The sequence below is a fragment of the Plantactinospora solaniradicis genome, from assembly GCF_042658085.1.
Taxonomy (GTDB): Bacteria; Actinomycetota; Actinomycetes; order Mycobacteriales; family Micromonosporaceae; genus Plantactinospora; species Plantactinospora solaniradicis.
In genome coordinates, this window is record NZ_JBHSPR010000001.1 from 1 (window position 1) to 56,754 (window position 56,754).

Genomic DNA, 56,754 nt, shown 5'->3' on the forward strand with positions numbered 1-56,754 from the left:
CAAGCTCTGCGGCGCGACCTCCGCCGTCACCGGCTGGGCCCGCCACACCGCCGGCTCGTCGAACGCCACCGGCACCACACCACGCACCGGCAACTCATCCAGGACGTCCGACACACCCAGCACCACGATCGCCCGGCTGTCGGCCAGCATGAACTCGATCCGCTCCGCCGGGTACCGCACATCCACCGGTAGATACGCCGCACCCGCCTTCAACACACCCAGCAACGCCACCACCAGGTCGACACCGCGGTCCATCACGACCGCCACCACCGACTCCCGGCCCACCCCCAGACCACGCAGATGACCGGCCAACCGGCCAGCCCGCTCATCCAACTCCGCATACGACAGCTCCACACCATCGGCCGCCACCGCAACCGCGTCCGGCGTCTCCGACACCCAACGCCCGAACAACTCCACCACCGACCCCGCCGACACCGGCACCGCCGTGTCGTTCCACTGCCGGACCACCAGGTCACGACCTTGCGGATCCAGCACGTCGATGGCATGCAGCCGCACATGCGGGTCCGCGGCGACGATCGCCAGCACCCGGGCGAACCCGTCCGCGAACCGCCGTGCGGTCGCCACGTCGAACAGGTCCGACTCCACGGTCACTGAGCCCTGCAGCCCGGCCGGACGTCCCTGCGCGTCGAACACCTCGCCGACCATGACCTCGAGATCGCACTTGGCCACGGTCGTCGTGACGTCGTCGAAGGTCAGCACCGGGTCGCCGGCCCTCGTACCGGGCAGTTCGAAGGTGAACTGGGCGTTGTTGTGCAGGGTCAGCACGACCTGGAACAGCGGGTGGCGGCTCAGCGACCGGGTCGGCGCGAGCTCCTCGACGAGACGCTCGAACGGCACGTGCTGGTGCGCCAGCGCCTCCAGACCGCTCTCCCGCACCCGCGCCAGCACCTGTCCGAACTCCGGATCACCCGACAGATCCGTACGGATCACCAGCGTGTTCACGAAGAAACCGACGAGTTCCTCCAGGGACTCGTCGGTACGACCCGCCACCGCGGAACCGATCGGGATGTCGGTGCCGGCGCCAAAGCGGGACAGCAGCACGGCCAGAGCGGCTTGCAACAGCATGAACACCGTGACGCCTTCTCCGCGGATCATCACCGCCAGGCGCTGATGAACGTCAGCCGGAACCCGCAGCGGAACGGTGTGCCCACGGTGGCTGACCACCGCGGGTCTCGGCCGGTCATGCGGCAGGCCCAACTCCTCCGGCGCGCCCGCGAGTGCCCGTCGCCAGTAATCCACCTGCACCGAGAGCCTGCTAGCCGGGTCGTCGTCTTCGCCCAGCAGCTCGCGTTGCCAGAGCGCGTAGTCGGCGTACTGCACCGGCAGCGGGTCCCAGTCCGGCGCCTCACCACGCAGCCGGGCCGCATAGGCCACCGTGATGTCGCGCATCAGCGGCCGCTGCGACCAGCCGTCGCTGGCGATGTGGTGCATGACCAGGACGAGCACGTGCTCGTCGGATCCCGCCTGCAGCAGCCAGGCCCGGATAGGGACCTCCGACGACAGGTCGAACGCGTGCCGGGTCAGCTGGTCCGCAGCGGGCGCCACTTCTTCGGACTCCACCGCGAGCACCTGCAGACTCCAGTCCAGCGCTCGCGGCTCAAGCACCTGCTGGTACGGCTCACCGTTCACCGCGGGAAAGACGGTCCGCAGGGACTCGTGCCGTTCCAGCACGTCCCGCAACGCCGCGTCCAGGGCTGAGACTTCCACGGTCCCGTGCAAGCGCGCGGCTACGACGCTGTTGTACGTCGGGCTGGGGCCTTCCAACTGGTCCAAGAACCACAATCGGCGCTGCGCGAATGACAACGGAATCATCAGTGCGTCTCCTCAACGAATCCGGCCACCCGGCCGATGCGTTCTCCGAGTGAACAGGCAGAGTCCAACCAGGAGGCCCACTGGAAGCGACGTGGACCTCCTGATTTCACGAGCGGCCGACTACTTCTTCCCCATCGCGGCGATCAGGCTCTTGCGACGAAGGTCGGTCCAGGATTTTCTCGATGTACTCCAGGCAGTCATCGCGGCGCGCCTCGCCGAAAACCGTGTCCCAGCCGTCCGGGATGCCCACAAAACGGGCCGCGGCGAATGCTATCCTTCGTCATTCACGAGTACGAGGTACGTCGCGTCGACATCCTTGAAAAGATTCATTCGGCCTACCGTTTCTCTTCGTCGGGCGACACACACGACGACGGCATCGCGGAAGCGGCGGTCGTGCGGTCCGTCGGGCAGATTCCAGCGCATGGACGGATGACGAACAAGGAAGCGGTTGAACAGCGCGGACAGAACTGTTCAATTGCTGAAACACCCTCGGTTGGACACGGCAGCGCGGTGCGCCTGTCCGACGCCCGCCCGAGCTCGGTGCCGGCCGCACGCGACGAACACGGGGTTGACCGCTCGACGACTTGTGCCATGATGTTAGCTAAATAACCTAGGCGATAAGCGGCCGCGAGGGTGACAACGTGACTTCCGTTCCGCACACCAGAGCGTTGACCAAGCTCTACGGGCGCCGCCCGGGAGTCACCGATGCCGACCTGGACATCCCGCCCGGACGGGTGGTGGGGCTTGCCGGCCCCAGCGGCGCCGGCATGCCGACATTACTGGGAATGACCTGTGGGTTGCTCGAGCCGACCGCCGGCACCAACTGGCAGGCAGAGTTGACGAGTTCATCGACAACCACTTTCGCCTGGTCGGGGAACGAGGCACCTTGATCACGCGCCGCCCGGCCTCGAAATTGTCCAAGCGGAACATCATGACCGGCGGAGCATCGTGATCGTCCGGCGCCCCGCTCCCACGAGGGACTCCTCCCTTGTGCAGCGCGCCGAGCAGCTGGATCCCAAGGACATGGTGCTCGCCCACCTCACCCGGGCGGCCGGTCTTCCCGGCCTTTCCACCGCCACCCCCTACTCCTTGGAGGCACAGCGATGACTTGGCTGACCTGGCGTCAGTTCCGCGGCCAGTTCCTGACGGCGCTCGCGTTCCTCGCGGCCGTCGCCGCGTTCCTGCTGTATGTCGGATACACCACACGCAGCACCTACGACACCAACGTCGCCGGCTGCGGGGCAGCCAGCGGCTGCAATCTCCATCAAGTGAAGACGCAGTTCATCAGTCAGTTCTCCACGGTCGTGCAGGCTCCGACGATCCTCCTGATGGCTCTCCCCGCGATCATCGGACTCTTCTGGGGAACCCCGCTGATCACTCGTGAGCTCGAACAGAACACCCACCGGCTGGTGTGGAACCAGAGCGTGACGCGGACGCACTGGCTCGCTGTCAAGCTGGCGCTGGTCGGTCTGGCCAGCGTTGCGATCACGGGGGTAGTCAGTCTGCTGCTCACCTGGGCGGCGAGCCGGTACGACTCGTTACAGGGCAGCCGGTTCGAAACTCTGAGTTTCTCGACGCGCAACATCGTGCCGCTCGGCTACGCGGTGTTCGCGGTCGCGCTCGGCGTCACCATCGGGCTGTTCCTACGCCGCACCGTACCGGCGATGGCGGCGACGCTCCTGGCCGTGGCCATCCTGCAGTTGCTGATTCCCAGCGTGGCCCGCGGCCACCTGCTGCCCCCGGTCACGGAGTCGGTGCCGTACAACGCTCAGGTCAAGGAGTGGGGCGGTTTCCTCGCCGTCCGGGTCTCGGAGCCCGTGATCGTGACGGGATACGCCATCCCGGGTGCGCTCATGCTCGACTCAGAGGTGACGATGCTTACCGAATCAGGGGAGACGGCCGACGAGTCGACCATCGCATCCTGTGCGGACGCCACCGGCCAGGGCCGGCGTGAGGCAGCGATCAACGGCCTGCTGGACCCGTGGGAGACCTGCATCAGCAAGCTCAACATGCACATCGACGTGTCCTACCAGCCCGCCAGCCGATACTGGGCATTCCAATGGCTCGAGTTCACGGGCTTCGTCCTGCTCGCCGCCCTACTCTCCGCGGTGGCCTTCTGGCGGATCCGGCGCGTACCCGGATGATCGCGGTGAGGCAGGCCTCTGCCCCGTCCCGGTCGACACGCGATGGATGTCGACCGGGCGGGGCAGACCGCCGTGCCCGTCAGGGTGAGACCAGACCGCACTCGTAACCCAGGATCACGGCCTGGACTCTGTCCCGTAGGTTTAGTTTGGCCAAGATCCGCCCGATGTGGGTCTTCACGGTCCCCTCGGACAGGCTCAGTTTCTGAGCGATCTCGGCGTTGGACAGGCCCCGGGCGATGAGCGTGAGCACCTCCCGCTCGCGGGTCGTCAGCGGCTCGAGACGAGTGTCCGAACGCGGCTCCTTGTGCTCCGACGGAGCCGCCACGAAGTGTGCGATCAGCCGGCGGGTCGCGCTCGGCGCGGTCACCGCCTCGCCGGAGACCACAACCCGCACCGCGGCGATGAGGTCATCCGCGAGAGTGTCCTTGAGCAGGAAGCCACTCGCTCCCGCCCGCAGGCCGGAGAAGAGATGGTCGTCCAGGTCGAACGTGGTCAGAATGATGACCTTGGGTGGCGATGAGAGAGCTCGGATCCTCTCGGTGGCGGTGATCCCGTCCACACCGGGCATGCGCACGTCCATGAGCACGACATCGGGCTTGGTACGCGACGTCACCTCCAGCGCGGTGGCTCCGTCAGCAGCCTCGCCGACGACCTCGATGTCGTCGGTCTCGTCGAGAATCATCCGAAAGCCGGTACGGACCAGGGCTTGATCGTCCACCAAAACCACACGGATGTTGCTCATCGGTCGCCCGGCCGCAGCGGAATCCTCGCCAGTACCTGGAAGCCCCCGGACGCACTGGGGCCGACCGTCAGTTCGCCGCCGAGGATGACCACCCGCTCCCTTATGCCGCGGAGCCCGTTGCCCTTCCCGTCCGTCGGGGGCGGCTTTCCAACACCATCGTCAACCACTTCGATCTCCAGGACGTCGGGCCGGAATCCCAGCCGGACCGTGGCGCTGGCGCCATCTCCGGCATGTTTGAGCGTGTTGGTCAGCGCTTCCTGCGCGATCCGGTAGACGGACAGGTCCACACTGACCGGCATCGGCGCGGGAACACCCTCGACTGCGAGTGTGACATGGGTGCCGGCCGCCCGGAGGCGGTCGACGAGATCGGGCAGCGCCTCCACACCCGGTTGCGGGGCCAACTCGGGGTCCTCGGCCGGGTCCTGCCGGACCACCGCGAGCAGGCGGCGCATCTCCGCCAGTGACGAGCGGCCCGCAGCGATCACGCTCTGCAGGGCAGCCTCGGTACGATCGGGATGACGACGCAGGGCCGCCGCGCCGCCCTGTGCCTGCACGACCATGACGGACAGTCCGTGAGCCACGACGTCGTGCAGCTCACGGGTGATCCGAGCCCGCTCGGCGGCGGTCGCCAGCGCGATCCGCTGTTGTTGCTCGTGTTGCAGGTCCAGGGCGCGTCTCTCCAGGGTCTGCAGTCGGATGCGGCGGTTGCGGACGTTCTCGCCGAGCAGGTAGGCCAAAGCCAGGACGAGCAGGCTGCCGGCGCCCTGCCGCAGGGCTGCGATCATCTGCGCGCCGATGCCGCGCGGGTCGACGGGAACCGCCGTCACCTGGGTCTGTCCGGGCGCGGGCAGGGCGCACATGCGTTGGCCGGACGGGTCCACGCCGGAGGTCGAACCGGTCGACAGTGGCGCTTGCCGGGGTTCGGCGGCGGTGGGCAGCACCGGCTGTAGGAGGCTCAGGCCGGCGACGCTGAGCAGCACGACGCCGAAGGTGACCGCCACGACCCGACGCGACCGGTCACTGCTGGCCAGGGTGAAGAGAGTCAGCGGGACGGCCAGGTCGAGCGCCTCGGCTCCGGTCGCGAACGGCAGATGATGGCCGAGCGCGCCGGCCACGGTCAACAGCACCGCGACCATCGGCCAGCGGCGATGCACAACGAGTCCGGTGACCATCGGCACGGCGAACAGCCACCACTGCAGTCCTCTGTCCCCGGACTGTTGAACGGACACGAGGGTCAGACCGGCGGCGAGGACGACATCGAGGATCGTCCACCGCCAGGCCAGCAGCCTGCGGTAGAGCTCGGCTATCCGGGACATCGCCCCAGTTTAGGTTTGCGAGGTCACGACGCCGTCCGCCCACGGTAAGACAGGCGGGTATGACCGCAGTGGTACCCGCCGGCCCAAAATCAGACCGCACACAGACGATGCCGTGAGTCGCAGCGACGAGTGTGGTCCGCATGAGAATGATTTTGCGATGCACAGCAGCGGCGATGATCCTCATGGTGGCAGCCTGTGGTGGCGACAACGCCGCGGGCGGCTCGGAGCCGCCGTCGACCAACAAGACGGTGGACACCGCCGAGATCCTGAACCTCGGCAAGCAGCTCGCGCAGTGCTACCGGGACAACGGGATCGCCGAGATGCCGGAGCCGTACCTCGAAGACGGCAAACTCCAGCTGCCCGCCGACAGGGTGGATGCTCTCCAGACGAAGTACTCCGAGGCCAAGATGAACCAGGTCGAGGATGCCTGCAAGGACATTGCCAGCAAGCTTCCCCAGGGCTCTCTCGGCGGCGGATCCGAGAACGATCCGAAGGTGCCCGGTCCCGGGGATGTCGAGGCGCTGCGCAAGTACTCGCAGTGCATGCGGGACAACGGCGTGCCGGAGTGGCCCGACCCCAACGCTGAGGGAAAGTTCGCGCTGAAGGGGACGGGTCTGGCCACGGAGAACAGCCAGCGCATGTCGGACGCGATCGCGAAGTGCAAGCAGTACTGGTCCGGCGCCATCGTTGGGGCATGAGCGAAGCGGAGCGACGTCGTGGATGACACCGACAACGAGCCGGGCGGCGACCTGGTAGCCCGTAAGCGCGACGCGGACGGCCAACTGGTCGTCCGCGAGGAGAACGGCAGCACTGACCTGGCCACCCGGGGCGACCGGGCCGTCGAGACTCACACCGGGAGGGTCGAGGCGGGCGGCACCGGGAACCGCCGTTGGCGGCGGGTGGTCGCCGGTTCGGTGACCGGAGTCGTCGTGGTGGCTGGCGCGCTGGTCGCCGGCTACGCGCTCACCGCGACGCCGAAGGAGCCGGAGGCTGTCACCGATGTGCCGACCACGACCGCCCCGGTGACCCGTGGGACGGTCAGCCAGCGCACCCGCTTGTCCGGCACCTACGGTTTCGACGGTTCGTACTCGGTGATCCACCATGGCGACCCCGGCATCGTGACGAGTGTCGCGTCAGACGGTTCCCGCATCGGCCGTAACGGCGTGCTGTACCGGGTCGACGGGGTGGCGGTCCATCTGCTGTTCGGCAAGGTCCCGGCCTACCGGGACCTGCGCCGCGGCATGAGTGACGGCGCGGACGTGCAGCAGCTGGAAAGCAATCTGCGGACGCTCGGCATGGACCCGGACAAGGAGATGACGGTCGACAGGACGTTCAGCGCGGCCACCGCCGCGGCGGTTAAACGGCTGCAGAAGTCCTGGGGTCTGTCCTCGAGCAAGCGCACCGGCAGTCTGCCGCTGGGATCCGTGGTGTTCTTGCCGAACACGGCTCGGGTGAGCAAGGCGAATGCCTCGGCCGGTGCCACCGTCGGGCCGGGCCAGGTCGTGCTGGCAACCACGAGCACCACGCGCGTGGTCTCGGCCGATATCACTGCCGACCGGCAGAACTCGGTCAAAGCGGGTGACGAGGTGACTGTGTCTCTGCCCGGTGCCACGGAGGTCAAGGGCAAGGTGCTACGGGTCGGGCGCGTCGCCACGATCGCGGAGTCGAACAGCTCCGACCCGGCCACCGTAGAGGTTGTCATGGGGGTCTCCGTCCCCAAGAACGCGCCCGACCTCGACCAGTCTCCCGTGCAGGTCACCCTCGCCTCGGCCGAGCGCCGCGACGTCCTGATCATGCCGATCTCCGCACTTCTCACGAGCCCGGGCACCGGCTACCGGGTCCGGCTCGCCGATGGTTCCTACCAGAACGTGGAACCCGGCCTGTTCGACGACTCGACCGGCATGGTCGAGGTCAGCGGCGGAGTGAAAGAGGGCGACCAGGTGGAGGTGCCGGAAGGATGACAGCCGCCCTGGAACTCATCGACGTCCGGCGGACCTTCCCCGGCAACCCGCCGACGGAATCGGTCCGCGGCGTCAACCTCACCGTGCACAGCGGCGAGTTGGTCGCCATCATCGGCCCGTCCGGATCGGGCAAGACCACGCTCCTCAATCTGGCCGCCGGCTTGGACCGGCCGACCTCCGGCTCGGTCCGCATCGCCGGTGAAGCCCTGGAGAAACTCAGCGACCGGGCGCTGGCCGGGCTACGCGCACACCGGCTCGGCGTCGTGTTCCAGCAGTTCTTCCTCCTGGATCACGCGACCGCGCAGGACAACGTCGCCACCGGCCTGCTCTACCGCGGTGTACCCGCCAGGCAACGGCGGGCGGCCGCCACCGAGGCCCTCCACCGCGTCGGTCTCGCGCACCGCCTCCGCCACCAGGCACGCCTGCTCTCCGGCGGCGAACGCCAACGAGTCGCCATCGCGCGGGCGCTGGTCGGCCGGCCCGCGGTCCTGTTCGCCGACGAACCGACCGGCAATCTCGACTCGGTCGCCGGTGACTCGATCATGACGTTGCTGCGGGAGCTGAACGCCGCCGGCACCACCATTGTCGTGATCACGCACGACAACGAGGTGGCGGCCGCCGCGCCGCGCCAGGTGATGGTCCGGGACGGCCGGATCGAACACGACAACGGCGCGAAGCTGGAGCTCTCCCGATGAGCCCGCCGTCACGGCTACGCCTCGTCGATGTGCTTCCAGTGGCCACCATCGGGCTGCGCACCAGGCCCACCCGGGCGGCCTTGTCAGTTCTCGGCGTGGCGATCGGCATCGCCGCGTCGGTCGCCGTGCTCGGCGTCATCAGATCCAGCCAGGCGGAGGTGATGGCTCAGATCGACCGGCTCGGCACCAACATGCTCACCGTCACCAGCAGCGAAGCACTGGGTGGCGGAGAGGCACAGCTGCCGGTCATCGCGGACGACTCGATCCGCCGGACGGAGGCCGTACAAGCAGCCGCCGCAACCGCACAGCTGACCGGCATCGACGTATTCCGTTCGGACCTGATCCCGGAGCGCCTGAGCGCCGGCCTTGACGTGCGTGCCTGCGACGACAACCTGCTGAAGACGCTCGACGCGGAACTCTTGCACGGCACCTTCCTCAATAACGCGACGGCGAAATACCCCACCACGGTTCTCGGGTTCGAGGCCGCGCGCGCCCTCGGCATCAACAATCTGACCGGCCAGGATCGGATCTGGCTGGGTGGACACTGGTATGTCGTGACCGGCATCCTGCGACCAGTGGAGCTGGCGTCGGAGCTCGACCGGTCCGCGTTGATCGGCTTCGACACGGCCGCCGCCGACTTTGCCTACGACGGCCACCCCAGCCGCATCTACGTCCGAGCCGAAACCGAGCGGACGTCCGAGGTGGCGGAGATGCTGCCCCGCGCCGTCAATCCGCAGTATCCCAACGAGGTGTCGGTCAGCCGGCCCTCCGACGTCCTTACCGCCCGAACGGCTGTCCTCAACGCGAGCACTTCGCTGTACCTCGGCCTCGGCGCGGTGGCGCTGCTGGTCGGCGGCATCGGTATCGCCAACGTCATGGTGATCTCGGTACTGGAACGGCGCGGCGAGGTCGGGCTGCGACGCGCACTCGGAGCTGCCCGCCGGCATGTGGCCGCACAGTTCGTGGTCGAGTCGATGCTTCTGGGCACGGCCGGCGGTGCCGTCGGGGTGTTGCTTGGCGTGGCCGTGACTGTCGCCTTGGCCAACAACCGAGGTTGGCAACCGATCGTTCCACCGATCGCGGCCGGGCTCGGGCTGGCCGCCGCCGTGGGGGTGGGCACGATCGCCGGCCTCTACCCGGCACTGCGGGCAGCCCGGATGGCACCGACCGAGGCGTTGCGCACCGCCTGATCCCCCGTAAGGGTGGTCCGCGCCTCACGCCCGGCCTGGTCGTCGTCCCTCGACGGCCAGGCCGGGTGGTGCGCTCCGCAGACCGGATCGCAACCGCGGAACCCGTGCGGCTGGAACGCACCGACCGCGTCCGCCGGATAGCGGAGCGATGTCGAGTCCCAGGACCTGCACTTTGCCCTATTAGGGCAACGCTGCGTAAGTATGGATACGCCGACGAGGGCGGATGTGCAACTGAACAATCGAGGTGGTTGGCCGAGTTCCGTTCCCCCTCACCGCCGTGCTGCGCCTGCGCGCCGCGAGAAGCCCACGACGCTCACCCTGAAGGCAATACATTGCGCAGCACATCTGCTGACATACATGATGGTCGACACCGTTCGCCTGCTGGCCGAACTGTTCGGGACCGCCATCGGCAGGATCGACCGGACAGCCGTCACCGCCCTGTGCGAGCGGGCCCGCGACTCAACCGTGGCGCCTCCTGAACAGCACACTTAGGACTGGCCCAAAGTGCTATTTACCTATAACATTCATTTACCGAGTAAACCTGTGATCCGGCCACATGAGGAAGCTTCGGGGTATGGAGATGACCGCTGTTCTGCGCGCCCAAGGGCTCACCAAGATGTACGGCCGCCACCCCGGCCTCATCGACGCCGACCTGAACATCCCGGCCGGTCGGGTCGTCGGCCTCGTCGGGCCGAACGGCGCGGGGAAGTCGACGCTGCTCGGCATGACCTGCGGCCTGATCGAACCCACCTCGGGCACCATCGAGGTCCTCGGCGACAAGCCCGCGGCCAACGCGGCCCAGCTGGCCCGAGTCGGCTTCGTCGCCCAGGACACCCCGGTCTACTCCGGGCTGACCGTCGCCGACCATCTGCGGCTCGGCGCGCACCTCAACAAGAACTGGGACGACGCTCTCGCCCGACACCGGGTCCAACAGCTCGGGATGGACCCCGCGCAGAGGGCCGGCGCCCTCTCCGGCGGCCAGCGGGCCCAACTCGCGCTGACCATCGCCGTTGCCAAAAGACCCGAGCTGATCATCTTCGACGAGCCGGTGGCCGCGCTCGACCCACTCGCCCGCCGGCAGTTCCTGCAGAACCTCATGGCGTTCATCAGCGAGAGCGGTATCAACGTCATCCTGTCGTCGCACCTGCTGAGCGATCTCGAGCGGGTCTGCGACTACCTCATTCTGCTGGCCGGGTCGCGGGTCCAACTGGCCGGGGACGTTGACGAGCTGATCAGCACGCACCACCGTATCGTCGGCCCGGAGCACGCGTTCCGGTCACTGCCTCCGCAGATCGAGATCATCGGATCTGAGTACTCCGGCCAGCGGACCACGCTGGTGGTCCGTCGCACCGAGTCGACCCCCATCCCGCAATCCATGCATGCCGAACACCTGGATCTCGAGGAGCTGGTGCTGGCCTACATGACCCGGGCCGCGAACGCCTCGTTCGACCCCCAGCAGGGCGCACGCGCGCTCCAATTTCATCGATAAATCCCGCCGATCCGTTGTCGTCGCCCCCACTACGCCATCGCCCGCACTTCCCGCCGCCTCAGACGTTCGACGCCGTTATCCGGGCAAGCGGGAAAGTCCCGGAACCACCCATCTCCGCAAAGCACCCGTTGCCGAACCGCCGGGACAACAGCGAAGCTGCCTCGACAACCGCGCATGGCGGTAGCGGGCGTACCACGCGCAGGTCATGATCTTCGCCTGGTACTTTCTCCTATGCTTCTAGTTGAACGGTGGTGATGCGTTGATCGACTTCCGGCTGAATGTCCGTTCCGGCGTGTCACCGTACATGCAGCTGGTGCAGCAGGTGAAGCAGGCGCTGCGCCTCGGCCTGCTTTCGGTGGGCGACCAACTGCCGACGGTCAAGGAAGTCGTGGCCCGACTGGCGATCAACCCGAACACCGTGCTCAAGGCATACCGGGAACTGGAGCACGAGGGTTTGGTGGTACCCCGTCCCGGCCTGGGAACTTTCGTCAGCCGCACGCTCGTGGACCATTCGTTGCCAGCTCATGAACCCCTCCGTCAGGAACTGTTGCAGTGGCTTAGCAACGCGGAGAAAGCCGGGCTGGACGCGGAGAGCATCGAGGCCCTCTTGTTGACCTCTTTCCGCGATTTCCTGGAGAGACCGAAGTGATGTACGCGATCGAGGCGACCGGCCTTGGCCTTCGATACGGGAATCGGCCGGCGCTAGTCGACTGCGACCTGCAATTGCCGGCGGGACGAGTCCTCGGCGTGGTCGGCCCGAACGGTGCCGGAAAGTCAACTCTGCTGGGCCTGATGTCCGGCCTGCTCCGGCCCACCGTCGGCAGCATCACCATCTTCGGCAAGCCGCCCGGGACCACCGCAGAGCAATTGGCCGATGTCGGCTTCGTGGCCCAGAACACGCCGCTCTACGCAGATCTGACGGTCGCCGAGCACCTCAGGCTCGGAGCCAAGCTCAACCCGCGCTGGGACCAGAAACTCGTCGACGAATACGTCGGCCGTCTCAACACCCATCTCAAGCACAAGGCAGGCCAGCTCTCCGGTGGTCAGCGAGCCCGGCTCGCCCTCCTGCTCGCTGTCGCCAAACGCCCCAAACTGCTCATCTTCGATGAGCCGGTCGCGACGCTGGACCCGCTGGTCAGGCGCGAGTTCCTGCGTAGCCTCATGGAATCGGTCGTGGAGCTGGAACTGACCGTTGTGCTCTCGTCTCATCTGGTCAGTGACCTCGAGCGCATCTGCGACTACATAACGGTGCTCGCCAACGGCCGCGTACAGCTGGCCGGCCCCGTCGACGATCTGGTGGCCAGCCACCACCGCCTGATCGGCACCCATGACGACTTCACCTCGCTGCCGGACGGCACTGAAGTGATCCTCTCCGAGCACACCGGCCGGCAGAACACCGTGGTCGTACGCTCCGACAAGCCCCTCCCCTACCCCACCGGGCAGGTGAGCGGGATCGAATTCGAGGACCTGGTGCTCGCGTACATGCTGCGCGCCGCCGATGCATCCGTTCCCGGACCGACACCACCGTCACGATGAGGCAAGCAGCCCTCGGACGCTGAGCATGGCCCATGCCGGGCCGCGGTCGAGGCCGGTGACCACCCCGCAGGCAACCGGCCAGTCACCTCCTCCCGGGACGCTCCCGGGCCACCGCCACCGCCGCGTCTGCGGCCACCGCCCGGTACTCGGCCCGACGAGACGCAGTATTCCGTGCAAACAGCGCGGCGACACGGTTGAACAGAAGATGCCGATCCCGCCTCGACGTTTCCGGCCGGCTGCGGTGCGCGGCGAACGCGCACGGTATTGACCACACTCGGAGTTCCGGTGACATAGTAGGCTTCCGCGCCGGTTCGGTACCGTCGGCGGAATTGTTCCCGGGGAGAACACGTGACCTACGTGCGGACCGACGGTATCCGGCGGTCCCATGAACGGTCGGGCAATGGCGAGACCGTGCTTCGGCACCGCACCACCCGCCACCCATCGTCCACAACTGGAGGGCATCGATGAATGCCATGGCTGACACCTGGCTGCCGTACGAGATCACCAGCGACGCCATCGGCACCGACCTCGTCGGCTGGCTCACCGCGCAGGGCCAGGACGGACTGACCGAACTGCTGGCCGACCGGAGGGCGGTGGTCTTCCGCGGCTTCGGTGTGACACCGGGATCCATCGAACCGGTACTCGACCAGGTGGTACCGGGCCGCCTGCCGTATGTGCACGGCAACTCCCCCCGAACCAAGGTCGGCGGCAACCTCTACACCTCCACCGAATACCCGCAACAGTTCACCATCTCCATGCACAACGAGATGAGCTACGCCCACCACTGGCCGAAGCGCCTGGTCTTCTTCTGCGAGATCGCGCCGGAGAGCGGTGGCGCCACGCCGGTACTGGACGGCGAGCTGTGGCTGAACTCGCTCGACGACGAGGTACGCGAGGCGTTCGCCGGCGGCGTTCGCTACGTGCAGAACCTGCATGACGGGTACGGCCTCGGAAAGAGCTGGATGGACACCTTCGAGACGGACGACCGGGCCGACGTCGAACGGTTCCTCGAGGGCACCGAATCAGAGTGGGAATGGGGCCCGGAGGGCATCCGTATCATCCAGCGCCGCCCGGCCACCGTGAAGCATCCGCTCACCGGCACCGAGGTCTGGTTCAACCAGGCAGATCAGTTCCACCCGGCCGGGCTCGGCGACAAGACCGCATCGGAGCTCTACGACATCCTCGAGCCCGACGAGTTCCCGCAGCACGCCACGTTCGCCGACGGGTCACCCATCCCGAACAGCTACATCGAGCACATCCAGGCCCGCGGCCTGGAGCTGGCCGTCGACGTACCCTGGCGCCCCGGCGACCTGATGCTTATCGACAACATCCTCGTCGCCCACGGCCGGCGCCCGTTCGAGGGATCCCGCCGCGTGCTCGTGGCGATGTCGGACTGAGGACACCGCAGCATTCGACTGCCGGACCACGCCGCAATCAGGCTCGCCCGGCAGTTCGCGTATCGGCAAGCCGCCCGTCGGTGCCAACGCGGAGCCCCAGCCGGCCGGTGACGGCCGGCCGAGGCTCCGTCGCGCCCGACACATTCCAACGCCGTACTCGACAACGAGGGGGGACCCGGCGGCGGTGCCGGTGTCGGCAACTCTCGGGTCGGCGCACCCGCTGGCACCGGAACCGGCATGTTGACCGCCGACTGCCTGCGGTCGCTGGCCCGGGTCGCCTGCCCCATCAGGGGCGTCGGAACGGAGAAGGCAGCGGCCCAGGACGCAAAGATCGAGGAGGCAAGGAGCAAGGTCGCCGCCTGATCTGGCACAGATCTGGCACGTACGGGGATTCGACGCCCTGAGACAGTGGTAGCCCTGGTTCCTCGGGATCACTCCCGACCAGGGCTACCCCCATGTCTTCCGCAAGGGTGGAGCCGAGGGGACTCGAACCCCTGACCCCCACACTGCCAGTGTGGTGCGCTACCAGCTGCGCCACGGCCCCTTGCTTACCTACCTGCCCGGTTCCCCGGGCACCCGCGCAATAGTACACACCCGCCCGGTCCCGGTCATCCGAGGGGCTGCCGTGCCGCGGGCCTCAGTTCAGCAGCACGTCCGGCGGGAAGTGTGCGACCGCGGACATGATCCCGCCCTGCCGGCGCAGCACCATCGGCCACAGATCGTCCGGCCGCTCCATGAAGGCATCGCCCGGCAGAGCGTCCAGGACGAACCACGACCCTCGGGCGACCTCCTCCTCCACCTGCCCTGGCGACCAGCCCGAGTAGCCGGCGAAGACCCGGATTCCGGTCACCGCGTCCCGGAGCCGGTCGGGGTCCACCGAGAGATCCACCGTGCCGACCGATCCGGAGACCTGGTGGATGCCCTTCACCCGCTGGGTCGGCGTACGCATCCGGGCCAGGCAGATCGCCGACTCCGGCTGCACCGGGCCACCCTCGAAGAGCACGGCGGGGTCCCGGGCCAGTCCGCCCCAGGCGCCGAGCACCTCGGAGACCGGCACCTCGGTGGCCCGGTTGAGCACCACCCCGAGCGCGCCACCCGCCTCGTGGGCAACCAGCAGGACCACCGTCCGGTCGAAGTTCGGGTCTTTCAGCGCAGGGGTCGCGACCAGAAGCTGCCCGGTCATCGACTCCATTGACCGTCCCCCGATCGCCTGCCCCTCGCCGAACACGCCAGCCACCGCTACTCGGCCGGCCCGAGGACCACGGACCGCTCCCCGGATCGCCGACGCGTCGGACAGTCGGTTACCACGACTCGGACCTTCACCGGCCCGGCCGGATCCGCAGAATCGGTAGTGATCCTGCGCGCAGTAAACGCCATGCCACGCACCATAGCTTGCGGAACTGGCGCTGGTTAAGGTCTGTTGGGCTAGTCCACAGAGCGCTTTCCCGGCAATCCGCCCCGTCGGAGGAGAGAGGCAGGCCATGCATCCGCAGGCAGAAGTCGCTGTGATCGGCGGATCCGGCCTGTACGCCTTGCTGGCGGACGCCACCGAGCACCGGGTCGAGACGCCGTACGGGCCGCCCTCCGACGCGATCACCATCGCGCGGGTCGGCGGCCGGTCGGTCGCCTTCCTGCCCCGGCACGGACGTGATCATCGTTACCCGCCGCATCTGATTCCGTACCGGGCGAACCTGTGGGCGTTGCGCGCGATCGGGGTACGCCAGATCCTCGCCCCGTGCGCCGTCGGCGGCCTGCGGCCGGAACTCGGCCCCGGCACCTTCGTGGTCCCCGACCAGCTCGTCGACCGGACCAGTGGTCGGGCCCAGACCTACTACGACCGGGGTGCCGTACACGTCTCGTTCGCGGATCCGTACTGCCCGGTCGGCCGTCGTACCGTGCTGGCCGCGACGGCCGGGCACGGGATCGACGCGCACGACGGCGGCACGATGGTGGTGGTGGAGGGGCCGAGGTTCTCCACCCGGGCCGAGTCCCGCTGGTACTCCTCGATCGGTGGCTCGGTCATCAACATGACCGGGCACCCCGAGGCGGTGCTCGCCCGCGAACTGGCGCTCTGCTACACCGCCGTCGCGCTCGTCACCGACCTCGACGCCGGAGTCGAGGGCGGGCACGGGGTGACCCAGGAGGAGGTCTTCCGGGTCTTCGGCGAGAACACCGCCCGGCTGCGCGAGGTCCTGCTCGACGCGGTCGTCCGGCTGTCCGCCGAACGCGCCTGTCCGTGCCCGCACAGCCTCGACGGCATCAAACTGCCGATCGAACTGCCCTGACCCCGGGCGCCCGAATCCACCGAACCGACGCGACGACGCGACGACTCCCGGTCAGGTCTCGCCACCGATGTCCGTCTGGTACGCCTCGTAGACCAGGTCCGCGCCGCGCTGCCGGTGCCGGGACAGTTCCCGGAGCAGGTCGGTGGTCCAGTCGCGCAGTTCGGAGACGGTGATCTCGGGCCGGTCCACCCGACGTTGCAGGGCGGTCATGGTGGCCTCCACGGCGGCGTGTTCCCGGATCAGCACATGTACGCCGCGAGCCAGTCGGGGTGCGTGGTCCAACAGTTCCGCGTAGAGCCCCTCCGGCCCTTCGGTCACCACCATGTGCTCGGTGAATGCCCCACGCAGGCCGCCCAGGCGGTCACCGACCCGGTGTCGCCACCCCGGGTCCCGGGCCGGCGCGGCGAGTGCCTGTTCCAGGAAGTGGATCTCGCCGAGCAGTGCGGCCCGGTGGCGTCTGGCCGCCCGCAGCGACGCCACCTCCGGCTGGTGCTGGATCGGGTTGGTCGTCATGACACCTCCCGCAGAACGGCACCTGTCGTGTTGTAGCCCGATGGTGCGGCCCTCTGCGGCGGGCTGTCCACCCCTCCGGGGCGGCTCATCTGACCCGTTGGCCCCATCCGTCCCGTTTATCACAGGGGCCACAGACGCCCTTCCCGGACCACAACCGGCGGCCGACCCGACCGCAACGGCTTCCGTCCCGAGGCGGCGACGGGAGATACGGAAACGGCTGCGCCCCGGTCCTGGTGGACCGGGGCGCAGCCAGCGATTCGTGGAGGTGCCGGGAATCGAACCCGGGTCCTTCGTCGCCTTACCAGGGCTTCTCCGAGCGCAGCTCGCTATGCCTCTACTCGGCCCCTCCGATCACGCGAGCGAGTCGGTGTGACGGGCCCAGTCGCTGATTAATCTCGCCGCGCGAACCCCGCGACCGGGTTCGGTTGGCCAGCCTTCTAGCTGATGCCGGCTATCTGGGTCGAAGGCGCTCCCAGGCCGACAGACTTGCTACTCGCCTCAGGCGGCGAGAGCGAAGTCAGCGCGATTGTGCTTGGCGCTTATAAGTTTCCGACGACCGATTCTCGAGACGACGTCGGCTTCCTCGGCTCGCTTCCCCTGCCGCAACGTACGAAGTCGAAACCAGTCACCCCCTGGATCGCACCGGCCGATGATCGCACCGGTGGAGTCGCGACCACCCTTCCGGTGGCCACCCCAAGCGTAACGCCTCGCCCCGCCGACTTCATTCCAGATACCGGCCCGCCACGCCGTCGTACCGGACAGCCATGGGTAACCCGCGTCACAGGGCGCCTCCGGGGACGATCCCGACAGCCGGCCTGATCTGCTCAGCGGGTCGGAACGGTCACTCCATGCCCTTGCCGCGCCGCCCCACCGTCCGGAGCATTTCCCGCTCGGCGTCCCGCTTGGCCAGATCCTGGCGCTTGTCGTACGACTTCTTGCCCTTCGCCAGTCCGATCTCGACCTTGGCCCAGCCGTCGGAGAAGTAGACCGACAGCGGCACCAGGGTGAGACCGGTTTCCCGCAGCTTCCCGATCAACCGGCTGATCTCCTGACGGTTGAGCAGCAGCTTCCGGGTACGCCGGGGCTCGTGGTTGGTCCAGGTCCCCTGGGTGTACTCCGGAATGTGCATGCCGTGCAGGTAGAGCTCGCCGTCCCGCTCCTGGGCGAACGCGTCGACCAGAGACGCGTGGCCCGCGCGCAGCGACTTGACCTCCGTACCGGTCAGGGCCATGCCCGCCTCGTACGTGTCGAGGATGGCGTAGTCGTGCCGCGCCTTGCGGTTGGAGGCGACGACCTTGCGCCCCTTCTCCCGTGGCATCGGCGCCACACCCCTCTCGTTCCGTGAACAACCGCGCAATGCTACCTCGCGACACAGGGCCCCTGGCTCGCGCTTTTCGCGCGCCCGGGGCCCTGCGAACGGTCCGACGGCCGATGGAACCTACGAAACTAGACCCTCAGGTAGAACCGGAGCGTCACCCAGGCGGTGCCCGCGCTGACGAGACCACCGACCCCGGCCATGAACGGGAACATCAGCAGGACGGTGCTCCACTCGATCGGGGTCAGCAGATCGGTGAGGTCCCGTAGCGACCCGTCGAGCAGGAAGATCTTGCCCAGCACGAGCGCGCCGAAGCCGATGATCGCGCCGAGCAGACCGGCCACCACGGCCTCCAGCACGAACGGGGCCTGGATGAACCAGTTCGAGGCACCGACCAGCTTCATCACCGCCACCTCGCGGCGCTTGCTGTAGGCCGCCACCTGAATCGTGTTCGCGACCAGCAGCAGCGCGGCGATCGCCATCACCGAGGCCGACGCCAGGGCCATGTTCTGGATCGCGCCGAGGATGCTGAAGATCTGCTCCAGGAGGCGACGCTGGTCGATGATGTCGTCGATGCCCTCCCGGTCCTTGTAGGTGTCGAAGATCTGCTGGTACTGCTCCGGGTTGACCAGGTTGACCCGGAACGACTCCGGCAGCTTGTCGGCCTGCACCGCCTTGACGAGGTCGGGGGAGTCCGCGAACAGCTTCTGGAACCGCGCGAACGCCTCCTCCCTGGACTCGTACTTGACCTCCCGGACCAGCGGGTTGGCATCCAGGTCCGTCTGGAGCTGGGTCCGCTGCTCCTCGGTCACACCGGCATCGAGGAAGATCGACACCTCGATGTCCTTGTAGTACGCGTCTTTCATGGCGTCGACCTGGAGGTACATCAGGCCGCTCGCGCCGAGCATGGTCAGTGAGACCGCCATCGTGATGATCATCGCGATGGTCATGGTCACGTTGCGCCACAGCCCGACCATCACCTCGGACAGGACGTATTTCAAGCGCATCGGGGGGTTCCTTCCGGATCTCCGCTGGAGTCGTTCATCGTCGATTCAGGGCCGGGCGACGGCTCGGATCGGGGGGTCGATCCGGGCGAGCCCGGCAGAGCCCGTCAGCCGTAGACGCCCCGGGCCTGGTCACGCACGATGCGACCACTCTCGATCTCGATGACACGACGGCGCATCTGGTTGACGATGTTGGAGTCGTGGGTGACCATCACGACCGTGGTACCGGTGCGGTTGATCCGGTCCAGCAGGCGCATGATCTCGATCGAGGTGTCCGGGTCGAGGTTTCCGGTGGGCTCGTCGGCCAGCAGGATCAGTGGCCGGTTCACGAACGCGCGGGCCACCGCGACACGCTGCTGCTCGCCACCGGAGAGTTCGTGCGGGTACCGGTGCTCCTTGCCGCCGAGCCCGACCAACTCCAGCACCTCGGGCACGACCCGGCGGGCGACCGCCTTGGTCTTGCCGATGACCTCGAGCGCGAAGGCCACGTTCTCGTACGCGGTGCGGTTGGGCAGCAGCCGGAAGTCCTGGAAGACGCAGCCGATCGAGCGCCGGAAGTTCGGGATCTTCCAGGAGCGCATCGAGGTGACGTCCTTCTGGTTGACGACCACCCGACCCTTGTTGGGAGTCACCTCATGCAGCAGCAGCTTGATGATTGTCGACTTGCCGGAACCGGAGGGACCGATGAAGAAGACGAACTCACCCTTCTCGATCGAGACCGACACGCTGTCGAGCGACGGTCGGGACGCCTTCGGGTACGTCTTCGTCACTTGCTCAAGCTCAATCACGGGTGGTGAGTCTACGCGTCGTAACGAAAAGGCCAAGAGCGGAGCCCGGCCTGTCCGACCGACATTTGTGGCGAACCTGCGCTGCGTCGAGCTTTGCTCACGCCCCGCACACGAAAACGATCGCCGTCATCGACGCACCGGAGTTATGTCGACGCGAGCCGTGTTCACGCGGCGTCACTGGCGAGCTGGCGTTGCTTGCGCCAGCGGATCCCCGCCTCGATAAATCCGTCCAGATCGCCGTCAAACACCGAGGACGGGTTGCCCGTCTCCTGCTCGGTACGCAGATCCTTCACCATCTGATACGGATGCAGGACGTACGAGCGCATCTGGTCGCCCCACGAGCCGGCGGCGTCGGTCTTCAGACCGTCCAGCTTGGCCTGCTCCTCCTGGCGCTTGCGCTCCAGCAGCCGGGCCTGGAGCACGCGCAGCGCCGACGCCTTGTTCTGGAGCTGGGACTTCTCGTTCTGGCAGGTGACGACAATGCCGGTGGGCAGGTGGGTGATCCGGACCGCCGAGTCCGTGGTGTTCACGCTCTGTCCACCCGGTCCCGACGAACGGTAGACGTCGAACCGGAGATCGTTTTCCGGAATGTCGATATGGTCCGTCTGCTCAGTAACTGGCAGCACCTCGACCCCGGCGAAGCTCGTCTGCCGGCGCCCCTGGTTGTCGAACGGGCTGATCCGGACCAGCCGGTGCGTGCCGGCCTCGACGCTGAGCGTGCCGTAGGCGTACGGGACCTTGACGGCGAAGGTAGCCGACTTCAGGCCCGCCTCCTCCGCGTACGAGGTCTCGTAGACCTCGGTCGGGTAGCCGTGCCGCTCGGCCCAGCGCAGGTACATCCGCAGCAGCATCTCCGCGAAGTCGGCCGCGTCCACCCCGCCGGCCCCGGCCCGGATCGCGACCAGCGCCTCCCTGGAGTCGTACTCCCCGGACAGCAGGGTACGAACCTCCATCTCCTGGATCGCCTTGGTGAGCCCGCCGATCTCCGTCTCGACCTCGCCCAGCACTCCCGAGTCGGCCTCCGCCTCGGCGAGTTCCAGCAGCACCCGGGCGTCGTCGAGCCGACCCCGCAGGCTTTCCAACTTGCTGATCTCGCCATTGACGTACGACAGCTTGGAGGTCACCTGCTGGGCACGCTCCTGGTCGTCCCACAGGTCCGGCGCGGAGGCCGCCTCCTCAAGCTCTGCCTTGGCCTGACGCAGGCGATCAACATCGAGGACGGCCTCGATGTTGCGCAGCGTTGCGTCAAGATCCTTAAGTTGGTCGGAGTACTCGGCAGCGGTCACGACAGTCAAGAGTACTGGTCGTCCGGGAGACCTGGTCGCCGCCGGCAACGAACCGCTCCGGCGCGTCCGCCGGACGCCGGCCCGGCCCCGACCACACGGCCGGGGGCCAGGTCAGCCGACCGGGGCGCTCTTCAACCAGGACAGCGCCGCCTTGTGGTACGCGACCGCGAACTCCAGCGCGGCGGCACCGTACGAGTCACCGGCCTTCTTCGCGTCCCGGGCCTGTTCCCGGGCCGACGCGAGTGCCTCGGTGTGGTAGTCGTTCGCGCTGCTGACCAGCGTGCGCATCTGGGTGGCCGAGTGCTGCGGGCCGAAGGCGACCCGGAGCGCGGTGGGGTTTCGCACCGTGTCCCGGCCGGGCATCTCGGTGAGCCAGCGGGAGAATGTCCGTTTCCCGGCCGCCGTGATCGCGTACGGCTGGCTGGACCGGGGGCCCGGCTTGCCGAGCCGGACCAGCCCCTGGTCGGCCAGCGCCGGCAACTCCCGGTACACCTGGCTACGAGTCATCGACCAGTACGGCGCCAAGCGTCGTTCGGCGGCGGCCATCAACTGGCCGCCAGTCATCGGTCCTTCGTGGAGCAGCCCGAGCAGAGCCGCTGCCGTGGGGTTGATACCAGTATCCGCCATGCCCTCCACGCTGCCACTTTGCCGGCGTCGCGTCCAGGATTTGGCACTATCCGTGCCATCAAGACCTCCATTGTGCACTGTCTTTGCCCGACAGTCGGGTGAGGACGATCAATGGATGGGGCCCGGATGGCCCTCGGGGGCGCGGGCGAGCCGGCGGCGCCCCGGGCATCCGGTGGGACGCCTCCGCCCGGCGTCCCGGGGGCGCACCGCGCACCCGGCCGCGCGGGCGATCCGGTCGTCCGGACAGCACCTGCGGATCGACCGCTCCCGGGTCATGTCGGTCCCGGTTCGGCCCGGCCGCCCGACCTGGTGCGGCCGTCATCGCGGCATGTGCCAATTGGGGAGATTAGTAAACTTTCAACGGGTATGTGGCGGATTGCCGGAAGCTGCGGGCCGGACCTCCTCGCCCACCGGAGACTACCGACTCCGCCGTCCACGGTTTCCGGAGCAGGCAGCCGAGTCGGCGCACCGAACGGAACACGGTGTGCAACGGCATCGCGGTCCAGCGTCGACGCCGACCGGCACCGTCCCGCTCCTCCGGCCGACCTCGCCGGTAGCCCCCGGCGCCGGCCGGGCCGACGACGGCGCGCAGGTCACCTCCGGCCGGGCCGGCGACAGCGAGCAGGTCACCTCCGAGCGGGTCGGCGACCGCCGACGGTTCCGCCGGGTCGGTCTCGGCCGAACCCGACCACTGCCGCCGGGCCGCGACGGACGCCGCATCGGCCGCCCCGGCGGTCCGCTCCGGTGATGCCGGCGCGGGCGGGACCGGCGCGGCATGCGTCGGTCCGTGCCCCGGACGGCCGACCCGGGCGATCCCGGTGGCCGCGCCGGCCCGCCGGGGCCACCACGTGACCTGGTCGGCGGCTGGCCGGGGCAGCGCGGTGATGCCGTCCAGGGCCGGCTCCATCCCGCGCAGCCGGGCGGCCGCCCGCTCCGCGTCGGGCCGCCGGGCCGGATCGGTCGCCAGGCAGTCCTCCACGAACTGCCAGACGAGCGGCGGAAGGCCGGGCGGCGGCACCGGCTGGCAGTTGCGGTGCCGGTCGAGCACCTGGTCCGGCAGCCCGCCCCGGTACGGACTGCGTCCGGAGACGAGTTCGAACAGCACGATGCCGAGCGCGTAGACGTCGCTGGCCGGGGTGACCGGGCCGCCCACGATCACCTCCGGCGCGACGTACTCCGGGGTCGCCTGGGTGGTCGGCCAGCCGGGGTCCGCCCCGATCCGGCGGGCCGCCCCGAAGTCGACCAGCCGCACCAGTCCACCGTCTGCCGGCACGAGGATGTTGCCCGGCTTCACGTCGCCGTGCATTATGCCCCGTCGGTGCAGGTACGCCAGCGCCCCGGCGAGCTGCGCCGCCACCTCGGCCGCGATCGCCGGCGGAACCGGCCCGGTACGCCGCAACCGACGACGCAGGTCCTCTCCCTCGATCAGCTCCATCACCAGGGCACGCTCCCGGCCCTGGCCGAGTACGTCCCGGGGCCGTACCAGACACGGGTGATCGAGGCCGGCGACGACATCCGTCTCGGCCTGGAAGCCCGCTACCAGGTCCGGCCGGACGGCTGCCTCGGGGCGCAGCATCTTGATCGCCACCGGCTGACCGTCGCACAGGTCGACCCCGCGCCAGACGATCCCGATCGCTCCGTAGGCGACCTCCCGCACGAGCCGGTAGCGGCCGCCCAGCACCCGATCCATCGCGTTCCTCCCCCTGGCCGGTCGCCGTCCGTCGTCCCTCGCGGTCGACGGTCGGGCACCTTCCGTTGTCTGGGAGTGACGCTAAGTCGATCAGATCGGGTGGTGGGCGGGCGCGGCGGGGCCTGGCACGAACCGGGGACCAGCGGGCCGACCCGGGATCGTGGCGGACCGGGACACGGCCGGCACAATGCGGACGGGCGGCCCGGTCAGCCCATGTGCGGGTAGCGGTGGTCGGTCGGCGGCGCGAAGGTCTCCTTCAACGTCCGTGGCGACATCCAGCGGGCCAGGTTGTGCCACGAACCAGCCTTGTCGTTCGTGCCGCTCGCCCGGGCACCGCCGAACGGCTGCTGCCCGACCACGGCACCGGTCGGCTTGTCGTTGATGTAGAAGTTGCCGGCCGCGTACCGGAGCGTCTCGGTGGCCCAGTCGACCACCCGGCGATCGGTGGCGAAGATCGAGCCGGTGAGTGCGTACGGCGCGATCGACTCGGCCTGCCGTACCACCTCCTCGAAGCGGGCGTCGTCGTAGACGTGCACGCCGAGGATCGGACCGAAGTACTCGGTGGTGAACGAGTCGTGCCCGGGATCGTCGCACTCGAACAGGGTGGGCCGGACGAACCAGCCCACCGAGTCGTCGGCGGTGCCACCGGCGACGATCCGGCAGGAGGGATCCGTGGAGATCATGTCCAGTGCGGCGGTGTGCCGGGCGAACGCCTTGGCGTCGATCACCGCACCGCCGAAGTTGCCGAAGTCGGTGACGTCCCCGTACGCCAGTTCCTCGGCGGTGGCCGCCAGCCGGTCCCGCAGGCCGCCGTACCAGAGCGAGCGCGGCACGTACGCCCGGGACGCGGCCGAGCACTTCTGCCCCTGGTACTCGTACGCCCCGCGGATCAGCGCGGTGTGCAGCGCGTCGGCGTCGGCGCTCGGGTGCGCGACGACGAAGTCCTTGCCGCCGGTCTCGCCGACCAGCCGGGGGTAGCCCCGGTAGTTCGCGATGTTCGCCCCGACGCCCTGCCAGAGCTTCTGGAACACCTTGGTCGACCCGGTGAAGTGGATGCCGGCCAGGTCGGGATCGGCCAGTGCGACCTCGGAGACCGCGATGCCGTCCCCGGTGACCATGTTGATCACGCCGGGCGGCAGGCCGGCCGCCTCGAAGAGCCGCATGGTGAAGTGCGCCGCGAGTTGCTGGGTCGGCGCGGGCTTCCACACCACGGTGTTGCCGACCAGGGCGGGCGCCGCCGGCAGGTTGGCCGCGATCGCGGTGAAGTTGAACGGCGTGACCGCGTAGACGAAGCCCTCCAGCGGCCGGTGGTCGAACCGGTTCCACACTCCGCTCGACGACATCGGCTGCTCGGCGAGCAACTTGCGGGCGAAGGCGACGTTGAACCGCAGGAAGTCGATCAACTCACACGCGGCGTCGATCTCGGCCTGGATGGCCGTCTTCGACTGGCCGAGCATCGTCGCCGCGTTCAGCGTGTCCCGCCAGGGACCGGCGAGCAGGTCGGCAGCCCGGAGAAAAACGGCAGCCCGGTCCGCAAAGGACAAATTACGCCACATCGGGGCGGCTTGCCTCGCGGCCGTCACCGCCGCCTGCGCATCCGCGTTGGTTGCGTTGTGGGTGACCCCCAGCACGTGCTGGTGCCGGTGCGGCTGCACGACGTCGATCGCGGCACCCGCGCCCATCCGTTGCGTACCGCCGATCGTCATCGGCAGGTCCCGCCGCTCGGCGGCCAACTCGCCGAGCCGGCGCTGCAGGCTGACCCGCTCGGCGCTGCCGGGCGCGTAGTCGCGGACCGGCTCGTTGTGCGGCTCGGGTACGGAGAGAACGGCGTCCATGGCATGCTCCTGGGCGATCTCGACAACGTCGACGAAATCGGACCCACCGGTGCCGACCGGTCGGCCGAACACCCTGACCCGGACCCTCGGGGATACCGGAGGTACGGGGGCGGGACCTGCACCAATCCTTTCATGGTCGCCCCTGCTCCCCTGCCCGCCAGTCCCCTTCCGCACGATCGCCCGTACGTCCTCGTGGCCCCCCGCACATCCCCCGGGCAGCGCCGCCCGCGGCCGAGGTTCGTCCCGACCGGTCCGCACCGGCACCACGCCACCGCTCGGACCGGCCCGCGTACGCTGAGGGACCGGCGGCTGTGGTCCGGCCGCAGCCCCCATCGCCGCCCCGTCGACGCGGCCGGTCACCTGTTGAAGGGGAGATGATGACGAAAGAGTCCGGCACAACCGCGATCTCCGATCCGGACCAGCCGGTCGACCTGGAGTCGCCGCCGGCCGCCACCGCCCCGCCACCCGTGGCGGCACCCGGTGCCGTCGCGCTCGCCCTGCTCTCCCTGGGTTGGCTGGCCGCGATGCTCTGGTCGGCCAAGGCGGAGATCTCCTCCTCCGAGGTCAGCTCGATGGCGATCACCTCGGCCGCGTACGCCCTGCCCGGGGTCATCTCGGCGAGCCTGGTCAGCGGCGCCGCGGTCAGCGTCACCCTGGCGAACCTGCTGACCCGCCTCGGCGTCCGCCGCAGCACCCCGCGCTTCGCCGCGGCGCTGGCCGCGGGACTCGCCACCGGGCTGTTGGCCGCGCTGGTGGTGACCCTCAGCTACGGCGACGGCTCGGCGATCATGGTCCTCGCCGGTACCACCGCGGCAGCGGCCACCGTCGGCGGGATCGCCGGTGGACTGCGGGGCACGCTGGTGGTGGCCGCCATCGTCACCGCCGGGCTGGCCGTCTTCGCGGTCGGCTTCGCGCTGAGCTACTACCAGGAGCCGCTGCTGTCGCTCTACGGCTCGGGCGACACCCAGGCATCCCAGCTCACCGCGTTCCGCTGGTTCTCCCGGACATCGTCGCTGGCCGGCGGGCTGGCGGCCGGACTACTCGCATTCGGATATCTGCGGCTGGCCGGCCGACGGATCGCCGACCGGACCGGTGCGGCGATCCCGCTGCGCGGGCCGGCATACCTGATCGCGGGCGCCGGGGCCGGCTTGCTGCTGCTCACCGCCGAGGTCCTCACCCGGACCGCGGGCGCGGAGGTGCTTCGGCTGGCCGGCGCGGTCAGCGAGGCCGACAGCGCTGGGCAGAACTGGCTCGGTGGTGAGCGGATCATCCACGGGATGCTCGTCCTCTTCGTCGGCGCGCTCACCGCGCTCATCGCATTCGGCCGTACGCTCCGTCCGGTCGAGGAGTCGATGACCGGCACGACGCCCGAGCCGCGGGACCCCGACCACGACGGAGCCGTGGACGGCCGGGGCTCGGACGACGGGCACCCGGAGGCCGGCGTCGCCGACGACGGGGACACGGAAGAGCGGGCGGAGGAGCCCGGTGCCGAGCCGAGGGCCGCTGCCGACGGGCCTGACGAGGCGGCCAGGGCCGGAACGGGAGACAGGGCCGAAGCCGGGGACAGGGCCGAGCCGGACGACGGGGTCGAGCCGGACGACCGCCCCGAGCCGGCCAGCCAGCGGGTCGGCCAGCGGTAGCGAGCGAGCCGGAGTCAGCGAGCCGGAGTCAGCGAGCCGGGTCGGCGAACGCGTCGAGTTCCGTCGGGGCGTACCACTCCAGTTCGTGGTCCTCGGCCCCGTCCACGGTGAACTGCGCGTCCTCGTCACCCGACAACGCCTGCTCGACCACGGCGGCCGCCGCCGCGACGTCGTCGGCGGCGTCGACGCCGTCCACGTGGATCGCGGCGACCGTACCGACCGCGATCCGGCCGGTCAGCCGTACGGTGCTGGAGCCGAGTTCGAGGTCCTCCCGCCGTACCGCCCCGGGCGGGAGGTCCGCGGCGACGACCACGCGTCGCCGGGCGGCCCCGGGATCGGCGCGGAGCAGCCGCAGAGCCTCCTGGGCGGCCCGGGTGAAGGCGACGTACTCCAGCTCCTCCTCGTCTCCCTCGGCGTACCACTCCCGCAGTTCAGGGGTTACCGCGTGGCCGTGCGGGGCGAGGATCCACCCCTCCTGCCGCAATTCGGCGAGCATCGGCACGGTGGCCGGGACGTACACCCGGACGAGCTGTTCTGCCACGCTGATCTCCCCGCTCGACGCCCGCTCGCGGCGAGGTCCGCCGCGTCCAACGCCTGATCATGTCCGGCGCCGTTCCTGTGGTACACCCGCGACGCTAGTACACCCACCGCGTACCGGACGGAAGCGGATCCCGGGCCGTGTCGGGTCGGATCCACGGCCCGCGACCACCCGTTCGGCTCAGCGCCGCACCGGGGCGGTCAGCGGGTCGACCGCCCCGGTCACCGTCCCGGTGTCGGCGACCTGGACCGGAAGTCCCTCCCGGATCCAGTACTCGATGCCGCCGATCATCTCCTTGACCTGGTAGCCCCGGCTGGCCAGCGCGTAGGCCGCCTTCGTCGCGCCGTCGCAGCCCGGCCCCCAGCAGTAGGTCACCACCGGAACGGCCCGGTCGAGCAACCGGGCGGCGCGGAGCGGGATCATCCCGGTGGGCAGATGGATCGCGCCGCCGATGTGGCCCTGCCGCCAGGAGGCGAGGTCACGTGTGTCCACCAGGACGAATCCCGGCTCGTCGGTGCCGAGCGCGGCGTACACGTCGGAGACGTCCGTCTGCACCGCCAGCTTGGCGGCGAACCAGGCGGCGGCCTGGTCGGGAGCGGCCGGCGGCGTGGCCAGCACCGGGTTCGGGGTGGTCGTCGTCATGCCCAAACGGTACGGCCGCAGGCGCGCTCCAGGAACGGACGCTGCACGGCCATGGCGCCGATCGGCCGCTGGATCAACGGTATGTTTCCCTCATGACCGCTGATCCACCGGTACTCGACGCGACCGACTGGCGCCTTCTCACCGAACTCCAGCGCAACGGGCGGGCCAGTTTCGCCGATCTCGCCCGACTGGTCGCGATGTCGCCGAGTGCCGTCACGGAACGGGTCAGGCGACTCGAGGAGGCGGGGGTGATCTCCGGCTACCGGGCGGTGGTCGTCCCCGAGCGGGTCGGGCTCGGCATCCTCGCCCTGGTGCGGCTCCGCTATCCCACCGGCAACTACCGGCCCTTCCACGCGCTGCTCGACAGCACGCCGGAGATCGTCGAGGCGCACCACGTGACCGGCGAGGACTGTTTCGTGCTCAAGGTCGTCGCCCGGTCCATGCGCCATCTTGAGCAGGTCGCGGGCCGGATCAGTGGGCTGGGCGCGGTGACCACCAGCGTGGTCTACTCCAGCCCGCTGGCCGGGCGGGACCTGACGGCGGAGGCGGCGACGCCGCAGTCGGTGGCAAACTAAGGCAACCGCCGTCTACCGACCGGGAGTTCGCCTGTGGAGCCGAGGTTCCTGCTGCTGTCCGACGTCGCCGCCGAGCTGAACGTCTCGGACTCGCAGGTCTACCACATGGTTCGCAGCGGGGAACTGCCCGCGATCAAGATCGGTGGGCGCGGCCAGTGGCGGGTCGAACGGGCCCGGCTGGAGGAGTACATCGCGCGCAAGTACGCCGAGACCGCCGACTGGGTTGCCGGCAACCCGCTGGTGGACCGGGTACCCGAGTAGTTCTCCCTCGCCGCCGGACCTCCCGGCGGGTCCGACGTACCCGCCGCCTGCCGTGCCGGCTCCGCCCTCGGTCGAGCCGGCGTTTGTTGTCGGTCCGGACCGCTACGGTCTCGACCTGACCGGCGGAATCGGCGGGTCGACGGGAGCCATTGACGACGGGCAGTGAGTCCGCTACAAATTACCGCGTCGGAGGCAAACGAAAGCAAACGCAAGATCACGGGAGGATTCGTCATGCCCCTCGCACGCAGCCGGTCGCCCGTTCGCCCCTCCGTGCGACTTCTACCCGTGCCGCCCCTCGATCCGCCCTTCGACGACGAGTACGTCCCCGAGATCTGGCCCGACCGGCCGACCGAGCCGACGACCCGGTCGGTCGCCACTCCCGAGCCGACGCCCCGCCCGATCGCCACCTCCGAGCCGACGATCCGCCCGGTCGCCACCACTTCTCAGCAGACCCGCGCCGTCTCCGCTCGCCGGCCCCTGCGGGCGGTGCCCGTCGCGCGGGCCGGCGGCCCGGTCCCGCCGGAGTGCGGGGCCACCGCCGCACCGGCCGCCGTCGCGCCGCTGCCGGAGGCCCTCGCCGGCGCGACCCCCGAGGCGAAGCATGCGGCGCGACGGTTCCTGGCCACCTGCCTCGAAATCGTCAACGGCTACCGCCCGGCCGGGCACGTCCGCCCGCTGTCCAGTCCGGCCGAGGCCGCCGGGATCGTCGAGCAGCTCGCCTCCGCCGCCACCCGGATCGGCGGCCGAAGCCGGCCAGGTCAGCCGGTCCGCACCGTACGGTTGCAGCGGCTCCGGGTCTGCGAGCCGCGCCCGGGTGTCGCCGAGGCCGCCGCGGCGGTCGGTGTCGCCGGGCGCACCTGGGCGGTGGCGTTTCGGATCGAACGCCGCCGGGGCAGTTGGGTCGGTGTCTCGGTGGAGGTGCTCTGACCTGCCGGTCGATCAGCGGACGACGGCGTCACCGGACGGACGTACCCCGGCCGCTCGACGGCGACCGGGGTACGGGGTAGATCAGGCCGTGCGGCTCAGGCGCCGCCGCCGGGCGCCCCGTGGCAGCGCTTGTACTTCCGGCCGGACCCGCAGGGGCACGGCGCGTTACGGGACGGCGCGTTGCCACCGGCGGCCTGCCCCTGGGCGGGGCGCCGGGACGCCGACGAAGGTACGGGCGGACCGCCCACTCCGAGCGCCGGGGCCTGCGGCTGCTGGGGGCGCTCCACCGCCACGCCTCCGGTGGCCGGGGCTCCGCCGTCGATGGTCGGCGCCGAATACTGCAACCCCTGGGTGCGGGGTGCCCGCCCGAGGCCCTTGGCCCGGATCTCGACCGGCGGATCCGTCTTCATCGGCATCGGCGACGGGCCCGACTGGGCCGGAGCCGGAGCCGGGCTGGCCTCCTCGACCTGGACGTCCAGGTTGTAGAGGAAGCCGACCGTCTCCTCCTTGATCCCGTCCATCATGGTGGCGAACATGTCGAAGCCCTCGCGCTGGTACTCCACCACCGGGTCACGCTGGGCGTAGGCGCGCAGCGTGATGCCCTCCTGGAGGTAGTCCATCTCGTAGAGGTGCTCGCGCCACTTGCGGTCGATGACCTGGAGCAGCACCATCCGCTCCAACTGGCGCATCGCCTCGCTGCCCAGTTCCTCCTCGCGCCGCTGGTACGCCGCGAAGGCGTCCTGCCTGAGCTGCTCGAGCAGGAAGTCGGCGTCGAGGGTGTTCCGCTCGCCACCGGACTCCTCGACGAGGTCCTCGATGGTGACCCCGACCGGGTAGAGCTGCTTGAGGCTGGTCCAGAGCTGGTCGAGATCCCAGTCCTCGGCGTAGCCGTCCGCGGTCGCGCCGGTCACGTACGCGGTGACGGTGTCGTCGATCATGTGCTGGACCTGGTCGTTCAGGTCCTCGCCGTCGAGCACCCGCTTGCGCTCGGCGTAGACCACCTGGCGCTGCTTGTTCATCACCTCGTCGTACTTGAGGACGTTCTTCCGGATCTCGGCGTTCTGACCCTCGATCTGGGCCTGCGCGCTCTTGATCTGCCGGGTGACCATCTTGGACTCGATGGGCACGTCCTCGGGGATGTTGAAGCGCTCCATCACGGCCTCGACCGCACCGGCCCGGAACCGCTTCATCAACTCGTCCTGGAGCGACAGGTAGAACCGGGACTCGCCGGGGTCACCCTGCCGGCCGGACCGGCCCCGCAGCTGGTTGTCGATCCGCCGCGACTCGTGCCGCTCGGTGCCGAGCACGTACAGGCCGCCGACGGCGGAGACCTCGTCGGCCTCGGCGTCGCAGGCATCCTTCCACCGGGGCAGGATCTCCTCCAGCGCCTTCGCGTAGTCGTCGGCGTGCTCCACCGGGTCCAGGCCGCGCTGGCGCAGTTCGGTGTTCGCCAGGTACTCCGGGTTGCCGCCGAGCAGGATGTCGGTGCCTCGACCGGCCATGTTCGTCGCCACCGTGACGCCGCCCTTGCGGCCGGCCTGGGCGATGATCTCCGCTTCCTTGGCGTGGAACTTGGCGTTCAGCACGGCGTGCGGGATGCCCCGGCGACGCAGCAACTGGGACAGGATCTCGGAGTTCTCCACCGACACGGTGCCGACCAGGACGGGCTGTCCCAGGGCGTGCCGCTCGGCGATGTCCTCCACCACCGCGTTGAACTTGGCCTTCTCGGTCTTGTAGATCACGTCCGGCCGGTCGACCCGGATCATCGGACGGTGGGTGGGAATGGTCACCACGCCGACCTTGTAGACCTTGTTGAACTCGCCGGCCTCGGTCTGCGCCGTACCGGTCATCCCGGACAGCTTGCCGTAGAGCCGGAAGTAGTTCTGGAGGGTGATCGTGGCAAGAGTCTGGTTCTCCTGCTTGATCTCCACGCCTTCCTTGGCCTCGATCGCCTGGTGCATGCCCTCGTTGTAGCGGCGGCCGTGCAGGATCCGGCCGGTGAACTCGTCGACGATCAGGACCTCGCCCTCGGTCACGACGTAGTCCTTGTCGCGCTTGTAGAGCTCCTTGGCCTTGATCGCGTTGTTCAGGTAGCCGACCAGCGGGGTGTGCACCGACTCGTAGAGGTTGTCGATGCCGAGCCGGTCCTCCACCTTGGCGACGCCGCGCTCGGTCACCGCGATGGTCCGCTTGGCGTAGTCGACCTCGTAGTCGCCCGCGCCGTCCTTGCCGGCCTGCAACCGGGCCACCACCCCGGCGAACTCCGAGTACCACCGGGCGGAGTGCTCGGCCGGGCCGGAGATGATCAGCGGTGTCCGGGCCTCGTCGATCAGGATCGAGTCGACCTCGTCGACGATCGCGAAGTTGTGGCCCCGCTGTACCAGGTCGTCCTTGGTCCAGGCCATGTTGTCCCGGAGGTAGTCGAACCCGAACTCGTTGTTGGTGCCGTACGTGATGTCGGCCTCGTAGGCGAGCCGGTGCTCCGCGGACGGCCGGTTGGGCAGGATCACCCCGACGGTCAGGCCGAGGAACTCGTGCACCCGGCCCATCCAGGCCGCGTCCCGCTCGGCGAGGTAGTCGTTCGTCGTGACGATGTGCACGCCCTTGCCGGAGAGCGCGTTCAGGTAGGCCGGCAACACCGAGGTCAGGGTCTTGCCCTCACCGGTCTTCATCTCGGCGATGTTGCCGAAGTGCAGCGCGGCACCACCCATCACCTGTACGTCGTAGTGGCGCTGGCCGAGCACTCGCGATGCCGCCTCGCGCGCCGTGGCGAACGCCTCGGGCAGCAGGTCGTCGAGGGTTTCACCATCCGCCAGCCGCTCGCGGAACTGGTCGGTGAGACCGCGCAGTTCCTCGTCGGTGAGGTTGACGTAGTCGTCCTCGATCGAGTTGACGGCAGCGGCGATCGCCTTGAGCCGGCGCACCATGCGCCCCTCGCCCGCGCGGAGGACCTTTTCCAGAATCGACACGGATCAACGCTCCCCTAGACAGTCTGCCGAACCATCGTAGGCGCATCATCGGCCCTACTGTCAGTCGCGCCGCCCTCGAGGTTGAGCGAGCCGGACAATTCGCCCGATAGTCGCCGTTCCCGCTGCGAAACCCGGTTACGCCCAGCGCGAACCCTCCGGCACGATGGCCGGATGGACCAGAGCGACCGGGCACACCAGGTGGAGATCGTCGAAGCGGGGCTGCTGCTGCGGCCGTGGCGTCCCGAGGACGCCGAAGACGTACACCGGGCCTGCCAGGATCCGGACATCCAGCGTTGGACCACCGTTCCCGCCCCCTACCGGCTCGAACACGCGGTCGACTTCGTGACCAAGATCGCCCCGGAGGCCTGGACGGCCGGCACCGGAGCGCCGTTCGCGGTCTGTGACGCGGCCACCGGCGAACTCCTCGGCTCCTGCGGCCTGGTCACCATCGACCCGCTGCTGCGGTCGGCCGAGGTGGGGTACTGGACCGCTCCGTGGGCCCGTGGCCGGGGGGTCGCCGTCCGGGCCACCCGGGCGGTCTGCCGGTGGGCGTTCGCGCAGTGGGGGCTGCGCCGGATCATCTGGCAGGCCGAGGTCGGTAACCACGCGTCCCGACTGGTCGCCCTCCGGGCCGGCTTCCTGGTCGAGGGACGGCTCCGGCTCGCCCAACCGCATCCGCAGGGTGATCCGGACGGCTGGGTGGGTTCGTTGTTGCCCGGAGAACTGGGCACCCCGCCGACCGGGGACGCGGCCACCACGCCGACCGACGACACCCCGGACGCCGGCCCGGCCGGTCCCGGCTCGCTACCGGCACGTCACGCCGCCGTCTTCGGCTCGCCCCAACCGATACTGTTCGCCAGGGCCTCGGACGGTACGGAACTCCGGCTCCGCCCGCTCGGCGAACCCGACCTGGACCCGATCATCCGGGCCTGCCGCGACCCCGAGAGTATCCGCTGGACCACCGTGCCGGACCCGTACCAGCGCTCGGACGCCGAGTTCTTCGTCCACGAGCACGGCCCGACGGTGTGGCGCCGGGGCACCGGAGCGGTGTTCGCGATCGCCGACGAGTCCGACGAGTACTGCGGCGTCATGGAGTTGCGGCTGTCGTCCACGGACCCCCAGGTCGGCAACCTGGGCTTCATGGTCGCCCCACAGGCGCGGGGTCGGGGCTACTGCCCGGCCGCGGTGACCGCCGTCTGCGCCTGGGGATTCACCGCGCTGCGCATGGTCAGGATCGAGTGGCGGGCCAACGTGGGCAACACCGCCTCCCGCCGGGCCGTCGAGAAGGCCGGTTTCACCTTCGAGGGGACGGCCCGACACGCCCTGATCCACCGGGGTACCCGGATCGACGCCTGGTGCGGCGCGCTGCTGCCCGAGGACATCGCCCTGGCGGGAACGCCCGGCTGAGCCGGAACAGGTCACCCGGCAACGCCTGGCGGGCCGGGCAGCACCGACACACGTCCACCGGACCCGGTCTCCGCCGGGTCCGGTGGAACGCTGGCGGAGATCAGCTGGCCAGGGCCAGGATGCCGTAGTCGTAGCCCTTACGCCGGTAGACGACGCTGGGTCGGCCCGATTCCTTGTCGAGGAACAGGTAGAAGTCGTGCCCGACGAGTTCCATCTGGAACAGCGCGTCGTCGACGGTCATCGGCTCGGCCGGGTGCACCTTCTCCCGCGCGATGTGCCACGGCTGCGCGTCGTCGTACTCGTCGAACTCGGGTTCGGCGGCGACGTGGCCGTTGCCGTTGCCGTTCGACCGTTCCGGGGCGGGTGCGGTGAGGGTGGCCAGCGCCGAGGAACCGAAGTCGGCGACCGGCAGCCCGGCCGTGGCCGCGGCGACGGAGACCGGAGCGTGCCGGCCACGGTGTACGCGGCGGCGGTCGGCGGCCCGACGCAGCCTGGTGTCGAGTTTCGCGATCGCGGCGTCCAGTGCACTGTAGAAGTCCTTCGCGCACGCCTCGGCGCGGACTACGGGACCTCTGGAGATACAGGTAATCTCAATTCGCTGGCAGTGATCGGACTGTCGCGGATTGCGTTCGTGAAAGAGTTCCACGTCGACCCGAATAAGCTTGTGATCGTAGCGCTCGATCTTCGCGAGCTTGTCGGCTACGTGTACCCGGTAATGATCCGGCACCTCGACGTTACGGCCCTTGACCACGATATCCATGCGTGACCTCCCTGCGCCATCGGAGAGTCTGCAGAAACAAAAATCCCGGTCAGCCCGCCCCTGGAAGTCCACTCGGCTTGACCGGATCGCTAACGGCTGCCTCCTTCCAGGTGCCCCAGGGGCGATGGAACACCCCTCATACCCCCGATAAATAAGACGCTAACGCCAATCCGGCCGACAGTCACCCCGGTCACCAAGACCAATTCGAGAAGATTTGCACGGATCGCACGATAGGGTGAAATCGGTGGTACGGAGAGTTAGCCACGCCCTCGTCGGGTGGTGGCCGCGAGCAGCGCCGCCGCGTACACCGGAATGCCGGCGGTCTCCAGCAGCCGGGCCACCGCGGCGAGGGTGACTCCGGTGGTCACGATGTCGTCCAGCACCACGACGGCCCGCCCCGCCGCGCTCCGGCGGACCGCCGGCAGCCGGCCGGCGCGGAGCCGGAAGGCGCTGGCCGCCGCCCGGGCCCGACCGGCACTGTCCAGCGTCGCGGAGTCGGGCCGGGGCAACGCGCGCAGCGGTTGGGCGACCGCCACCGGCCAGCCGGAGTCCCGCAACCGGGCGGCGGTGTGCCGGGACAGCCGGCGAAGATGGTCGCCGTGCCGGGCCCGGGCCGCCCGCGCGGTCGCCGGGACCGGCACCAGCAGGACCGGCCGCCGATCGCCGAGGGCCGTCGCCACCACGTCGGCGAGCAGCACGCCCAGGGGCCGGGCCAGACCGTGTCGCCCCCGCTCCTTGTACGACAACAGCGCTTCCCGCAGCTCACCCTGGTACGCGCCGAGGGCCACGCAGTCCGGCAGGCCGAACGGGGCGGGGCTGGGACGGACCGGTCCCGGACGCAGCGCCTGAAGCGTCCCGGCGCAGGCCGCGCAGGCTCCCTGCCGCAGGGGCAGTCCGGTGCCGCGGCAACCCGCGCACTCGGCCGGCAGCACCAGGTCGGCCAGATCCGCCCAGACCCCCGTCAGCACCGCCGTCCTCCGCCCCGTGGTCAGTGGCGCCAGATCCGCCGTGTGGTCAGTAGAGGTAGAACGGCGCGGTGGGGGCGGTCGTGCCGGGCGGCGGAGTTCCCGGCCCGAGCGAAACCTGGTTCCGGGTGATCGGCGTGCCGGCCGCGTAGGCCACCAGGTTCGACTCGTACACCAGCGGGGGCGACGCCTGCGGTTCCAGGTCATAGGGGTACGCGGCCAGTTCCGTGATCAGCGCACCGACGCCGGTCACCTGCGGCGACTCCCCCGCCCCGTCCACGCTGAGCCGGAAGACCGCCGCCCGTCCGTCCTCCTGCTCCAGACCAGCCACCACCAGGGAGTACTCGCCGAACCAGTCGACCGCGCTCGGCGCTTTCAGCGAGGTCGCGAGCTGACGTACCGACGCGACCGTCAGGGTGCCGTCGACCGGTCGCACCGTTGCGACGTACAACCTGCCGCCGGCGACGAAGGCGATCCGGCGTCCGTCCAGCGAGGCACCCACCGCGGTCACCTGCCCGGAAACCCCGGCGAGCGGGACCTGTTTCAACGCGGCGTCGTCGTTGCTGAACTCCCACAGCTTGCCGTCCGCCACCACCAGTCCGGTCGGCCCGTCGTCGAGGGAATCCTTGAGCCACACCGGTCGGCCCATGGAGCCGTACGACGTGCTACCGGTATCGAAGGTGCCCACCACGCCGAGGCCGGCTCCGACCCGCAGTCGAAGGGAGTTCCCGTTCTTCGTCACCAGGGCGGCCGAGATCTGCTCGCCGTTACGGCTCAGGCCCGCCGAGACGATGTTCTGGTTGGCCTCCGCCGCGATCGGGACCGGGACCGGCTGTCCCTCCCCCGAGTTCAGCAGCGGATAGAGGCTGCCGGCGAGTACGCCGTACCGGGCCGGGGGGCCGCTGATCTGGTAGATCGGGTTGTCCCGGAGGTAGTCGGCGGCCACCATCGTCATCTTCGACTGGTTCTGGATCTTCAGTTCCAGCTCGTCACCGAGCGGCGGGTTGGTCCGCAGGGACCAGATGATCTGTTTGTAGAGCTTCTTCAGGTCGGCGTCGGTCTCCAGCTCCCCCGCCTTGACCGAGAGGTTCACCTCGAGCCGCCCGCCCTCCTTCGGCGCCGGCACGTTCCCCACCACCCCGGTGCCGTCGGGTAGCCGGGTGACGCCGGAATTCAGCCAGTCCGACGGGCCGCCGATCAGCCAGTCGAGCACCTGGGTGGCCCGTCGCTGCACCGGCACCGCGCGCGGAAGGTAGCGCAGGTCGGGCACCAGGGCGTCCCCGTCCTGGTTCCAGAAGTAGATCGTGTGTTCCTCGTAGTAGTTGGCGAGGGCCTCGACGTCCATGAGCAGAACCGGCGGCGGTTTCAGCACCCACAGCCCCTCGGCAGACCCGGGATCGGTCGGCACCGTGCCGATGGTGAAGTTGTACGTGACCTCCGTGTCGTCCGGCTCCCCGATCGACCCGTTGGCCCGCAGCACGCCGACCGGCTGCACCTCGATCTTGACCGTGCTGGTGCCGTCGCTGTTTGGAATGATCCGGGGCGCCCGGAAGAGCATCCGGACGATGTTCACGTCCTCGTTGCCCGATTTCGGAAACCGCTTCTGGGGCACGATGTACTCGTTGACCCGCTTGTACGCCTCGCCCGCCTCGCCCGCCGCGGCGGTCAGGAAGTTGCGGGCGAATTTTTCCGGCTCCATGCCGCTCGCCGTCCGGCCCGGCGGCGGCGCCGCACCCGGGCCGTCCGCCGGAAGGGTGTCGGCCACCGGCCCCCGGCCGTGGACCCGGACATCGGTCTCGTCCGGGATGCCGCACGCGGTCAGCCCCGACGCCAGCAACACCACGCCGGCGAGAATGGCCGCCTGGAACCGTCTCATCGCGTCGCCTCGCTACGTCCGGTGTCGGCCGGCCGCCTCGGCGTGACCAGGCCCTCCGATGCCGAGCCCGAACCGCCCGATCCAGCGGCCGGGCCGGCGGTGCCGACCGGAGCGGCCGATGGCGACCCGGAGGTGGTCGAACCGTCGGCCGGTTCCGCGTCGTCATCCGTCCCGAACCGGTCCTCGGAATCCGCCGGCAGGCGGGTCGGCGCCGCCGGCTCGCCCGCCAGCCCGGCGCCGATCACCTCGCCGGCCCAGGGCTCGTCGCTCGCACCGATCGTCTGGCCGGTGCCATCGCCCTGGCCGAGGAGCCCCACCTCCGTTCCGGCGGCCGGCAGGGCGACGGTCCACCCGTCGGCGACGTTGGCCACCACGGGGGCGTCGGCCGGTACCAGTCGCAGCGGCGACGAGGTCAGTCGGTCACCGGCGCGGGCCGGCAGGGTGAGCCGGAACTGGGCCCCCTCGCCCGGTGCGCCCCACGCCTCCAGCCAGCCGCCGTGCAGCCGGGCGTCCTCCAGGCTGATCGAGAGGCCGAGTCCGGTTCCGCCGGTCTGCCTGGCCCGGGACGGGTCGGCCCGCCAGAACCGGTTGAAGACCAACTTCTCCTCGCCGGGCCTGAGTCCCACACCGTGATCACGAACGGTGACCGCCACCGCGGTGTCGTCCGCGCCGAGGACCACCACCACCGGTTGGCCGGCACCGTGCTCCACGGCGTTGCCCACCAGGTTGCGCAGGATCCGCTCGACCCGGCGCGGATCGACCTCGGCGATCACCGGAGCGTCCGGCACCACCGCCCGCAACGGCACGCCACACCGGCGGGCCAGCGGCTCCAGTCGATCCACCACCCGGTTCACCACCGGCACCAGGTCGGTGGGTTCGGCGTCGAGCATGGCGAACCCGGCGTCGAACCGGCTGATTTCCAGCAGGTCGGTGAGCAGGTCCTCGAACCGGTCCAGCTCGGCGTGCAGCAGCTCGGCGGTACGGGTGACGGCCGGATCGAACTCGTCCCGCTCGGCGTAGATCAGGTCGGCCGCCATCCGTACGGTGGTGAGCGGGGTACGCAGCTCGTGGGAGACGTCCGAGGTGAACCGCCGTTGCAGCCGGGACATCTCCTCCAACCGGACGATCTGCCGTTGCAGGTTGGTCGCCATCTGGTTGAACGAGGCGGCGAGCATCGCCAGATCGTCCTCGCCGTTGACCACCATCCGCTGGTCGAGCAGCCCCGCCGAGAGCCGCTGGGCGGTACGGGCCGCCACCCGTACCGGATTGACGACCAGCCGGGTGACCAGCCCGGAGAGCAGACCGAGCAGCACGACCAGGGCGAACCCGGTGGCCAGTACGGTGGAGCGTGAGCCGATGGCGATCGAGTCCCAGCGGGTCAGCGGGACGAGGTAGTAGAGCTCGACCTGGCCGAACCGGGTCGGCACCGGCGAACCGTAGACGAGGTATTTGACCGGCTCCTCGTCGAACAGGTCACCGGTGCGGATCTGGCTGGCGAGGGAGCCTCCCTCCACCTGCTCCCGGAGTTCCTTGCTGAGCATCCCGTTGACGTTGACCTGGGGCGAGGTCGCGGTCGAGACGCCGGCGTACTCGTACCGGCCGGCCCGCAGCGCCACCACCACCCCGCCGAGCTGCGCCGGATCTCCGCCGGCCAGGTAGTTGACCGTGCTCTCGAAGGTGACCTTCAGCCCCTGCTCCAACGGGCCCGTGTGGTTGCTGAGCTGCTCGGACGCGTACTCCTGGCCGTCCAGGAGCCGACCCTTCACGTCGGCGTCCGCGTTGTCCAGCACGACGTTGGTGATGTTGTCGGCGATAAGATAGGCGAACCCGCCGACCAGCAGGCTCGACGCCACCAGCGTGATGGTGACGACGCGTACCTGGAGCGACCGCCGCCAGGTGCGGTGCAGTCCGGCCGCGGCCGTCGCCATCCGGGCTCCACCGACCCGCCGCAGCCGTCGAGCGGCGACGACGGCACGCCGCAGCCGTCGCCCGGCGAAGGCTGCGCGGGCGAGCTGCACGGAACGCGAAGTCAGGGTGCGGGCCACAGTGCAGCCAGGCTATCCGGTACCCGCCTTGTAGCCGACTCCCCGCACGGTCAGGATGACCTCCGGCCGTTCCGGGTCCGGCTCGATCTTGGCGCGCAGTCGCTGCACGTGCACGTTGACCAGCCGGGTGTCGGCCGCGTGCCGGTAACCCCACACCTGCTCCAGCAGCACCTCCCGGGTGAAGACCTGGCGCGGCTTGCGGGCCAGCGCCACCAGCAGGTCGAACTCCAGCGGGGTCAACTTGACCTCTTCGCCGTCCCGGCTGACGGTGTGCGCCGGCACGTCGATGTTGATCTGGTTGTCGGGCGGCCCGATGGTCAGCAGCTCCGGCGCGGCGTCCTCGCCCCGGCGCAGCCGGGCCCGCATCCGGGCGACCAGCTCCTTGGGCTTGAACGGCTTGACCACGTAGTCGTCGGCGCCCGACTCCAGCCCCAGCACCACGTCGACGGTGTCGCTCTTCGCCGTCAGCATCACGATCGGGATGCCGGATTCGGAGCGGATGGCCCGGGCGACGTCGATCCCGCTCATCCCCGGCAACATGAGGTCGAGCAGGACGATGTCGGGTCGGTTCTCACGGAACGCGGCCAGCGCCCGTTCCCCGTCGGCGACGAACGAGGGCAGAAAGCCCTCACTGCGCAGCACGATACCGAGCATTTCGGCCAGTGCGGGATCGTCGTCGACGACCAGTACCCGGGCTCTCATGGCACTAATATTCCACCCTCTTTTCAACACCGTGGACCCCGCGCCCTCCGACACGACGTCCCGCCGGTCGGTCCCGGTCACGAAGCGCAGTAGCTTACCCCGGCAGACAGGGGGGCACCAGAGGTGAGCTTTCGCTGATCAGAGCGGCTGGCCGGGCCCGTACCGGCCCGCCGGGGCCGGATCGGGTGGACCGACATGTCACCATGACTGCTGCGGCGTTCCCCCGCCACCCCCCATGCCCGCCAGGAGTACGTTTGCCCGACGCCGGCCCGACCGCCGTACTCCCGCTGCGTCCGCTCACGGTCGGTGAGCTGATCGACTCGGCGGTCCTGTTGCTCCGCGATCATGCCCGGGTACTGGTTCCGATCGCCCTCGTCCTGACCGTGCTGGAACAACTTCTGCTCCATCCGCTGCGTCTCGCCGCGGGCGTGGAGCCGCCCGGCTACCTGCCGGACATCAACGGGCTGACGGCCTACTGGTTCCTGCTGGCCGTCGGCGCCGCCACCGAGGCGATGATCATCGCGCTGCTCGGCAATCTGAGCGCCAGGGCGGCCGGAACGGTTCTGCTCGAACCCTCCGGGCGGGTACGCCGGAGGCGACTGCTCCACCCGGAGGGCGCCCGGTTCGCGGTCACGGCGCTCGTCGCCCTGCTGGCCGGCGCGATCATGTTCGCGGCGGCGCTCGCCATGCCGGCCTGGTTGATCGGGTTCGCCCTGCTCGGCTCCGCCGTGCCGGCGATCGTCCTGGACCGGGTCGGGCCACTGCGGGGATTGGTGCGGTCCGCTGCCCTCGCCCTCCGGTCCGTCGGCCGGGCCGGGGCCGTACGACTTCTCGGCTATCTCGTCTGGTGGATCGTGCGGGTCGGGCTGGCCGTGGGCACCGTCTCCGGACTGGGCTCGGTCGGCCTGCTCGACCCGGACTGGAAGGTGCCGGTCAGCCTCGCGGTCTGGGCCGCGGTGAACAGCGTCGCCTACCCCGCGATCGCCTGCCTCGACGCCGTGATCTATCTGGAGACCCGGATCCGCACCGAGGGGCTGGACATCGTCATCGCCCGGGCGCGACAGTCCGGACGGCCCCTGGTCACCCCGATCGCGGGGCACCGGTGAGCTTCAGCCGGTGGTGGACCGAGACCACGGCGGCGATCGGCGACGGGATCCCGCTGCCCCTCGTCGCCCTGCTTCTGGTCCTGGCCGGCGTACTGACCTCGCTGGCCTGGTTCTTCTTCCCCGCCTGGGTGCCGCGCCGGCTGCCCCGCTGGCGGTTCTCCTGGCGGTGGCGACGACGCCCTGCCCGCCCGGCGCCCAGGCCCGAGCCCGAGGCCGCCGATGACGACGAGCCCGAGCCGGGCCTCCCCGACGTCCCTGCCGCGTCACTGGTATCGCACGCCGACCGGCTGGCCGGGGAGGGCCGGTACGCCGAGGCGGTCCGCGAGCGGCTACGCGGAATGGTCCGGACGTTGATCGACCGTGGCGTGCTGGAACACCGGCCCGGGATGACCGTCGCCGAACTGGCGACGGCGGCGACCCGGAGCCGGCCCGAGGTCGACGGACCGCTCGGCGCCGCGGGGCGGATCTTCTCCGACCTCTGGTACGGCCAGCGCCCGGCCCGAGCCGAACACGACGAGCGGATGCGTGAACTCGCCGCCGAACTGGACCGGGCACTCGCCCACCCACGGTCCACCGACAACGGGACGGTTCGGACATGACCCGGCGACGACGGTGGCACCGGATCGTGATCCCGATCGCGCTGGTCCTGCTGCTCCTGGTGGTCACCTGGACCACCCACGCGGTCGACCAGCCCGATCGGGACGATTCCGGCTTCCTCTCCTCGGTGAACACCGACGATGACGGCGCGAGCCGCCTCGCCGCCGAACTGCGGTCCCAGGGCATCGCCATCCAGCGGGTGACCAGTACGCGTCGCGCCCTCAGCCTGGCGCCCCACGACGGTTTCACGCTGTTCGTACCGGCACCGGCGCTGGTCCATCCGCTGTACCTGCGGCTGCTCGTCGACCCGGCCGAGCGGGCCCGGGTCGTACTGGTGGATCCGTCCCAGCGGGTACTCGACGACGCCGACATGCCGTTGGCGACCGCCGACCGCCGCTGGGCCGCCCGTACGGTCGGGACCGAGGCCGACGGCCGCCCCTGTCCACTGCCGGAGGTACGGGCGGCGGGGCCGGCGGCCGCACTCCGCCAGCAGTACACCGATGCGCCCGGGCTCAGTTACCGTGCCGAGCGTTGCTACGACGGTGGACTGGCCAGGAGCCGCTGGCGTGGCAACGACGTCGTGGTGGTCGGTGCCAGTGATCCGTTCCGGAACGACCGGATCGACGAACAGGGCAACGTCGCACTGGCCGCCGGGCTGCTGTCCACATACGGCCTGGTCATCTGGCTCGATCTGGACGGACCCGAGCCGCCACCGCCGTACGATCCGGACGGCGACCTGGAGCCGTGGTCGCCGGTGCCCGGTGAACCGGCCCCGTTCGACGCCGGGGACCCGGACGATCGCGGCGGAGACGGCTCCGAGGAGTACGAGGAGCCCGACCCGAGCCAGCAGGCGAATCCGCCGGACGAGGCCAACCCGCTGTGGGACGCCTTTCCACAGTGGTTCTGGGCACTGCTGGTGCAACTCGCCGTGGCCGTCGTGCTGGCGATGCTGTGGCGCGCCCGCCGGCTCGGGCCACCGGTGACGGAGCCGCTGCCGGTGACCGTCGCCTCCGCCGAGACCGTGTTCGGCCGGGGCCGGCTGTACCAGCGGGCCCGGGCGTACGCGCCGACCGCCGACACCCTGCGCGCGGCCACCCTGCACCGGCTGCTGCCCGCACTCAGTCTGCCGCCGGAGACCGGGCCGGACGAGGTGACCGACGCCGTGACGGCACACACCGGGTGGAGCCGGGCGGACGTGCACCACCTGTTGTACGGGCCGGCGCCCACCACCAACCGGGAGCTGCTCGACCTGGCCCGCGCCCTCGACGGGCTGTCCGGCCTGCCCGCACACACCCCGACCGACCCGCCCCGGCACGACCGCCCCGTCGAAGGAGAAGCCCGTTGACCCGACCCGCCGGAACGACCGACCCGCTGCTGTACGCCGTCTCGCCCGATCGGCCTCCGGCGCAGCCCGGTCCGGCCGACACCGAGTCGGACGAGGCCCGCGCGGCGCTGCACCGACTGCGGGCCGAGGTCGCCAAGGCGGTGGTCGGGCAGGACGCCGTGGTCACCGGCATGGTGATCGCGCTGCTCTGTCGGGGACACGTGCTGCTCGAAGGCGTACCCGGGGTGGCCAAGACCCTGCTGGTGCGGACCATCGCGGCCGCCCTCGACCTGGAGTCGAAGCGGCTCCAGTTCACCCCGGACCTGATGCCCGGCGACGTGACGGGGTCACTCATCTTCGATCCGCGTACCGCCGCCTTCACGTTCCGCGAGGGTCCGGTCTTCACCAACCTGCTGCTGGCCGACGAGATCAACCGGACGCCGCCGAAGACCCAGGCGGCGCTCCTGGAGGTCATGGAGGAGCGGCAGGTGTCGGTGGAGGGCCGCCGCCGGCCGCTGCCGGATCCGTTCATCGTGGCCGCGACCCAGAACCCGGTCGAGTACGAGGGGACCTATCCGCTGCCCGAGGCCCAGCTCGACCGGTTCCTGCTGCACCTGACGATGCCGCTGCCCAACCGCGACGAGGAACTCGGTGTACTTCGGGCGCACCATGCCGGTTTCGATCCCCGCGAACTGACCGCCGCCGGGGTACGGCCCGTGGCCACCCCCGCCGACCTGGCGCTCGCCCGGGCGGCGATCAGTCGGGTCGGCGTCGCCGAGCCGGTCCTCGCGTACATCGTGGACATCTGCCGGGCGACCCGTGCCGTACCCGCCCTGGAACTGGGCGCCTCGCCCCGGGGCGCGATCGGGCTGCTGACCGCCGCCAAGGCGTGGGCCTGGCTGGCCGGCCGTGACCACGTCACCCCGGACGACGTCAAGGCGATCGCCCGGCCGACCCTGCGGCACCGGCTCCGACTTCGTCCGGAGGCCGAACTGGAGGGGGTCACCACCAGATCCGTACTCGACGCGGTGCTGAGCACCGTGCCGACCCCACGATGACCGGACGGGCGGCGGCCCTGCTGGGGACCGGGGCGCTGACCCTCCCGCTGTGGCCGGCGCCGTGGTGGGGCGTACTGGTCATGGTGGGCGTGGTGCTGGCCCTGACCGTGCTCGACTGGCGGCTCGCCGCTCCGCCGGGAGCGATCGAGGCGAGCCGGCACGGCGACCGGACCGTCTGGCTCGGCGACACCGCCACCGTCTCCGTGCACCTGCACAACACCTCGACCCGCCCGCTGCGTGGCCTGGTCCGGGACTCCTGGGTGCCGTCCGCCGGAGCCCGGGTCGACTTCCCCGGTGCTCCGAAGATCGAGATCTCCGCCGGCGACCGGGCGGTGCTGCCCACCCGGCTGACCCCGACCCGTCGGGGCGACCGGCCGGCACTGCGGCTGACCGTGCGGTCGTACGGCCCGCTGGGGCTGGCGTTCCGGCAACGGGCCGAACATCCGACGACTCCACCGTGGACACTCAGGGTCCTGCCCCGTTTCGAGTCCCGGCGCCACCTGCCCGAGAAGCTCGCCCGGCTACGGGTGATCGACGGTACCGGAGTGAGCCGTGGCCGTGGCCAGGGAACGGAGTTCGACACCCTGCGCGAGTACGTCGTCGGCGACGACGTGCGCTCGGTCGACTGGCGGGCCAGTGCGCGCCGGGCCGACGTACTGGTCCGGACCTGGCGACCGGAGCGCGACCGGCGGGTGGTCTGCGTACTCGACACCGGTCGGACCGCCGCGGTGCGGGTCGGGGACGAACCACGGCTGGACGCCGCCATCGACGCGGCCCTGCTGCTGGCGGCGCTCGCCGCCCGCGCCGGCGACCGCGTCGACGTGCTCGGCGTGGACAACGCGGTCCGGGTGGCGCTGACCGGTGGAGCCCAGTCGACGCTGCTGGCCCGGATAGTCAACGCACTCGCGCCGCTCCAGCCCGCCCTGGTCGAGACCGACTTCGAGCTGATCGCCGGGGAGATACTGCGGCGGGAGCGTCGACGCTCCCTGGTGGTCCTCTTCACCGCACTGGAGCCGGGCGCGCTCGGCGAGGGGCTGCTGCCGGTCCTGCCCCGGCTGGCGGCCCGGCACCGGCTGATCGTCGCGTCCGTGCACGACCCGGTGCTGCGTGATCTCACCACCCGGTCACCCGAACGCGTCCAGGACGTCTACGCGACCGCGTCGGCCTGGCGGGCCCTGGGCGACCGGGACCGGGTCCGGACGGCGCTGGCCCGGCACGGCGTGACCGTGGTGGACGCACCGGCCGACCAGCTGGCTCCGATGGTCAGCGACACCTATCTGCGGCTCAAGGCGCTCGGTCGACTCTGAGCGCCCGCCGGCCGAAGACGATCACGTAGCCGAGGAATCCGGCCCAGATGGTCATTCCGATGCCGACCCGTACGGCGGTCGGCACCGCCGCCGGGGTCACGAACGCCTCGATGAGGCCGGCGACGGCGAACAGGCCCACCAGGCCGACCGCGACCAGGATGCCGGAGCGGGCCGCCCGGACCACCGCCTGCCCCCGGGTCAGGTCCGGCGGCGGCGCGATCCAGGCCCAGCCGATCCGCAGGCCCACGCCGGCCGCGATGAAGATGCCGGTCAACTCCAGCAGGCCGTGCGGGGCGATCATGCCGAAGAACAGCCCCGTCCGGTCGTACGAGGCGAGCACCCCGCCGGTCACCCCGATGTTGAGGGCGTTGTGCCAGAGCAGGTAGAAGACCGGCAGGATCAGGATGCCGGCCGCCAGGCAGCGGACCGCCACCCAGGCGTTGTTGGTCCACAACTGAAAGGCGAAACTCGATGCCTCGTGCTCGCTGTAGTAGCCGACGAACCGGGCCTCGAAGAGCTGGGCGGCGGGTCGCTCGCCGATCAGCGCGGCGGCACTCTCCGGGTTCTCGGCGATCCACCACATGAAGAATCCCGCGATCAGGTTGAACCCGACGGCGACGCCGGTCCACCACGGCCACGCCTGGTACACCGCGCCGGGGAGCCTCGTCGAGAAGAACCGGCCGACCGCCGACCAGGAGACGCCGGGCCGACCCGTGAGCCGGGCCTGGGCGGCCAGCACCAACCGGGACAGCCGGGCGACCAGCGCCGGATCGGGTGACCGGCTGCGTACGACGGAGAGGTGGGTGGCCACCCGCTGGTAGAGGGCGATCAGCTCGTCGACCTCGGCGGCGCTGAGTCGGCGCTGACCGGACAGCTGGGCCAGCCGCCGCCACTGCGCGCCGTGCTCCGCGGCGTACGCGTCGAGATCCAACTCAGCTCCCCTGGTTCCGCGACCATAGTGTTCACTGTCTGGGTGACAGCGCAACCACCGAGGTCGGCTTTTGCCCGGCCGGGGTCGTCCACCGGCCTCGGTGCCGATGCCGGTCTGGTCAGCGGCGAAGCGGTCGAGTTGGAGGTCCGGGCCGCCCGGCTCGGATCCCGGGTGCTCGCGCTGCTTATCGACATCGCGGCCCAGTTCGTGATCGCGGTCCTCCTGCTGATCGTCGCGGGAATCCTCATCGACGCGTTCGCCGGCACCGGCCTGCCGGACGAGGCGCTGCTGACCGCGTTGCAGACCGTCGGGGTGGTGCTGCTCCTGGTCGGCTATCCGGTGTCGTGGGAGACGCTGAGCCAAGGTCGTACGCCCGGCAAGCTCGCCGTCGGCCTGCGGGTGGTCCGCGACGACGGCGGGCGGGTGGGGTTCCGCCAGTCGCTGACCCGGAGTCTGGTCGGCGTCGCGGTGGAGTGGCCCGGGCTGGTGCTTCCACTGCTCACCTGGGCGGTGAGCGTCACGGTCATGATGACCGATCCGCGTGGGCGGCGGCTCGGTGACCTGGCGGCGGGCACGATGGTGATCCACGACCGGAGCCCCGCCGGGTCCGGCTACGTTCCGGCCATGGTGCCGCCGCTGACCGGTTGGACCCGCTCCCTGGACCTCACCCGACTCGACGACGGTCTCGCGCTGGCCGTACGTCAGCTGCTCAGCCGGAGTGGGACGCTCACCGAATCCGCCCGGCTCCGGTTGGCCCGGTCACTCTGGGCCGAGGTCGCCGCGGTGACGTCCCCACCACCGCCACCGGGCATGGCCGACTGGGCCTACCTGGCGGCCGTACACGCCGAGCGGCACACCCGGGCCAGACAGCGGCTGGCCCGGACCCGGTCGGTGAGCACGACGCTCTGGCCGGAACTCGTCCCTGCCGCCGCCGAGGCCACCGCCCCCGGGCTGACCTGGCCGGTGCGGCCGGCCGCGCCGCCACCGTCACCGCCGCAAGCCCCGGTCGCTCCGGTGCTCGCCGCCACGCCGCAGGGCGGGGCGGACCGGTGAAGGCGTTCCTGCCCTGGCTCCTGGTACTGGTGGTCGTGCTCGCGCTGAACGCGCTGCGGCTGCGGACCCTCGGCACGGCGGTCGCGATCGCCTGGCTCGTCTACTGCGTATGGACCTGGGTACGGCCCCGCCGCCGCTCGCCGGAATCCGACGGATAGGTCAGCCGGACCCCGGCGGACAAGCGGAACCGGGCCGGCGCGGACGCCGACCCGGTTCCTTCGTCGCTGTGCTGCTCGGTAGCGCTGTACTGCTCAGTAGCGGTAGTGCTCCGGCTTGTACGGGCCCTCGACCGGAATGCCGAGGTAGGAGGCCTGCTCCTTGGTCAGCTCGGTCAGCTTGGCGCCCAAGGCGTCCAGGTGCAGCCGGGCCACCTTCTCGTCGAGGTGCTTGGGCAGCGTGTAGACCCCGACCGGGTACTCCTCGATCTTGGTGAACAGCTCGATCTGCGCGATCGTCTGGTTGGCGAACGAGTTCGACATCACGAAGCTCGGGTGCCCGGTGGCGTTGCCCAGGTTCAGCAGCCGGCCCTCGGAGAGCACGATGATCGAGTGGCCGTCGTCGAACCGCCAGACGTCCACCTGCGGCTTGATGTTGATCCGCTCGACGTCGGACCGCTTGGCCAGCCCGGCCATGTCGATCTCGTTGTCGAAGTGGCCGATGTTGCCGACGATGGCCTGGTGCTTCATCCGGGCCATGTGCTCGTTCCGGATGACGTCGAAGCACCCGGTCGCGGTGATGAAGATGTCGGCGGTCTCCACGACGTCTTCCAGGGTGGCCACCTGGTAGCCGTCCATCGCGGCCTGGAGTGCGCAGATCGGGTCGACCTCGGTGACGATGACCCGGGCGCCCTGGCCCCGCAGCGACTCCGCGCAGCCCTTGCCGACGTCGCCGTAGCCGAGCACGACCGCCGTCTTGCCACCGATCAGTACGTCGGTGGCCCGGTTGATCCCGTCGATCAACGAGTGGCGGCAGCCGTACTTGTTGTCGAACTTGCTCTTGGTCACCGAGTCGTTGACGTTGATGGCCGGGAAGAGCAGCGTGCCGTTCTGCTGCATCTCGTAGAGCCGGTGCACGCCGGTGGTGGTCTCCTCGGTCACGCCCTTGATCGCCGCGGCGATCCGGGTCCAGCGCCGGTCGTCCTCACGCAGCGAGCGGTGCAGCACGCCGAGGATCACGGCGTACTCCTCGGAGTCGGCGGTCTCCACCGGAGGCACGGCGCCGGCGCCCTCGAACTGGGCTCCCCGGTGCACCAGCAGGGTGGCGTCGCCACCGTCGTCGAGGATCATGTTCGGGCCCTGGCCGTCCGGCCAGAGCAGCACCTGCTCGGTGCACCACCAGTACTCTTCGAGCGATTCGCCCTTCCAGGCGTACACCGGTACGCCGGACGGGGCGTCGGCGGTGCCGTCCGGGCCGACCACGATGGCCGCGGCGGCGTGGTCCTGAGTGGAGAAGATGTTGCACGAGGCCCAGCGGACCTGGGCGCCGAGCGCCACCAGGGTCTCGATGAGCACCGCGGTCTGGATGGTCATGTGCAGCGAGCCGGTGATCCGGGCACCCCGCAGCGGCTGCTCGGCCGCGTACTCGCGACGGATCGACATCAGGCCGGGCATCTCGTGCTCGGCGAGCTGGATCTCCTTACGCCCGAACTCGGCGAGGGACAGGTCCGCCACCTTGTAGTCGCCCTCTGCGACCGTGGCGGGTCGGGTTCCGGCGGACGGACCACCTGCGGGGGCCGGGAGAGTGCTGGTCATGAACGCTCCTGTCGTACGGGTCTGCTGCGCGACCCTCCACGTTACGCCCCGGCCATCCCGCGCCGGCCTCCGGTCGGGTCGCAATCCGGACAGTGGCAGGTAGGACGGCATCGGACAGCGCACGGGGCGGTCGGTTCCGGGCGGACTTTCCACCCAGCCTCCGGCCGCCCCGCGCATCCCCCCGGTTTGGTTCCCCGCGCGTGTCTCGGACCGTTGTCGCGATAACGCTGCGTACTCACAGCGTCACACTGGGCAAGTTTGGTGTCAAGCCGATCCGCAAATTTCCCTTTTGTGGGCACTCGCGTTCTCGTCGTACCCGGTCGAGCGGTCAGCCGAGCCCGACCGAGGCGACGTAGACCTCTCCGCTCCCGCTCACGGTCAGCGGCCCGCCGTCCGCCGGGCCGATCGCCGACTGGCCGGGGCCGAGCCGGGCCGAGCCCGCCCCGTCCGCCACGGTCACCTCGCCGGCCAGGCAGAGCGCGATCCGAGGCCCACGAAGCGCGATCCGGGCCGACCCCACCGCCTCGCCGAGGCGTACGCCGTGCAGCGCGAAGTCGTCCACCGGGACCGGCCAGGTGACCACGCCGGGCGCCACCGGGACCGGCGGAACCACCGGATCGACGAGCACCTCGAAGCGGAGCACCCGGAGCAGTTCCGGCACGTCGACGTGCTTCGGCGTCAACCCGCCCCGCAGCACGTTGTCGCTGGCCGCCAGGATCTCCACCCCGGCCCCGTACAGGTAGGCGTGCAGGTTGCCGGCCGGCATCCAGATCGCCTCGCCCGGTGCGAGGCTGACGTGGTTGAGCAGGAGCGCGACCAGCACGCCCGGATCGGCCGGATACCGCCCGGCCAGCTCGCGCACCAACTCGCCGGCCTGGGCGTACTGCTCCGGGACGTCCGCCGCCACGACCGCCGCCACCAGGGCCGCCCGGTCCGGCACCGGCCAGCCGAGCAACGTGCGTACGGCCTCGCGCAGCCCGTCCGTGCCGGCGCGGAGCGCGTCGACGACCGGATCGAGCGCCGGCACCCCGAAGGCGTCGATCAGGTCGGCGGAGAGCTTCGGGTCCCGAAAACCACAGAGCGCCTGGAACGGCGACACCGCGACCAGCAACTCCGGCTTGTGGTACGGGTCGACGTAGTTGCGGTGGGTCAGCTCCGGATCCGTCACCTCGGCCGCGTAACCGGCACGGGCCTGCTCGGCGTCCGGATGCGCCTGTAGCGACAGCGGCGCCTCCGGTGCCAGCACCTTGAGCAGGAACGGCAGGCGCTGCCCGAACCGGTCGATCACGTCGGCGCCGAGCCAGCGCCCCGGATCCGTGGCGAACGCGTCGACCACGCTCAGCGGCGCCCCACCCCGGTGCACCGTACTCGGGTCACCGGGATGGGCGCCGAGCCAGAGTTCCGCCTCCGGGCCGGCGCTCGGCACGGGCCGACCCTGCAACTGCGCCAGGACCGTACGCGATCCCCACGCGTAGTCACGGATCCGGCCGTGAAGGGGCTCCACCGTCAGGCCTCCTTGAGCTCCGGAACCCCGTCGGCGGGCTGTTCCACGTTTCGATAGATGTCCGGCTCCAGATAGATGACCCTGGCGATCGGTACGGAGTTGCGGATCCGTGCCTCGACCGTGTTGATCCCCTCGGCCAGCTCGGCCGCCGTGGCGTACGGCCGTACCGCCACCTTGGCCGCCACCAGCAGCTCCTCCGGGCCCAGGTGCAGCGTCTTCATGTGGATGATCCGCTCGACCTCGGAGCCGTCGGTGATCGCCTGCTCGATCTTCCTCACGTCCTCCGGGGCGCCCGCCTCGCCGAGCAGCAGACTCTTGGTCTCGATCGCGAGGATGACGGCGATGGTGACCAGCAGCAGGCCGATCGCCGCCGTGCCGGCCGCGTCCCAGTACCCGTTGTCGGTGACCAGGGTCATCGAGACACCCACCAGGGCGAAGATCAGACCGAGCAGCGCGCCCAGGTCCTCCAGCAGCACCACCGGCAGCTCCGGGGCCTTCGCCCGGCGGATGAACTGCTTCCAGGACGCCTTGCCCCGGACCAGGTTCGACTCCTTGATCGCGGTCCGGAACGAGAACGACTCCAGCACGATCGCGATCACCAGCACGGTCGGCGGCACCCAGTGCCAGCTGTCGAAGCCGTGCGGGCCCTTCGGGCCACTCTGCTCGTGGTACTTGTGGTACGCCTCGTAGAGCGCGAAGAGACCACCGACGCTGAACAGCACGATGGAGACGATGAACGCGTAGATGTACCGCTCGCGGCCGTACCCGAAGGGGTGCTGCGGGGTGGCCCGGCGGACGGCCCGGCGCCCGCCGACCAGCAGCAGCGCCTGGTTGCCGGAGTCGGCCAACGAGTGGATCGACTCGGCGAGCATCGACGAAGAGCCGGTCAGGCCCCACGCGACGAGCTTGGTGACCGCGATGCCCAGGTTGGCGAAGAGGGCGGCCAGGATCGCCCTGGTACCCCCACCCGCGCTCATGCCCCCACCTCGCTTCGCCGGACGGGGTCCTGGGCCACGGCGGCTCCGGGCCGGGCGGTCTGCTCGTTCACGGGTTGGAAAGCTCCTTCATCTCGGTGATGGCCGGTACCGCCATCGGGTCGAGGCCATGGGCCAGGGCCAGGTAGATGGAGGCGAAGTCGGGTACCGCGGTCAGCGAGGCGAGCCGTTCCAGGGCCGATCCGCCCTCGGCGGTCACCACGTCACAGCGCACGCCGCGCCGCTCGGCGAGGGTCTGCACCGCGTCGGCCCGGCGCTCCTCCACCACCAGCGGCTCGTCGGAGTCGTCGTCGGCGTTGAGGCCGCCGTCCCGGAGCAGCACCAGCCGCAGCCTGGTTCCCGTCGGCTCGTCCCCGGGATCGGCGAAGATGTCCCGGCTCGTCTCGGCCAGGCCGCCGAAGACCCCGTCGAGCAGGCCCACCCGGCCCCGGCCCGCCTCGCCGAGCGCACCGGCCACCACCGGGTACCGCGCGTTCGCCGAGAGCGTGTCGCCGAACCGCCGGGCCGCCACCGTCGCCAGCGGGGACGAGCCCCAGACGATCGGCACCGATCCGGCCAGACCGAGCGCCAGTGACTTGGCCGGGTTGACGAAGGACTCCGCGGAGGGGCGGCACCGGTCGGCCTCGGCGTCCAGCCGGGCCGCCGTCTCGGCCAGGTCCGCCTCGTTGACCTTGACCAGGCCGAGCGCGCGGGCGGCGAGCAGCACCGGGACGGTCAGCGCCCACAGGCTGGCCCGGGCCGGCGCCCGGCGGGGTACCGGCACGAACGGCGCCCGAGCGCCCTCGGCCACCGACTGGAGCTGCGAATCCGGCGCACCGACCGCGACCAGCCGGGCCCCTCGCCGGGCCGCGGCCTCGGCCGCGCCGAGCGCCTCCGGGCTGCGCCCCGAGGCGCTGACCGCGATGACCACGTCCGCCGCACCGACCCAGCCGGGTACGCCGGCACTACGGTGCTGGATGACCGGGACCGGGCAGCGCGGGCCGGCGACGGTGGACAGGATCTCGCCGGTCCGGGCGGCGGTGCCGATGCCGGCGATGATGACGGCCCGGGGCCGACCCTCGTCGGCGAGGACGCCGAGGTTGGCCTCGGCGGCCAGGGACGCCGATTCGCGGACCTGTGCTCCGGCCGCGGCGGTGTGCCGGAGCATGCCGCCCGGGTCGCTCTCGGACAGCGCGGCGACGTCGTCGAGCAACGTGTCGTCGGCAACCGGACGGCCACGCAGACCTGCCGTACCGTCCATCACCGCGGTGCCGTCGTGCCGTCGGCGGCTCCGCCCGGTTGTCCCGCGGGGCCACCGCGCGCCTCGTCGAGGAGCAGCACCGGTACGTCGTCGCGTACCTCGAAGATCCGACCGCACTCGGTGCAGGTCAGGGTCTGCGCCGCCGAGTCGTAGTAGAGCGGGGCGTGATGCGTGTCCGGACAGGCCAGAATCTCCAGCAACTGCGGGTCGAGGGCCACTGTGCGGCTCCTTCCACGTTCGTGCGGGCGGTCGAATACGGCGGTGTCCGACCGGCGCGAAGGATCTTATCGGCGAACCAGCCCGAGTACGTCGTCGCGGAGGGCCGCCATCCGCTCAGGGGTGGGCGCCTCGACGTTGAGTCGGAGCAGCGGCTCGGTGTTGGACGGGCGCAGGTTGATCCAGGCCCCGTCGGGAAAGCGCATGGTCAGGCCGTCCAGTTCGTCGGTCTCCGCCTCGGGGTAGGCCAGGCGGACGTCGGCCAGCTTGGCCCGCTGGTCCGGCACGGTCGAGTTGATCTCTCCGGAGGCGGCGTACCGCTGGTAGGCGCGGGCGAGGTCGGAGAGCGGGCCGTCCTGCTCGCCCAGCGCCGCCAGCAGGTGCATCGCGGCGAGCATGCCGGTGTCGGCGAACCAGAAGTCCCGGAAGTAGTAGTGCGCGGAGTGCTCGCCGCCGAAGGCCGCGTTGGTCCGGGCCATGTCGGCCTTGATGAACGAGTGCCCGACCCGGCTCCGGACCGGCTTCCCGCCGTGCTCGCGGACGATCTCCGCTACCGCGCTGGACGTGATCAGGTTGTGGATGATCGTGGCACCCGGATGCTTGGCCAGTTCCCGGACCGCGACCAGGGCGGTGATCGCCGATGGTGAGACCGGCTCGCCCCGCTCGTCGACCACGAAGCAGCGGTCCGCGTCCCCGTCGAAGGCGATTCCGAGGTCGGCACCGTGCCGGGTGACCGCCGCCTGGAGGTCGACCAGGTTCGCCGGGTCCAACGGGTTGGCCTCGTGGTTCGGGAACGAGCCGTCCAGTTCGAAGTACAGCGGCACGATGTCCAGCGGCAGGGCCGGCAGAACCGCCGCGCCGAGCACCGCCGGTACGGTGTGCCCGCCCATGCCGTTCCCCGCGTCGATGACCACCTTGAGCGGGCGGATCCCGGACAGGTCGACCAGGGTCCGCAGGTGGGCGGCGTACTCGGGGAGCAGGTCGCGGCGGTGCAGCGGCGGTCGGGGCTCCTCCACCGGTCGGGACTCCGCCTTGTCCAGCAGCGCCTGGGCCCGGTCCCGCAGCTCGGCGAGGCCGGTGTCCTGACCGATCGGCCTCGCCCCGGCCCGGCACATCTTGATGCCGTTGTACGCCGCCGGGTTGTGGCTGGCGGTGAACATCGCGCCTGGCAGGTCGAGGCTGCCGGAGGCGTAGTAGAGCAGGTCGGTGCTGCCCAGCCCGACGTCGAGCACGCCCAGGCCCTCCGCCCGGATCCCGTCGGCGAAGGCGGCGGCGAGACCCGGCGACGACGCCCGCATGTCGTGGGCGATCACGACCGTGTCGCGCTGCTCCCCGGAGGTACGCAGGAGTTGCGCGAAGGCCGCCCCCAACGCCTCGGCGGCTCGTTCGTCCCACTGGCCGGGAACGGTGCCACGGACGTCGTACGCCTTGACGATAGCGGACAAATCAGACAAGATCTCGCCCCTCAGCCGGACACTCAGTCAACGGCCTGAGCGTATCGGAGCCGAACGCCATGGCCCGCCCCAAGGCGATCCACCGGTCGGCCACAGACCGGTCGGCACGCCTGGGAGCAGCCGATTTTCGCTGGTGAGCGCCGGAGTCGGTACTGCCGTGGCGCCCCGTCGGGCGGGCCGGCGCCGGGCTCAGCGCGGCTTTGGTGGGTTGGCGGGCAGGATCAGGGTGGCATCCGGTCCGGGCGGCGTCGGCGGCTCCCCCGGCGGCACGGAACCGGGCGGGGTCGGCGGCTTCCCCGAGGGCACGGAACCGGGCGGCGTCGGCGACGGCGACGTCCCCGAGGGCACGGAACCGGGCGGCGTCGGCGACGTCTCCGGCGACCCGGAGCCGGCCGGCGGTGGCGCCGGGCGGGGCTGCCGGGGCTGCCGGGGCGGCGTCCGGGTGGGCAGGATCAGGGTCGGGTCGCCGCCACCGGGCCGCCCCAGGGCCGGGTCAGGGATCAGGCTCGGGTCGCCGCCACCGGGCCGCACCGAGGTCGGGCCGGCAGCACCGAACAGCCCGGGAGTCTGGCCGGGAGCGCCGGGCAGCGCCACGGTCCGGTCACCGCCACCCCCCGGCAGCATCATCGTCGGATCGGCGCCGGCCGGCAGCGCGACGGTCCGGTCACCGCCACCCCCCGGCAGCATCATCGTCGGATCGGCGCCACCGGCCGCGCCGCCGCCGTACACCGCTGGTCGTGGTGGCGGTGGAACCCGGGTCTGCCATCCACCGGCCGGCGGCGCACCGGTCGTCGACGGCCCACCGGCCGGGGCACGGCGATCCGCCCGGCCGCGCCGGATGAGCAGCACCAGCAGGGCGATTCCGATCACGACCATCACCACGCCGACGATCATCACCATCGCGCCGATACCGAGCCCACTCCCGGATTCCGATCCGGCGGGGGTCTGGTTCGGCAGCGCGGCCGCCACCTGTTGGGTCGGCACCACGGCCTCCTCGGTGGCCACCGGGCTCTCGACCGGCTCCGGAGTGGGACTGTTCCTGGTCGGCGAGGGGCTGGTCCCGGTACGGCCGCCGACCCGGGCCGTGTCGGCGTCCCGGCCCAGCAGCCTCCCGGCCGCGGTGTACGCCTCCGCCACCACCGTCACCCTGCCGGCCGGCGCACCCGCCAGCAGGCTCACCCGGTAGCGGCTGGACACGCTCTTGCGGGCGCACAGCTCGGGTCGGCCCGGTGCGGTGCGCTCGGCCACGACGAGCCCGTCGCCGC

The 56,754-nt window shown here is 70.4% G+C and carries 54 protein-coding genes, 1 tRNA gene, 1 other RNA gene and 1 pseudogene (1 of these 57 only partly in view); 26 read left to right on the forward strand and 31 right to left on the reverse strand.

The window, feature by feature from the left end; genetic code table 11:
- The coding region (locus ACFP2T_RS00005; protein WP_377415900.1) for a condensation domain-containing protein at positions 1-1,833 on the reverse strand (1,833 nt) is incomplete at its 3' end.
- 106 nt (positions 1,834-1,939) lie between these two features.
- The gene (locus ACFP2T_RS00010; RefSeq protein WP_377415902.1) at positions 1,940-2,083 is read right to left on the reverse strand and encodes an MbtH family NRPS accessory protein; all 144 of its coding nucleotides are present in this window, start codon (positions 2,081-2,083) and stop codon (positions 1,940-1,942) included.
- 17 nt (positions 2,084-2,100) lie between these two features.
- On the opposite strand from ACFP2T_RS00010, the gene ACFP2T_RS00015 reads away from it, so the two are divergent.
- The 3 genes from ACFP2T_RS00015 (at position 2,101) to ACFP2T_RS00025 (ending at position 3,977) form a co-directional block, all read left to right on the forward strand.
- The gene (locus ACFP2T_RS00015) at positions 2,101-2,442 is read left to right on the forward strand and encodes a hypothetical protein (RefSeq protein WP_377415904.1); all 342 of its coding nucleotides are present in this window, start codon (positions 2,101-2,103) and stop codon (positions 2,440-2,442) included.
- A gap of 32 nt (positions 2,443-2,474) precedes the next feature.
- Positions 2,475-2,723, forward strand: coding sequence for an ATP-binding cassette domain-containing protein (locus ACFP2T_RS00020; protein WP_377415906.1), 249 nt, complete (start codon positions 2,475-2,477; stop codon positions 2,721-2,723).
- Positions 2,724-2,936: 213 nt separating this feature from the next.
- On the forward strand, positions 2,937-3,977 hold the full coding sequence (locus ACFP2T_RS00025) for an ABC transporter permease subunit (protein ID WP_377415908.1): 1,041 nt from the start codon (positions 2,937-2,939) through the stop codon (positions 3,975-3,977).
- Positions 3,978-4,056: 79 nt separating this feature from the next.
- Here ACFP2T_RS00025 and ACFP2T_RS00030 read toward each other — a convergent pair whose 3' ends face one another.
- Both ACFP2T_RS00030 and ACFP2T_RS00035 read right to left on the reverse strand, forming a co-directional pair.
- Entirely contained in the window at positions 4,057-4,719 is a 663-nt protein-coding gene (locus tag ACFP2T_RS00030) for a response regulator (RefSeq protein ID WP_377415910.1), read from the reverse strand.
- Complete coding sequence (locus ACFP2T_RS00035) at positions 4,716-6,035, reverse strand: sensor histidine kinase (RefSeq protein ID WP_377415912.1); 1,320 nt, start codon at positions 6,033-6,035, stop codon at positions 4,716-4,718. The genes ACFP2T_RS00030 and ACFP2T_RS00035 overlap by 4 nt, the downstream gene beginning before the upstream one ends.
- Before the next feature lie 173 nt (positions 6,036-6,208).
- Between ACFP2T_RS00035 and ACFP2T_RS00040 the strand changes: the two genes are divergently transcribed.
- The 10 genes from ACFP2T_RS00040 to ACFP2T_RS00085 all read left to right on the forward strand — a co-directional run bounded on the left by ACFP2T_RS00040 (position 6,209) and on the right by ACFP2T_RS00085 (position 14,666).
- Positions 6,209-6,733 (forward strand): hypothetical protein, encoded by a 525-nt coding sequence (locus ACFP2T_RS00040; protein ID WP_377415914.1) that lies wholly within the window; start codon positions 6,209-6,211, stop codon positions 6,731-6,733.
- A gap of 216 nt (positions 6,734-6,949) precedes the next feature.
- Positions 6,950-7,996, forward strand: coding sequence for a peptidoglycan-binding protein (locus ACFP2T_RS00045; RefSeq protein ID WP_377415916.1), 1,047 nt, complete (start codon positions 6,950-6,952; stop codon positions 7,994-7,996).
- Positions 7,993-8,691 carry an ABC transporter ATP-binding protein gene (locus ACFP2T_RS00050; RefSeq protein WP_377415918.1) on the forward strand — a complete coding sequence of 233 codons (699 nt, stop codon included), beginning with the start codon at positions 7,993-7,995 and terminating at the stop codon, positions 8,689-8,691. The genes ACFP2T_RS00045 and ACFP2T_RS00050 overlap by 4 nt, the downstream gene beginning before the upstream one ends.
- Positions 8,688-9,881: an ABC transporter permease gene (locus ACFP2T_RS00055; protein WP_377415920.1), complete on the forward strand. Its 1,194-nt coding sequence runs from the start codon at positions 8,688-8,690 to the stop codon at positions 9,879-9,881. Before ACFP2T_RS00050 ends, ACFP2T_RS00055 begins: the two co-directional genes overlap by 4 nt.
- A gap of 357 nt (positions 9,882-10,238) precedes the next feature.
- Positions 10,239-10,373, forward strand: a complete 135-nt coding sequence (locus ACFP2T_RS00060) for a hypothetical protein (RefSeq protein ID WP_377415922.1) — start codon at positions 10,239-10,241, stop codon at positions 10,371-10,373.
- A gap of 88 nt (positions 10,374-10,461) precedes the next feature.
- A complete protein-coding gene (locus ACFP2T_RS00065; protein ID WP_377415924.1) occupies positions 10,462-11,370 on the forward strand; it encodes an ABC transporter ATP-binding protein in 909 nt (302 codons plus the stop codon).
- Positions 11,371-11,629: 259 nt separating this feature from the next.
- A complete protein-coding gene (locus ACFP2T_RS00070) occupies positions 11,630-12,019 on the forward strand; it encodes a GntR family transcriptional regulator (protein WP_377417784.1) in 390 nt (129 codons plus the stop codon).
- A complete protein-coding gene (locus tag ACFP2T_RS00075) occupies positions 12,019-12,906 on the forward strand; it encodes an ABC transporter ATP-binding protein (protein WP_377417786.1) in 888 nt (295 codons plus the stop codon). Before ACFP2T_RS00070 ends, ACFP2T_RS00075 begins: the two co-directional genes overlap by 1 nt.
- Positions 12,907-13,370: 464 nt before the next feature.
- Positions 13,371-14,303 (forward strand): TauD/TfdA family dioxygenase, encoded by a 933-nt coding sequence (locus ACFP2T_RS00080; protein ID WP_377415926.1) that lies wholly within the window; start codon positions 13,371-13,373, stop codon positions 14,301-14,303.
- 237 nt (positions 14,304-14,540) lie between these two features.
- Positions 14,541-14,666, forward strand: coding sequence for a hypothetical protein (locus tag ACFP2T_RS00085; RefSeq protein WP_377415928.1), 126 nt, complete (start codon positions 14,541-14,543; stop codon positions 14,664-14,666).
- Positions 14,667-14,774: 108 nt separating this feature from the next.
- On the opposite strand, the gene ACFP2T_RS00090 is transcribed toward ACFP2T_RS00085, so the two are convergent.
- Both ACFP2T_RS00090 and ACFP2T_RS00095 read right to left on the reverse strand, forming a co-directional pair.
- Positions 14,775-14,847: transfer RNA gene (locus tag ACFP2T_RS00090), tRNA-Ala, on the reverse strand.
- A 93-nt stretch (positions 14,848-14,940) separates the two neighbouring features.
- Positions 14,941-15,495, reverse strand: a complete 555-nt coding sequence (locus ACFP2T_RS00095; RefSeq protein WP_377417788.1) for a YqgE/AlgH family protein — start codon at positions 15,493-15,495, stop codon at positions 14,941-14,943.
- 289 nt (positions 15,496-15,784) lie between these two features.
- Between ACFP2T_RS00095 and ACFP2T_RS00100 the strand changes: the two genes are divergently transcribed.
- Complete coding sequence (locus tag ACFP2T_RS00100) at positions 15,785-16,588, forward strand: S-methyl-5'-thioadenosine phosphorylase (protein ID WP_377415930.1); 804 nt, start codon at positions 15,785-15,787, stop codon at positions 16,586-16,588.
- Positions 16,589-16,639: 51 nt separating this feature from the next.
- Here the strand turns inward: ACFP2T_RS00100 and ACFP2T_RS00105 are convergent, their stop codons facing one another.
- The 9 genes from ACFP2T_RS00105 to pruA all read right to left on the reverse strand — a co-directional run bounded on the left by ACFP2T_RS00105 (position 16,640) and on the right by pruA (position 25,646).
- The gene (locus tag ACFP2T_RS00105; RefSeq protein ID WP_377415932.1) at positions 16,640-17,101 is read right to left on the reverse strand and encodes a hypothetical protein; all 462 of its coding nucleotides are present in this window, start codon (positions 17,099-17,101) and stop codon (positions 16,640-16,642) included.
- 257 nt (positions 17,102-17,358) lie between these two features.
- Positions 17,359-17,734: a transfer-messenger RNA gene (gene ssrA, locus ACFP2T_RS00110) on the reverse strand.
- Between the two features lie 208 nt (positions 17,735-17,942).
- The gene (gene smpB / locus ACFP2T_RS00115; protein ID WP_377415934.1) at positions 17,943-18,419 is read right to left on the reverse strand and encodes an SsrA-binding protein SmpB; all 477 of its coding nucleotides are present in this window, start codon (positions 18,417-18,419) and stop codon (positions 17,943-17,945) included.
- A gap of 128 nt (positions 18,420-18,547) precedes the next feature.
- Positions 18,548-19,423, reverse strand: coding sequence for a permease-like cell division protein FtsX (ftsX, locus tag ACFP2T_RS00120; RefSeq protein WP_377415936.1), 876 nt, complete (start codon positions 19,421-19,423; stop codon positions 18,548-18,550).
- 104 nt (positions 19,424-19,527) lie between these two features.
- Positions 19,528-20,208: a cell division ATP-binding protein FtsE gene (gene ftsE, locus ACFP2T_RS00125; RefSeq protein WP_196200938.1), complete on the reverse strand. Its 681-nt coding sequence runs from the start codon at positions 20,206-20,208 to the stop codon at positions 19,528-19,530.
- Between the two features lie 164 nt (positions 20,209-20,372).
- The gene (gene prfB, locus ACFP2T_RS00130) at positions 20,373-21,494 is read right to left on the reverse strand and encodes a peptide chain release factor 2 (RefSeq protein WP_377415938.1); all 1,122 of its coding nucleotides are present in this window, start codon (positions 21,492-21,494) and stop codon (positions 20,373-20,375) included.
- Between the two features lie 111 nt (positions 21,495-21,605).
- Positions 21,606-22,121 carry a helix-turn-helix transcriptional regulator gene (locus ACFP2T_RS00135; protein WP_377415940.1) on the reverse strand — a complete coding sequence of 172 codons (516 nt, stop codon included), beginning with the start codon at positions 22,119-22,121 and terminating at the stop codon, positions 21,606-21,608.
- Between the two features lie 346 nt (positions 22,122-22,467).
- Positions 22,468-23,811: a serine/threonine-protein kinase gene (locus ACFP2T_RS00140; RefSeq protein ID WP_377415942.1), complete on the reverse strand. Its 1,344-nt coding sequence runs from the start codon at positions 23,809-23,811 to the stop codon at positions 22,468-22,470.
- A 206-nt stretch (positions 23,812-24,017) separates the two neighbouring features.
- Entirely contained in the window at positions 24,018-25,646 is a 1,629-nt protein-coding gene (pruA, locus tag ACFP2T_RS00145) for an L-glutamate gamma-semialdehyde dehydrogenase (RefSeq protein ID WP_377415944.1), read from the reverse strand.
- A gap of 377 nt (positions 25,647-26,023) precedes the next feature.
- Between pruA and ACFP2T_RS00150 the strand changes: the two genes are divergently transcribed.
- The gene (locus ACFP2T_RS00150; RefSeq protein ID WP_377415946.1) at positions 26,024-27,286 is read left to right on the forward strand and encodes a hypothetical protein; all 1,263 of its coding nucleotides are present in this window, start codon (positions 26,024-26,026) and stop codon (positions 27,284-27,286) included.
- Between the two features lie 28 nt (positions 27,287-27,314).
- Here the strand turns inward: ACFP2T_RS00150 and ACFP2T_RS00155 are convergent, their stop codons facing one another.
- Entirely contained in the window at positions 27,315-27,827 is a 513-nt protein-coding gene (locus ACFP2T_RS00155) for a DUF6912 family protein (RefSeq protein WP_377415948.1), read from the reverse strand.
- A gap of 177 nt (positions 27,828-28,004) precedes the next feature.
- Positions 28,005-28,466 (reverse strand): rhodanese-like domain-containing protein, encoded by a 462-nt coding sequence (locus ACFP2T_RS00160; RefSeq protein ID WP_377415950.1) that lies wholly within the window; start codon positions 28,464-28,466, stop codon positions 28,005-28,007.
- Between the two features lie 92 nt (positions 28,467-28,558).
- Between ACFP2T_RS00160 and ACFP2T_RS00165 the strand changes: the two genes are divergently transcribed.
- The 3 genes from ACFP2T_RS00165 to ACFP2T_RS00175 all read left to right on the forward strand — a co-directional run bounded on the left by ACFP2T_RS00165 (position 28,559) and on the right by ACFP2T_RS00175 (position 30,229).
- Positions 28,559-29,041, forward strand: a complete 483-nt coding sequence (locus ACFP2T_RS00165; RefSeq protein WP_377415952.1) for an Lrp/AsnC family transcriptional regulator — start codon at positions 28,559-28,561, stop codon at positions 29,039-29,041.
- Between the two features lie 33 nt (positions 29,042-29,074).
- A complete protein-coding gene (locus ACFP2T_RS00170) occupies positions 29,075-29,302 on the forward strand; it encodes a helix-turn-helix transcriptional regulator (RefSeq protein WP_377415954.1) in 228 nt (75 codons plus the stop codon).
- A 285-nt stretch (positions 29,303-29,587) separates the two neighbouring features.
- On the forward strand, positions 29,588-30,229 hold the full coding sequence (locus ACFP2T_RS00175) for an Rv3235 family protein (protein WP_377415956.1): 642 nt from the start codon (positions 29,588-29,590) through the stop codon (positions 30,227-30,229).
- Positions 30,230-30,324: 95 nt separating this feature from the next.
- Here the strand turns inward: ACFP2T_RS00175 and secA are convergent, their stop codons facing one another.
- A complete protein-coding gene (gene secA, locus ACFP2T_RS00180) occupies positions 30,325-33,198 on the reverse strand; it encodes a preprotein translocase subunit SecA (RefSeq protein WP_377415958.1) in 2,874 nt (957 codons plus the stop codon).
- 171 nt (positions 33,199-33,369) lie between these two features.
- Between secA and ACFP2T_RS00185 the strand changes: the two genes are divergently transcribed.
- The gene (locus ACFP2T_RS00185) at positions 33,370-34,605 is read left to right on the forward strand and encodes a GNAT family N-acetyltransferase (protein ID WP_377415960.1); all 1,236 of its coding nucleotides are present in this window, start codon (positions 33,370-33,372) and stop codon (positions 34,603-34,605) included.
- A 100-nt stretch (positions 34,606-34,705) separates the two neighbouring features.
- On the opposite strand, the gene hpf is transcribed toward ACFP2T_RS00185, so the two are convergent.
- The 5 genes and pseudogenes from hpf to mtrA form a co-directional block, all read right to left on the reverse strand.
- The gene (gene hpf, locus ACFP2T_RS00190; protein ID WP_377415962.1) at positions 34,706-35,365 is read right to left on the reverse strand and encodes a ribosome hibernation-promoting factor, HPF/YfiA family; all 660 of its coding nucleotides are present in this window, start codon (positions 35,363-35,365) and stop codon (positions 34,706-34,708) included.
- 257 nt (positions 35,366-35,622) lie between these two features.
- Positions 35,623-36,333: a ComF family protein gene (locus ACFP2T_RS00195; protein ID WP_377415964.1), complete on the reverse strand. Its 711-nt coding sequence runs from the start codon at positions 36,331-36,333 to the stop codon at positions 35,623-35,625.
- A 46-nt stretch (positions 36,334-36,379) separates the two neighbouring features.
- The gene (locus tag ACFP2T_RS00200; protein ID WP_377415966.1) at positions 36,380-38,206 is read right to left on the reverse strand and encodes an LpqB family beta-propeller domain-containing protein; all 1,827 of its coding nucleotides are present in this window, start codon (positions 38,204-38,206) and stop codon (positions 36,380-36,382) included.
- Positions 38,207-38,454: 248 nt separating this feature from the next.
- A pseudogene (gene mtrB / locus ACFP2T_RS00205) lies at positions 38,455-40,134 on the reverse strand (MtrAB system histidine kinase MtrB); the annotation flags it as partial.
- Between the two features lie 129 nt (positions 40,135-40,263).
- The gene (gene mtrA, locus ACFP2T_RS00210) at positions 40,264-40,953 is read right to left on the reverse strand and encodes an MtrAB system response regulator MtrA (protein ID WP_196199354.1); all 690 of its coding nucleotides are present in this window, start codon (positions 40,951-40,953) and stop codon (positions 40,264-40,266) included.
- A gap of 254 nt (positions 40,954-41,207) precedes the next feature.
- Between mtrA and ACFP2T_RS00215 the strand changes: the two genes are divergently transcribed.
- The 5 genes from ACFP2T_RS00215 (at position 41,208) to ACFP2T_RS00235 (ending at position 46,345) form a co-directional block, all read left to right on the forward strand.
- The gene (locus ACFP2T_RS00215; protein WP_377415968.1) at positions 41,208-42,059 is read left to right on the forward strand and encodes a hypothetical protein; all 852 of its coding nucleotides are present in this window, start codon (positions 41,208-41,210) and stop codon (positions 42,057-42,059) included.
- The gene (locus ACFP2T_RS00220; protein ID WP_377415970.1) at positions 42,056-42,658 is read left to right on the forward strand and encodes a DUF4129 domain-containing protein; all 603 of its coding nucleotides are present in this window, start codon (positions 42,056-42,058) and stop codon (positions 42,656-42,658) included. The genes ACFP2T_RS00215 and ACFP2T_RS00220 overlap by 4 nt, the downstream gene beginning before the upstream one ends.
- Complete coding sequence (locus ACFP2T_RS00225) at positions 42,655-44,001, forward strand: DUF4350 domain-containing protein (RefSeq protein ID WP_377415972.1); 1,347 nt, start codon at positions 42,655-42,657, stop codon at positions 43,999-44,001. Before ACFP2T_RS00220 ends, ACFP2T_RS00225 begins: the two co-directional genes overlap by 4 nt.
- 107 nt (positions 44,002-44,108) lie before the next feature.
- Positions 44,109-45,038 carry an AAA family ATPase gene (locus tag ACFP2T_RS00230; protein ID WP_377417790.1) on the forward strand — a complete coding sequence of 310 codons (930 nt, stop codon included), beginning with the start codon at positions 44,109-44,111 and terminating at the stop codon, positions 45,036-45,038.
- Positions 45,035-46,345, forward strand: a complete 1,311-nt coding sequence (locus ACFP2T_RS00235; RefSeq protein ID WP_377415974.1) for a DUF58 domain-containing protein — start codon at positions 45,035-45,037, stop codon at positions 46,343-46,345. The genes ACFP2T_RS00230 and ACFP2T_RS00235 overlap by 4 nt, the downstream gene beginning before the upstream one ends.
- On the opposite strand, the gene ACFP2T_RS00240 is transcribed toward ACFP2T_RS00235, so the two are convergent.
- Entirely contained in the window at positions 46,323-47,276 is a 954-nt protein-coding gene (locus tag ACFP2T_RS00240) for a stage II sporulation protein M (RefSeq protein WP_377415976.1), read from the reverse strand. The two genes, ACFP2T_RS00235 and ACFP2T_RS00240, sit on opposite strands and share 23 nt — an antisense overlap.
- 42 nt (positions 47,277-47,318) lie before the next feature.
- On the opposite strand from ACFP2T_RS00240, the gene ACFP2T_RS00245 reads away from it, so the two are divergent.
- Positions 47,319-48,329 carry an RDD family protein gene (locus tag ACFP2T_RS00245; RefSeq protein WP_377415978.1) on the forward strand — a complete coding sequence of 337 codons (1,011 nt, stop codon included), beginning with the start codon at positions 47,319-47,321 and terminating at the stop codon, positions 48,327-48,329.
- On the forward strand, positions 48,326-48,487 hold the full coding sequence (locus ACFP2T_RS00250; RefSeq protein ID WP_377415980.1) for a hypothetical protein: 162 nt from the start codon (positions 48,326-48,328) through the stop codon (positions 48,485-48,487). Before ACFP2T_RS00245 ends, ACFP2T_RS00250 begins: the two co-directional genes overlap by 4 nt.
- Before the next feature lie 93 nt (positions 48,488-48,580).
- Here the strand turns inward: ACFP2T_RS00250 and ahcY are convergent, their stop codons facing one another.
- From ahcY to ACFP2T_RS00285, 7 genes are all read right to left on the reverse strand, one after another.
- Positions 48,581-50,080: an adenosylhomocysteinase gene (ahcY, locus tag ACFP2T_RS00255; RefSeq protein WP_377415982.1), complete on the reverse strand. Its 1,500-nt coding sequence runs from the start codon at positions 50,078-50,080 to the stop codon at positions 48,581-48,583.
- 328 nt (positions 50,081-50,408) lie between these two features.
- Positions 50,409-51,584, reverse strand: coding sequence for a mannose-6-phosphate isomerase, class I (gene manA / locus ACFP2T_RS00260; RefSeq protein ID WP_377415984.1), 1,176 nt, complete (start codon positions 51,582-51,584; stop codon positions 50,409-50,411).
- Between the two features lie 2 nt (positions 51,585-51,586).
- Complete coding sequence (locus ACFP2T_RS00265; RefSeq protein ID WP_377415986.1) at positions 51,587-52,561, reverse strand: cation diffusion facilitator family transporter; 975 nt, start codon at positions 52,559-52,561, stop codon at positions 51,587-51,589.
- A gap of 67 nt (positions 52,562-52,628) precedes the next feature.
- Positions 52,629-53,822 (reverse strand): SIS domain-containing protein, encoded by a 1,194-nt coding sequence (locus tag ACFP2T_RS00270; protein WP_377415988.1) that lies wholly within the window; start codon positions 53,820-53,822, stop codon positions 52,629-52,631.
- Entirely contained in the window at positions 53,819-54,037 is a 219-nt protein-coding gene (locus ACFP2T_RS00275; RefSeq protein ID WP_377415990.1) for a Trm112 family protein, read from the reverse strand. Before ACFP2T_RS00275 ends, ACFP2T_RS00270 begins: the two co-directional genes overlap by 4 nt.
- Before the next feature lie 66 nt (positions 54,038-54,103).
- Positions 54,104-55,489, reverse strand: a complete 1,386-nt coding sequence (locus ACFP2T_RS00280) for a phosphomannomutase/phosphoglucomutase (RefSeq protein WP_377415992.1) — start codon at positions 55,487-55,489, stop codon at positions 54,104-54,106.
- 189 nt (positions 55,490-55,678) lie between these two features.
- Positions 55,679-56,754: the 3' portion of a hypothetical protein gene (locus tag ACFP2T_RS00285; RefSeq protein ID WP_377415994.1), read on the reverse strand. 298 nt of this gene lie beyond the right edge of the window; only the last 1,076 of its 1,374 coding nucleotides appear in the window; the start codon falls outside the window, past its right edge; its stop codon occupies positions 55,679-55,681.

Bases quoted from the DNA above. Each gene is read 5' to 3' on its own strand.
- ACFP2T_RS00200 (WP_377415966.1), bottom strand. From the start codon at position 38,206: ATGAGACGGTTCCAGGCGGCCATTCTCGCCGGCGTGGTGTTGCTGGCG.
- ACFP2T_RS00095 (WP_377417788.1), bottom strand. From the start codon at position 15,495: ATGGAGTCGATGACCGGGCAGCTTCTGGTCGCGACCCCTGCGCTGAAA.
- ACFP2T_RS00160 (WP_377415950.1), bottom strand. From the start codon at position 28,466: ATGACGACGACCACCCCGAACCCGGTGCTGGCCACGCCGCCGGCCGCT.
- hpf (WP_377415962.1), bottom strand. From the start codon at position 35,365: ATGGATATCGTGGTCAAGGGCCGTAACGTCGAGGTGCCGGATCATTAC.
- ACFP2T_RS00085 (WP_377415928.1), top strand. From the start codon at position 14,541: ATGTTGACCGCCGACTGCCTGCGGTCGCTGGCCCGGGTCGCCTGCCCC.
- ACFP2T_RS00075 (WP_377417786.1), top strand. From the start codon at position 12,019: ATGTACGCGATCGAGGCGACCGGCCTTGGCCTTCGATACGGGAATCGG.
- ACFP2T_RS00185 (WP_377415960.1), top strand. From the start codon at position 33,370: ATGGACCAGAGCGACCGGGCACACCAGGTGGAGATCGTCGAAGCGGGG.
- ACFP2T_RS00100 (WP_377415930.1), top strand. From the start codon at position 15,785: ATGCATCCGCAGGCAGAAGTCGCTGTGATCGGCGGATCCGGCCTGTAC.
- ACFP2T_RS00080 (WP_377415926.1), top strand. From the start codon at position 13,371: ATGAATGCCATGGCTGACACCTGGCTGCCGTACGAGATCACCAGCGAC.
- ACFP2T_RS00040 (WP_377415914.1), top strand. From the start codon at position 6,209: ATGATCCTCATGGTGGCAGCCTGTGGTGGCGACAACGCCGCGGGCGGC.
- ACFP2T_RS00050 (WP_377415918.1), top strand. From the start codon at position 7,993: ATGACAGCCGCCCTGGAACTCATCGACGTCCGGCGGACCTTCCCCGGC.
- ACFP2T_RS00060 (WP_377415922.1), top strand. From the start codon at position 10,239: ATGATGGTCGACACCGTTCGCCTGCTGGCCGAACTGTTCGGGACCGCC.
- ACFP2T_RS00105 (WP_377415932.1), bottom strand. From the start codon at position 17,101: ATGACGACCAACCCGATCCAGCACCAGCCGGAGGTGGCGTCGCTGCGG.
- ACFP2T_RS00015 (WP_377415904.1), top strand. From the start codon at position 2,101: ATGCTATCCTTCGTCATTCACGAGTACGAGGTACGTCGCGTCGACATC.
- ACFP2T_RS00235 (WP_377415974.1), top strand. From the start codon at position 45,035: ATGACCGGACGGGCGGCGGCCCTGCTGGGGACCGGGGCGCTGACCCTC.
- ACFP2T_RS00025 (WP_377415908.1), top strand. From the start codon at position 2,937: ATGACTTGGCTGACCTGGCGTCAGTTCCGCGGCCAGTTCCTGACGGCG.
- ACFP2T_RS00150 (WP_377415946.1), top strand. From the start codon at position 26,024: ATGACGAAAGAGTCCGGCACAACCGCGATCTCCGATCCGGACCAGCCG.
- ACFP2T_RS00055 (WP_377415920.1), top strand. From the start codon at position 8,688: ATGAGCCCGCCGTCACGGCTACGCCTCGTCGATGTGCTTCCAGTGGCC.
- ACFP2T_RS00030 (WP_377415910.1), bottom strand. From the start codon at position 4,719: ATGAGCAACATCCGTGTGGTTTTGGTGGACGATCAAGCCCTGGTCCGT.
- smpB (WP_377415934.1), bottom strand. From the start codon at position 18,419: ATGCCACGGGAGAAGGGGCGCAAGGTCGTCGCCTCCAACCGCAAGGCG.
- ACFP2T_RS00135 (WP_377415940.1), bottom strand. From the start codon at position 22,121: ATGGCGGATACTGGTATCAACCCCACGGCAGCGGCTCTGCTCGGGCTG.
- ACFP2T_RS00265 (WP_377415986.1), bottom strand. From the start codon at position 52,561: ATGAGCGCGGGTGGGGGTACCAGGGCGATCCTGGCCGCCCTCTTCGCC.
- ftsX (WP_377415936.1), bottom strand. From the start codon at position 19,423: ATGCGCTTGAAATACGTCCTGTCCGAGGTGATGGTCGGGCTGTGGCGC.
- mtrA (WP_196199354.1), bottom strand. From the start codon at position 40,953: ATGAGAGCCCGGGTACTGGTCGTCGACGACGATCCCGCACTGGCCGAA.
- ACFP2T_RS00065 (WP_377415924.1), top strand. From the start codon at position 10,462: ATGACCGCTGTTCTGCGCGCCCAAGGGCTCACCAAGATGTACGGCCGC.
- pruA (WP_377415944.1), bottom strand. From the start codon at position 25,646: ATGGACGCCGTTCTCTCCGTACCCGAGCCGCACAACGAGCCGGTCCGC.
- ACFP2T_RS00225 (WP_377415972.1), top strand. From the start codon at position 42,655: ATGACCCGGCGACGACGGTGGCACCGGATCGTGATCCCGATCGCGCTG.
- ACFP2T_RS00140 (WP_377415942.1), bottom strand. From the start codon at position 23,811: ATGGATCGGGTGCTGGGCGGCCGCTACCGGCTCGTGCGGGAGGTCGCC.
- ACFP2T_RS00035 (WP_377415912.1), bottom strand. From the start codon at position 6,035: ATGTCCCGGATAGCCGAGCTCTACCGCAGGCTGCTGGCCTGGCGGTGG.
- ACFP2T_RS00165 (WP_377415952.1), top strand. From the start codon at position 28,559: ATGACCGCTGATCCACCGGTACTCGACGCGACCGACTGGCGCCTTCTC.
- ahcY (WP_377415982.1), bottom strand. From the start codon at position 50,080: ATGACCAGCACTCTCCCGGCCCCCGCAGGTGGTCCGTCCGCCGGAACC.